This window comes from Bradyrhizobium sp. NBAIM03 (assembly GCF_020194055.1).
Classification (GTDB): Bacteria; Pseudomonadota; Alphaproteobacteria; order Rhizobiales; family Xanthobacteraceae; genus Bradyrhizobium; species Bradyrhizobium yuanmingense.
Genome location: NZ_JADYVS010000012.1, coordinates 1 through 57,671 on the forward strand (window position 1 = coordinate 1; position 57,671 = coordinate 57,671).

Below are 57,671 nucleotides of genomic sequence, written 5' to 3' on the forward strand. Positions count from 1 at the left end.
CGCTTTCTCCTGCACACCCTGCCGGACGGCTTCCATCGCATCCGCCACTATGGCTTCCTCGCCAATGGCGGGCGCAACGATAAAATCGTCCTCTGCCGTCAACTCCTTGCCGTCCGCAACGCTCCGACTGACCCGCGCGGAGAACGCCTGCGGGCCAGCGTCCCTCACGGCCACTGGAAAACAATAACTTGCGTAGCCGCTCTACCAACCGCGGCATCATCGCCCCCTGGGTACTCGATGGCCCGATCAACCGCGATGCCTCTGAGACCTATGTCGAAAAGGTGCTCATCCCCGATGCTTCCGCCAGACGCCCAACTGGTCCAATTCAGCCTCGCGTGCTCGAGGCGCGTATCCATGATCTGGTTTTCCCGATCCCGTCTCGTTAACCGTTGCGCCATACTCTCCGGTTGACCTTCTCACACTCTCACGGTCCCTGCCGCGGAGCTACTTCGCCGCAGCCGGAACCCGATAAGTTCCGCCTCTCGCCAACAATGCCTAGACGATGCGCGCGGTCTTGTTGGCGAGGGCGACGATCACCAGCATGGGCGGCTTGCGGGCAAGCATGCGCGCAAGCCAAGGATTTGCTGTCGAGCCTTTGCGCATTGCCCAGCGCACGGCCGCGCTCGCGCCAATGATCAGTAGTCGGCGCAGGGTTCGTTCGCCCATGCGGGATGTCTCGCCGAGCTTCTGCTTTCCGCCGGTGGAGCGCTGCAGCGGGGTGAGCCCCAGCCAGGCCGCAAAGTCGCGTCCCCTCTTGAAGGCCTGCGCCGTCGGTGCCAGGGCAAAGAGCGCCGTCGCCGTGATCGGCCCGATTCCTGGGATTGTCATCAGCCGCTTCGCTTCGACATCCTCCTTGGCGCGTCGGGCGAGCTATCGGTCGAGCAGCGCCACCCTCTCGCCCAGTGATCGCAACTGCTCGGCGAGTAGCCGCAGGATCGCTCTGGCCAACTCAGGAATGTCGGTCGTCGATCGCGGACATAGGTTTGGCAACATGAAAGGGGCCTTGCGCAACCACCATCCCAAATTCGGCCAGATGGCCGCGGGTCGCATTGATGGTTTGGGTGCGCTGACGCACCAGGAGGTCGCGGGCGCGAAACACAACGGCCGCCGCCTGCTGCTCTTCGCTCTTCACGCCACGAAACGCATCGTCGGCCGCTGGACGGCTTCGCAGATCGCTTCCGCATCGGCGGCATCATTCTTCTGCCGTTTCACGAAAGGCTTTACATAGTCTGGCGCGATGAGTCGCACCGCATGCCCCAATTTTCCGATCTCGCGCGCCCAGTAATGGCTGCTGGCGCAGGCTTCCATGGCGACCGTGCAAATCGGCTGCGCGGCAAGAAATTTGAGCACCTGGTCCCGGCGCAGCTTCTTGCGGAAAAGTACGGTTCCCGATGCATCCGCGCCGTGCATCTGGAACACATTCTTCGCCAGATCCAACCCGATTATGCTAACTTCCGACATGGACGCCTCCGTTCAAGTGATGGTCAACGACACCACTTTGGCACAGCGATGGCGTGAGGGGGCGTCCACCCCATCAACCTCTCCAGCCACAAAGGGCCGCGCATACGGGAGGTGCTCGCGGCGGCCGGCGCTACGCTTCTCTTTCTTCCGCCCGTACAGTCCCGACCTCAATCCCAATCGAAAATGCCTTCGCCAAGCTCACAGCAAATTTGCGAGAGGCCGCCGAACGCACCGTCGGCGGCCTCTGGGATGCTGTTGGGCGCATCATCGATACCTATACGCCCGCAGAATCCACAAACTACTTCGCCGTCGCAGGCTACTCGCAACTTGATCGGCTAACGCTCTAGCAGTGCGCTTGCACGGCGGGAGTGCACAGGGATTCATTAAGCGAAATCGAAGAAGGCCAGAGATACTCATCGATGCTCATCTCAAGTAGTATCGCCGCAAGTTCCGAAAAATAAGAAAGACTATGCGAACGAGGCTAACGGCCGGGATCTCCTGGGACGTAGACTAACCACCCCTTGGTCCACATCCGATTGACGCCCCGGCCTCCCATCCGATGCCACGTGTGCCGCTCATTGTGCTTCAAAACGTGCCGCAGTCCTCCCCCTCAACAGGCGGCGTCGTGGATCTGCTGAAACTATGGTGCCTGTCAGCATGGCGGCGCCGCCAGAGTCAGGTGAGGCCGTGTTGCACCGGCGACTAGCAATGACGAGTGTCCCCGGTTTTTGCGGCCGTGTGCATCACGAAAGGCTACTGCGCCATTCAAGCGGACGCGTCAGCCAGCCGAAAGGCCTCTGGCCATCAGCCTACCAAAACAAGGAGACGACGGCTCTCTTGTTTGTTTGTAGCATATGCCGTGCGAGCGTACGGCTGACAACAGATGACAAATGTTGCGCCGGAGCGCTCGGACGGTACGCGATTAGGGGCGCTGATGATCACGCCGTTTCGACGGAACTGGAGTCCAAAAGAATTATTCGATGCTCTTACGCCAGCGATGTTCGCCGCCGAGCCGTCGGCTGTCCGCGCACGTTGGGACAAATTGTGGCCAGATCTGTACACAGAAGATGACGCCCGGTATCTGAAACAAGAATTAGTGGCGCGAAATCTTATTGCTTCCGATGAAGCTGCGGCATTCTTCAACGCTTGGGCGATTGACGAACGGCGCCACACCGACGGATTCATCCGAATCATTGAACTTGTCGCTAACGGGTCGGAAAAGGATCTTCGGGCGAGATTGGACGCCCGCACGCATGATTTTGGTGCGATCGTTGAACACCTGAAGGACGAATTCTCCTTAATGGTTATAATCGCGTTTGATGAGATGTGCACTTGCCGCGCCTATGCAGCAGAAAAGCCATTTTATGATGCCCTTGGGAACAACACGTTCCATCATTGGCTGCGGGAGGTTATTGCCGACGAGGCGGTCCACTCGATGAACGCGGTTAACGTTATCCGCGCACGCTATCGCGACCGCATCGACCAAGCCGCCACAATTCTCGATAACCTAATCCGCGCGTCGGATAATCTACGCTATTCTGGCACCTTCCTGCTGGACTATTTCGGCGCAGTTTACTCCAAGGAGTTGCTCGCCGACTCCCGCCTCGCGACCATGAGAAATATTGCCAAGCCACTCATCGTGTAGAGCGAGATGTGTGCAGCGAGCCTGGCGAAAGTTGCACCGGCGTCACATCGCCGATCAATCCACCTTTTCTGCAAGTTTACCATTCTATCAGTTGACGCCAAGTTGTCCTGACGCGTCGTGCGCATTGTCGCCGCCGCCACCATCTGCTCAGCGAGCCGTTCACCTGATGGTTGGCGCGCCAAACCTCTCCTTGACCATCGAGCGGATTTCCTCGGAGGCGACGTCCCCAGCGGCGCCGGCCTGACTTCGCGCCTGTTCCGCGAAGTCCGCGAGAAGCGCGGACTGGTCTATTCGATCCGTGAGAACCTGGTCCGCTGGATCATTCAGCCATGTTTCTCGGCAATAGCGCCACCTGCGCCGATCGTGCCGACGAAACGGTCGAAGAAATCGAGAAGCAGGTCCGCCACGTCGCCGAGGAAGGACCGACTCAGCAGGAGCTCGATGATGCAAAGTCCTACCTGAAGGGCTCGCAAGCGCTGGCTCTCAACACATCATCAAAGCTGGCACGAACGCTGCTGCAGCGTCAGCTTGACAAGCTGCCCATCGACTATTTCGAAAAGCACAACACCATGGTCGATTTGGTGACGTTTGGAGGACGCCAAGAGAGCAGCGCAGCGGCTGTGGGGCGGGGGTCTGCTCACAATTATCGTCGGCCGCTCCCCAAAGGACGCAGCGCGGCCGAACACCATGCCAGCGGGGACAACACCCCCGCCAGGCGCCGAGCAGCTAGGCGCCGCCCCGACGGCGCCACCGAATTGACTTTCTAGCAGCCCAGGCGCTTAGCAAGCGCCTCCCTGTTGCGCGCAGAGTGTCTAGCCCCCGCCTTTAGCTCGCGGAGATATTCGATCATCGGGCAGTTACCATGCGGCCGCTCGAGTGCCGCTTTTGCTCAATCGCTTTGCCAAACAAGGCGGCAGTCCGGCGTGAAGTCTTCAGCGTAGCGAAATGCAAAAATAGAGCCATCACCAAGCAAGACGGCCTCGGCGGGGGCTACGCTGAGGCAGAGCTTTCACTGTGGTCGTGCCATTGGAGGAATGGCACAGACGTGGAGATAACCGCTTACCAAATAGCTTGTTCTTAATTTCTTTTCATTTCCGGCCTGACCAGCGATCGCCGGATCGGAGCTCTTCGCGGCGGCAGGGGATCGCTACTTTCCGCGGCCTTCGGCGGCAGCAATGAGGTCGATACTTCCTGTTTTCCACCCCTCCCTCGATTGTTGCAGTAAGCATCCGCCTTGATCGCATTCAGTTGTGCTCGAGTTGCGTTACCCTGGTCGGCTGGCGTGCGTACCGTGGCGCCAGCGGGATCGATGCCGCCTAGAGCTCTAGGGGCCTAACAAAGCTTCGGTGGTTGCCCCATGAAGGATATGAAGGTGAGCATGACGTGGCTTTACGCCCAGGCCGAATATGCAGACCAATTATCTAAAGCGCGACCGACCAGAAGAAACGAGAACTGGACGCGCATCTCGCACCGGCGGGCTTGCCTAGCAAATCAAAAAGGTGGTCAGAGTGGGCGCTTCAAAAGTATAATGTACACCGTCTGCCGCACCCCCCAGCGAGAGCGCGCACGCGCCAGGCCATCGTTCATTCCCTGCAGATTCTTCTCGACCTGCACGTAGCCTCATCGGCGAAATCTGTGCCCAAGACAAAGATCGTCCCGGTCGCTCGACGCCGACTTTCTTTTGACGAAGCGTCCTCGATATCGCTTCGTCACCGCCATCGGCCGGCGAGCCCCGTGCACCCTTCGATCCTGTTCCCATGACACGATACCTCGCCTCGGCGCGAACAGATGCATGCTTGCTGTTTGCGTCAGCATCAGCGCTCGCATATCTCGATATTCTTCAGCAGAGTGAGAGTTCGGTCGTTCAGGGTCATCTCTCAGTGATTGACCAGCCACTTCGCTGTCTGCCGAAAAGACGACGATCTGATCCAGCATACCTTTGATGATCTGCCAAGTCATAGTTGGACCGCGTAGCACCGCCTCGATTGCGCTTCCACCGAGCTCGCAATCTGACGCTACGTAAGATTCGGCCGCTTCATGCCAATCATAGCAGCAGCGATAGATATCCTATGGCAATCGCCACGATCACCACAGGCAGCCGTTGATACTTGGTGACGCGCATTCCAGCCGTTTACAAACCTCACGTAGATCACCAGTACAAGTGATTTACTCTCCATTTTCGGCCTGCATCGTCGTTGCGATCCAAGGACGTCACTCGCTTGATGTTGAAAACGTTCATCGGTTGCAGAGCTCTCGCATCGAAGGTTCATTGCCCCTTCTTTCTGCCATGTTCGCACCCAAAGCAGAGACGCGCCGGTTGCGTACTTTGCGCGCCGCGATAGCGAGTGTCTCAGGAGATTTCCATGGTGAAGCCAGTTGTAATTGTGGTCGGTGCGGACAAGGGAGGTGTCGGCAAGACGACCGTATCACGAACGCTACTGGACTACTTCAGCGTCAACAACGTGCAAACACGCGCATTTGACACGGAGTCGCCGCGGGGAACGCTGAAGCGCTTTTATCCCGAGATCACCGAGATCGTCGACATGACGACGACGGCGGACCAGATGAAGATCTTCGATACCCTGAACTCAGGGCTGTCCGTCACTGTCATCGATGCTCGCGCAGGCTTACTGTCCTCTGCGCTGGCTTCCTTGCGCGACATCGGATTTCTGGACTCGGCGCGGTCTGGCCAGATAACATTCGCCGTGTTCCATATCCTGGGATCGTCCATCGCCTCGCTAGACGAGATCGCGGAAACCGCGACCTTTATGAGCGGCGCGAAGTACTACCTAGTCAAGAACTTCATCAACGACACTCAATTCTTCCAGTGGGATCAAGCGACATACAATTCCTATTTTCACCGCATCAAACATGCGACCGAGTTGGTCATACCGAAGCTTAACGAGATGGCCTATGAGCAGGTGGAAGTCGCATCCGTCCCATTCATAGACTTCGTCGCAAACAAGGGGCGGAACGATGAACCTGCGAACAACTCCTTCGTGCTGCGCGGCTATGTCCGGCACTGGCTGGCAAATGTCTGGAACGAATTTGATCGCATCAACTTGACGGAATTGGCCGGCGCCAAGTCCGCCACCCGTGCCGGCGAGAAGTAATCGCATATTCGGCGAGCTCAGGCCGGGCCCACGTACGAAACGAAATTGATCTGCTGGCTATGTTAGCGACCCCAATCTACATTATCTGCTCTCCTAGCCCGCAGGTCGGTAAAACCCTCATCGCTCGGGCGATGAGCGAGTTCTTGCTGCTGAAAAACGGCACAGCGCTGTCGTTTGATGTCAACTTGAAAGAGCCATCGTTGCTCGACTACCTCCCCAACATCACGGAAACCGCGGATGTGATCGACACTTACGGCAAGATGCAGCTGATGGACCCTCTTATCATCCACGATCGGGTACCCAAGGTGATTGATCTCGGATTTCACGCCTTCGACGAATTCTTCAAGATGTGCGAGGAGATTGGCTTCATGAAGGAGACGGCGCGCTGCTATGTCGCCCCTATCATCCTCTACGTCGCGGGCGCAGACCGTATCTCCTTTCGCGGTTATGAAATGCTGCGCCGGCGAATTCCGCCGGCGTCGCTGGTCACCGTCCACAATGAATTCGTGCTGCGCGGCGGATTACCTGATCCGATGGATGGCGAGCGGGTGATTCGGATTCCCGCACTTCCGCTGTTCCTCAAGAGATATATAGACCGTCTTGGCTTTTCCTTCACGGGATATCTGCGCAACGAGAAGGACTGGTCCACCGAGCTGCATCAATGGATCCGACGGAATTACAGCATGTTTCGCGATCTGGACTTGAGTGTGATGCTGCGAGGGTCCTATCGATCGCGGGGGACGGATATCGATAGCCTACGTTTCACAAGGACCACTTGAGATTTCGGTCTGCTCGCCATCTATTCGTCCGGCCTATGAGTGGTCGTTGACCAATGACTTCAATGGCGTTCGCAACGCGAACGCATGAATTGCGGTATACGACTCTTCGCTTGGATCGCGCATCTTTACCGTGATCGTCCGCACGGACCGCGCGACCGGTAATTGACGTCAGCTCATTCGCCGGATGCCGCAAGTAGACACGCCCGTCCTCGAAAGGATCGATGACTGTCTTGACCTTGTGAGCAGCTAGGCAGTCGTCCGTGAAGAGTGGCTCCGATTGAGCTAGAATCGCATTTGTCGTTGTGGACTGTTTTGCGTTTGCAGGGGTTTGATGCTTCGGGCGTCGGAACCTTGCAATTTCATTTTCGGGATTCCGTCGAATCGCCAACCATGATTCCGTCATCGCATCGGAGGTGGCGATGCGACCGAAGGAGCACAGGACGACGGGATCGGGCGATCTGTTCCGGGCCAGGCTGGACCAAATCATCAATATGAAGCACGAGCTGGTTCAGCTCGCCGGCAAGGTCGATTGGGACTGGATCGACGGCGAGATCGCGCCGCTCTATAGCGAGAATGGTCGGCCCGGGATCGCGAGCCGCTTCATGATCGGGCTGTTGCTGCTCAAGCACATTTACGGGCTGTCCGATGAGGGGGTGTGCGAGCGCTGGGTCCACGCCCCATATTTCCAGTACTTCACCGGCGAAGAGTTCTTCCAGCACGCATTCCCGCACGAGCGCTCGGACCTGAGCCACTGGCGCAAGCGGCTCGGCGACAAGCTGGAGCTGTTGCTGGCCGAGAGCTTGCGGGTGGCACACGAGGCCGGCGCGTTACGCAGCCAGGACATCAAGCGGGTCACAGTCGATACCACTGTGCAGCCGAAGGCGATCACCTTCCCGACCGATGCCAAGCTCTTGCACGCGGCGATCAAGGGGCTCAACCGTCTGGCGAGGAAGCACGGGGTCAAGCTGCGGCAGTCCTATCTGCGCATTGCCAAAACCGCGACAATGATGGCGGGACGCTACGGCCATGCCAAGCAATTCAAGCGGCATCAGCGGCAGTTGCGCATCCTGCGCAGCCGACTGGGCCGGATCATCCGCGATATCCGCCGCAAGATCGAAGGTCAGGCTGTGCTTGAGAACACGTTCGCCCTCCCGCTCAGCCGGGCCTCGCAGATCCGCTCGCAGCAGCAGCGCCAGCGCGGCTTCAAGCTTTATTCCTTCCACGCCCCGGAGATGGAGTGCATCGGCAAGGGCAAAGCAGCCGCGCCTTACGAGTTCGGCGTCAAAGCCTCCATCGTCACCAACAACCGCCGTTCTCCCGGGGGCCTGTTCGTGCTGCACGCCAGGGCGCTACCCGATAACCCGTACGACGGTCACACCTTGCGGGACGTCATCGACCGCACCGAGACACTCACCGGCTGCGCGATCGAGCGGGCCTATGTCGACAAGGGATACCGCGGCCACGACGCACAAAATCCCCGACGGATCTTCATCTCCGGCCAGAAGCGCGGCGTCTTCGGTGTCATCAAGCGCGAGCTGCGCCGCCGCTCCGCCATCGAACCCATCATCGGACACCTGAAGGCCGATGGTCACCTCGGCCGCTGCTACCTCAAAGGCCGCGCCGGCGATGCGGCTAACGTCATCCTCTCAGCCGTGGGCCACAACTTCCGCCGCATCCTCGCCTGGCTCAGAGAACTCTTGTGCCTCATCCTGCTCCAGCTATGGCGCACGTTCGGCTGTCGCGCCGCGCTCAATTCGCCTTCTTAACGGACGACTAGGCAGATCGACGGGCCCTTGCGTCGGAGGGCGCTCTTAGCTCAATGCCGAGTTTCCCGAGCACCTGGTGCATGACCGCGCTTTTGATCTCGCGGGCGATCTCGTTGCGTATCTGGGCACCGAGCACCCGCTCGGCATCGGCATCGCCTGTCAGACCATGCTCGGCCAGTCGCTCATCCAAGCGGGTTTGAAACTGTACGCCCATCGCGTCGACGAGGCGCTCCTGCATTTCAGCATAGTCTTCGGGTGCGATGCGCCTCACCACGCTTTCCCATGGTTGCCAGCGCGCTGCTAAATAGTCCGGAAATTCCGCGGCTTCCTGGTTCCGCACCGATGCCTCGGCCCTGGCCACATCGTCCTCGCTCACGTGAGAGACGTTCATGAAGCGCATGTCGGGAGCGATGTGCCGCAGCTCCAGCGCGTCCCGCAGCTGGGTCTGATAGGCAAGGTAGACCTCGATCTCATCGACGTCGGGATAGGCACGACGAAGCGAGTTGACCCTCTCGCGCGCGATTCCGTCCAGAGCTTCCAAGCGAAACATGACGCGGCCGTGCTGGAGCAGTTCGCCCAGTCGCCCATCATAGACGCCGTCCTCGACATCAGCGTTCAGGCGTGCAGTCTGCATGCCGTTCCAGGCCAAAGTAATGCGATCTTCGCAGCTCGCATTCGCTCCCGAAGCCAACTCGAAATACTCCTCGCGCAAATGCGGCCTGACGGCTGCCTGCCGCAAATCTTCGGCGACCGCTTGGCGGAACGCCTCGTTGCCATAGTTCACCGTGCCCCGGAGCCTGTCGAGGAAGCGTGCATAGTCCGCGGCCCCCGGTTCATGGGCGAAGTGCTGCCAAGTGGCCATTGCCGTGGGCTCGCCCTCGAGCCAGTCCGCGGCAACCTCTTGCAGGGACCGCGGCTGAACTTCCACCGGTCCATCCGCGGTTGAGAAGAAAACCTGAGGGCCGGCATAGTCTCCGGCATGCATCGCCGTTGCCAAGCCGGCCTGCACCCGCTCGGCGAGCGGATTATTCTCCAGATCAACGCTCGAGTCACTGCTTAGCTGCGTCAGCAGGGTCTCGGGTACGTTGGTCAGATAGTTGTTGCTGGCGCCGAGCCATATCAGCTGGGGCGGGACCGTCTCAGGCAGGCTGGTCAGCCGGTTGTGGCTGGCGCTGAGCCATTCGAGCTCGCCGGGAAGAGGTTCGGGCAGGTCCGTCAGCTGATTGTACTCGACGTTCAGACGCTGGAGCCCTGCTGGAAGCCCGGGCAGTTGGGTCAGGCGGTTACCGCGGGCGTCCAACTCCTGAAGCGTTGCTGGTAGGCGTTCGGGCAGGCTGTTGAGCTGATTGTCATCGACATTCAGGCGGCGCACCCCGGCCAGAATGGGCGCAGACAAGGCGGTCAGGGACAGAGACGACAGATCTAGCAGCTCGTTGATATCACCCGCGCGCCGCCAAGCCCTCGTTCGACTGACCGCCTGTTGCCGATCCTCATTTTGCCCCTGCCCGTCTTCGGCAGCCCAATCCGTCAACACCTCCTCCTGCCAGGCAGTGGCCTCGGCAGCGGACGCCTGCACGTCCGTCAAGGCCTCTCCCCATTGCGATGCGCCCGCAGAGCCCAGTTCGGAGCTTTCCGAATTGGAAGTTGCGGAAGGAGTACCAGGGCCGAGCTGTTCTGCATTCATCGATGTCGTCGTTTCGGTAGCAAAAATTAAGCGAACTCGCCGGGGCGGCGCATCTTAGAACCGGTAATCCCCAACCATGGATGGCGCTCCACCGGCTAACTGCAATGAGCTGCGATCACAGAGCGGGGCCGTCACGCACGACTGGCGCGAATACGCTGCTGCGACACCGAGGAACTGCAGACGGTGCAGCGAACCCGGGCGAAGTCTCGCCTCCTGGATCGGTTGATGTTGAGGTCCACCCTGGTCTCGCCTGCCAGATCTGTGCCCATTGAGCCGAGCCTGCAAGCGAGTAGCGACGTTCATGATACGAGAGCTAGCTGTCGATAAGCTGACGGACCGCGGAGCGACAAAATGGCGAATGGTCCCCATCAATTTCTCAACCTTAGGCTCAGCGCCCCGCAGGCGAATGAATTCGAGCTGGGCCGACTGATGCCGGGCGCCGGCACGCCGGCAGCGGCGCGCTTGCGCCGGCAACTTTGCTGTCGCTTGCGGCGAGGCGGCCCCACTTCTCCCCGCGTTCAAACGCTTGTGTTATAGCTGAGCTTAAAAGCTTGCAGCCCATCGCGCCTAACGCCGCTCGCCCTTGGCTACGAGACCCGCGCGCACTCAAATGCTAACAACACGGGCCCGTTAAATTCTCCGATGACGAGTTCCTTGCGTTTTTGACATCGGCCACGTGAACCGGCCATCCCCCTCGGCTTACCGTCGCAGACCTCGACAGGCAAGCGCCCATGAGACGCTCTTGATCCGTGCACGTTCGACTGAATGACCGGACGGCTGTATCTGCACTGATGCGACAGAGCTTATATGTCGAGCTCAGTGTAATCGAGCGGCGCCGCGATCAATGAACTTGAGCATCGACTGAGACTTGTTGATCTCGCATGAAACTCGTTTCAGTATACGTATTGCTATCTCCTCGGTCGCAATCAGCCCCACTCTCTCGCAGGCTACCCCAAAATGATGCATCACCTGCTCCTCGGAGGGTGCGATACGATTCTGCAACACGCTGGTCGTCAATGACGAGAGCATGTGCTCGACGACGTCATTCTCCGCCTGGCTCAAGACCTAGTCCTTCTGATTTTTTGTTCAGTTCCTTTGGCGACCACATCGCATAGAGTGTCGCTGCGACGGACAGTCATCTTCAACATCGCAGCTTCATGCCCGTTGAACTCTGCTTTCGAGAGATGGTCGTTTACCTCACCTGCTCGGACCGCTTATCCTCAGCACACGCGCACGGCTTCAGATTGCGTGAGTTGCACGATTCTGATAGCTCCACAGCGGCATTCCGCTCTTTTGGAGTGTGCCGACCGAATGATGGTACAAATATGAAGGGGCCCTAATTCCGACCTTCCCAATCAGAACGCCGTCAAGATGCGACACTCGAGAAGCTATTCTCTGGCAAACGTCCTGGCCGGCCTAGCCTCCGGCCTTTCGGCTCAACGCATTGCATGTCGTGGCGTAGCCCACGATCTTCCGACGCGGATGCTTTCCTCGAAACTCCAGAAATCTAGATTGAAACTCAACCGCCGCCCCTTTCCGGAACATCGAAAGGTCGACGGTGCGCAGTTGCTTGTTGCGCGTGACCACCACTGTTGAGCATTTAACGATGTCGCCGGCGCAATCGATTTCGCCTAGCGCCCTCGTGAGGGTGGTTTGAAAGGACATAAGGCCTTCCGAGCTTTCACCGCAGCGTTCTGCGCGGCATCAGTGCTGCGGGTCATCGCCTCTGGCCGGAGTGACCGGCTATTCCGTTGGAGTATCTGCTTGCGAGCGCGGGCTGTTTAGCCAGCGCGCTTTCGCTGTTGCGTTAAAAGCGCCTACGGCTGTGGTCAACCATATTTCTGCTGCCTGCATCATTCCATCATTGCGATCTGGCGACTCCAACTGATCAGTGTAGGGGCAATGGCTGGCCCGGCGCCCCGTGTGACGACGGAAATGGCTTTCCTGGCCATCGCCCGCAAAACGAGAAAACTAGCAATCAGCAGGCCGTCCTCTCGGTCTCCATTTGCGTTGCGCCGTCAACGCATCAGCAAGCGGACAACCTGTCGCAACGTGAGATTCAAGCTAATAAATCGGTCTTCTGAGGCGTGCACAGCGGATGTCGATAGCAATGATTGTCTGTGGAATGCTCATTTGGCTCGACACTGCGTCCAGCCGACATTTTACCTTGGATCCAATCCCGGCGCGTGCGTTTCTTTGATTGGCTGGCGCGCGCCGTGGATCGCAGTCAGCCTGGCTCGCCTTCCTCAAAATCGCACCACCGCGGCTTTCCCATTATGTTGATGAGGTCCACCTCGGCCCATCGATGATTCATCGGGTAAGCGACTGCGAATGGCCGTAGCAGCGCGGGACCGACCACCATCGGAGCTCGCAATGAAGCCGCCATCGCCTTATGCCGCTTGGGCCGCTAGAGGTCGACATCGCTACGTTCGGGCTCGCGAGCTGCTGGCCTAAGTCAGGTCGCGCCCAGCGCCTGAACAGGCAACAAAGCCGTCAAACGCTTGCATATTCCGCTGCCATCGACCATGGGGACATGCGTTGTGTGTTACCAGCTCCTGCTTGAGCCGTCTGCGTGGCGGGCATGGGCTTAACTGCTCTCCGGTGTTGGCGCACCAATCAATGAGCGCTGGAATTGTGCAAGGCACACGACCGCGGCGCCGTGAAAACGCGAGGATCTGCCGCGATTTCTCGTCACACGCGCGGTGTAGGGTGATATTGATTGATAGAGTTGCATACATCCAACTGCTCGCCGCCTACCGCGAAGAACAGGCGGGAGGTCGCAAGTTCTCGGATCAACTATTCGGCAGGAATGCGGAGCCAAGGAATGGCCGCTCGGTGACGATAGATATGCTTGATACCCCAGGGACGAAGTGAACTAGATCTGTGATGACTTCAATTGATGATACATTAAGTGAGATCAGATGGCTGCGGAACGAAGTCTGGCGCTGCCGTCGATTCCTTAAAAGGGACCTACCTGACGCAGAGCGCAAGGCCGTTGAGAGGCGTCTGCTTGAACAGCTTTCTGCCTTTGAACGGCTCTTGTCGACGTCGTTTCCTTTGACTTTGAGCCCTAAAGTGTATTCGGCCAAGAGCACCACGATCGGACGAAGCGACTCCCCTGAAGCGCCCATCGAGAACCCCGCAATGGCATCAAGCGGTTCCTCCGGGAAGTCGATGGGCGGCTAAGAGGCTTCCTAGCTGTATCTGTACCTTGAGCCCGCCAGTCAAGACCAGGCTAATTCCCAGCTGAGAAATCTGAGGAAGACCGCTATTGAAGAAACATCCAACGCGAGGATACCGGCGATCTTTTGCCAGTTGTAGCCGATTTAGCCAGCTGCCGGAAAATACTTGGTTGCCGGGCACAACGCCATACCATGATGAGCAGCACGGATTTCTGCAAATGTCCGGCCGCAACCACTGCAGTTTACGCAGATTCCCCTTCCGACCAGTTAGGCCGATGGCAATCTCACGACGGCCTCAAAGTCAGCGAATGGCAGCAGCTCAGAATAAAGCGCAACTGCTGCAGTACGAAATCGAAGTTCGGAGCGCATTACAACCTCGTAACACGCGTGGGCGCACATCGATCGTTGATCGAGGCGAATCGATTCACAGAGCTCAGTGCCCCTGATAAATGAACTGCGGCTCGGCAGGCTGATGCTTCAGCCCGATCGACTTTCGGCCAAGGGCCAAACTCCGGCTCCCGTCAGTCTGGAACACCTAACTGTCGCTCGATTTCTGCGACTGCCGCTCGGACGCCTCACTCTCGATGGAGGACGACCGGAAGCCTGTTGAGACGCCGTCTCGGTCGGTCGTTTCTCTCCGCCGCGATTGGCATCCTGCGGCGGCATTCTCCGCGCAAGTTCTTGAAATTGTCCCTAAGACAAAACATGGCCACGTCCGCATCGCCACGCCCTGTAAAGCGGTTACAGAAGCGCATCACGTCCGGTCTGCAGGAGGTCAAGACTTCCTCGGCCCGCCGATCTCGCGCGCGAGCGTAGCCTGTGCACCACGCCGTTGCGATCGCGATCACGATCGCAATGAGGGCCGCTGCACAGCGATGCGCATTGGGAATCCAGCTCATTCGTCGCTCATGACCCACCAAATCTGTCTTAAGCCGCATATCGGTAACTATTACTCTTTCCTCAATCTGTTTACCGGCGCCTCGGCAGCCATGGTCGCGCTGTTGCGGGGCAGCCGCAATGATTACGGCCTCCCGAATCATCGTCCCGCCACGAATAACACGCTCGTTGCGAAGACACGGAGGTCCAACAGAGATCGGCTGTTTAGCATGTGCGGCGATGCTGGCTCCCAATATGGCGTTCTGCCTTCGCAAGGCCTACAACCTGACGCTACGGTCGATTCAAGCACTTTGAGCGTCGTCCGGCATGTGTGAATCGCTCTGAGACGGGCATGCCCTCATTGGGCGCAGCAGGACGAACTCCCGACAACTGCGCGCCGGACCGGCTGCCTCCGGGGTAGGAACGTTACCGATGCTGGTGGATGACGCTTAGCTTAGTGAAGCGGTTGAAGCCGCAAAGGGCACGCATCGAGACGATCAGTAACAAACTGCGTCGACGCAGCTCCTTTTGTTCGCGATCCGATTTGCAGAGTCAAAAGAGTTCGGTAGATGGGTTTTCCGAGAAGCACAGAGGTTTGGACCGACAGGCCAGGATACCTTGCCTGGTGGTGATTGTCGCAACTGCCACGTACCGTCCATGACAGCCTCATGCGGCCTGCTGCTATTCACGGTGCGCAATTGCTTGAAACCGGCTCAGCAGCTTCGACCTTGAGCCCCGCTGGCACACCGGTTGCTAGTAACACCGGCAGAACGTCAGCCTTGGTGCGGCCTAGCCGGAACACGGAAGACACCATTCGACGTTGACTGCTACAGGTCTTTCTGGGACCGAGGGCTATGTTCGCGAATCCACGATCTAGGAGAAAAGCGAGACTTCACATGAGGAGATTAGCGGTACGCGAGTTTTCCAGGGTCGGCAGGTTAAGTGTTATGGCCTCAGCCATTCTGGTTTCGCCAGCAGCAGGCGCCAATGAGGATTTGATGAGCGCCGCCAAGCGCATTTTCAAGCCGATTCCCTCAACCGTTCCAGCGGTGAAGGACAATCCTATTACCCATGAAAAGGTCACACTTGGCAAATCCTTGTTTTTCGATCCGAGGCTATCGGCGAGCGGGGTTATTAGCTGCAACACGTGTCATAACCTTGGGACGGGCGGGGTAGATGCCGGCCCGACGTCGATTGGTCATCGCTGGCAGCTGGGGTCACGTCGTGCGCCAACAGTCTATAACGCAGTCTTCAACGTGGCGCAGTTCTGGGATGGACGCGCGGCGGATCTTAAGGCGCAGGCCGCGGGCCCTGTCCAGGCCAGCATCGAAATGAATGCGACGCCCGATCGCGTGCTCAGAACATTGAATTCAATGACCGATTATGTCGCTATGTTCAGCAAGGCTTTTCCCAACGATGCGACGCCAATTACGTTTGAAAATTTCGCCAAGGCCATCGAGGCTTTCGAGGCGACCTTGATTACTCCCGCCGCCCCATTCGATCAGTACCTCGAGGGCGATGAATATGCTCTCACTGATCAGCAGAAAGCTGGGCTAAAGCTATTCATCGCAAAGGGATGCTCCTCTTGCCACAACGGAATCAACGTCGGTGGACAAGAATACTTCCCGTTCGGCATGATTGAAAAGCCCGCCGAAAGGCTGCTTCCGAGGGAGGACAAGGGTCGCTTTGCCATCACCAAGGATCTCGGGGACGAATATGTTTTCCGCTCCGCGCCGTTGCGGAACGTCGCGTTGCGCCCTCCTTACTTCCATTCCGGTCAGGTTTGGAGTCTTAAGCAAGCGGTTGGCGTGATGAGTGAGGTTCAGCTTGGCGCAAAGCTCAGTGATGAAGAATCTGACGAGATTGTAGCGTTTCTGAATTCGCTCACCGGGCAGCTGCCAAAGATCGATTACCCGATGCTGCCAACGCGGACCATTGCAACCCCAAAACCTTGCCTAGACAAATAAGCCTTCACGATAGCGACACGCGGCGTTGTGATTAGCGAGGAAGATACCGCTGCCGCAGCGAAATCAGGCGATATCGCGGTCCAAGCTGGAGCATTTAGCAGGCTGCAATTGCGAGCCTCGAGTCCCAACGGTTCGTCGCTGACGCAAGAATTCCTTCGGAGCCTGTAAAAGTATCCAACTTGGGCAGCTCAATCCTGGGTCACCTCGCGTTGCAACAAAGGCCCGCGCGCCTGAGATGCGCCCGCGACCGGTGCGGCCAGGAAGACGTTCTCCCGTAGCTCGCGGGCACAGCATCTCATCTCACATCAGCCCTTTTTCCCAAGCGCCCCGCTGCCGACTTTCACCTCCGCGCACACCGGAAGGTGCGCCAAATCGGGTGACATGGACTTGTGCATCATTGACGAGTTTTACGGCCGCATGTTCGCCAAAGCACCATCTCCAATGCAAGAGGCGATCGATCATCCTCAGCTTCCACTTCGTAGCTCCTGCATGTGCGGTTGGTGACGCGAGCGTCCAAAGCCCTACAATGACATGCGGCGATTTACGCCGAGTGGAGCCCGATACAAAGCCTCCTTCACCGCTAGACGCGCAGATATTCATTGAAGCGGCACGCGGATTGCTGGGCAGGGATCAACCAGTCGCGACGGCGGAGCCGGAGTTCCAATGAGGCTTATCCGATTCATCCAGATCGATCTAGCTTTGATGCTGCTCGCACCCGAGAATGCAGGGGCCACGACTATGGCGACCGGCGCAAACTTCAAATCGGCTAGCAACGCTGTGGGAGGCTTGATGCGGATTTCTGATCCCGAGCCAGTATTCAGCTCTGGCGCGAGCCGACATCTTTACCGTCAAACCTCTCAAGCCGGGCCATTTGGACATTCAGCAGAAGCCCTCGGCTTTGCCAAGCAGGCTGAGAACGTCGCGTTGCTAGGTGTCTCATTGGCAAGCGCAACCGGGCAGCGTCCGATTGTCACAATCCTCGCGGCTGGGAGATGAAGACGCCTCTGGTCTTAACACCGTTCTGCAGTTCGCCGCCGCACCTTATGCCCTCACCCGAGTAGAGACGCCGTGCTGGAGCGGCACGGACTGGATTTTCGGAGGCATGGTCATGATCTCCATTGCAGTGATTGTGCTCGTGTCTTGGATGGGAAGATACAGCACCGGCGCAGGTTCATGAGAGAAGCAAAAGCGGGCTATATAGAGGTTACGTTCAACGGCTCTCTCGCAAACATTCCGCTAGATGCGCAATTCAGCGTACCAGCCAAAGGCGTCACAGCGACTTTTGGTCCGCCCGGGTGCGGCAAGACCACACTCGCGCGCTGCATCGCGGGCGTGCAGCGTCTGCCGAACGCATTTTGTGCGGTCGATGGAGAGATTTGGCAGGATGAGACGACATTTCGACCGCCTCATCTGCGTCCCGTCGCATATGTATTCCAGCTACCAACTCTTTTCTCTCATTGGTCTGTACGGCGCACCCTTCTACATAACGCGTCAAAATCGACACCGACACTGATCGATTTTGATGGTGTGGTCGAATTACTCGCCTTGGCGCCACTGCTCGAGCGTTCGCCATCGCATCTTTCCGCGGCCGAGCGACAGCGACTTGCGCTTGGCGGCGCGTTGTTAGGCCAGCCTAGGCTGCATTTGCTGGACGATCCACTCGTTGTGCTCGACCGCTCCGCCAAATGCGAGATCCTACCATTTCTCGAGCGCCTGCGGGAACAGCTCCCACTGCCGATGATCTACATCAGCCATGACATCGCTGATATCGAGCGTTTTGCCGATCATCTTGTCATGATGAAAGATGGCGTCATGACTGCGGCAGGGCCGCTCCATGTCGTTTAGAGCGATCCGGCGCTTGCCAGGCGCCGCGACGCGGCAGTCTGTCTTGATACCGTGGTCGGCGGCTACGGACGCTATGGGCTGATCATGCTCCGCCTAGAGGGGGCACGCCTTCTGATACCTGGAGTGCCGCTTAGACCGGGCGCGCAGCTGCGGCTCCGCATCGCAGCCGGCGACGTCAGCATTGCGTGTGAGCGCCCGCGTGCAAGCTCTATCCTCAACGTATTTCCGGCACGCACAAAGCCTCTCTGCCGTTCGACGAGGCAGAGGTCACCTTCTTCTGACTGTTGAAATTGGCCGTTCTGGCGTAGCTCTTGGCGCGCATCACGCGCCGGTCCTTTGATGCGCTACGGCTCAGCGATGGAGCGGACGTATTCGCCGAGGTCGCTCGCGCCGTTCCGCTTGCGGCTGCCGAGCGGTGCTTGCAACACCCGCCACGACCCGCATGAGAACGTCGACAGATATTCCCCGACAAGAGAAACACATCAACAGGATCCCAGCCGTGATCGATGATCTGGATCAGATAGGTCCGTATAGTGTGGGGGCAATTCACTACCGCCCAAAAGACGATGCCGATAGGCTACTCGCCCAGTTCGCTCAGGATATCGCGCAGCAAGGCCTACGCTTCGGCGGCATCGTGCAGCGACACTCGATGCGCGCAAATGTGACGCACGTCATGCTCACAATCGACGTTGCGACGGGACAAGAGATCTCGATCTCCCAGCCACTCAGCAGCGGAGGTCCTGTAATCTCGGTACAAATGCGCTTGCCAAGGCCGCAGCTGTCCTTTCCCAGGCACTTCGCAACAAGTTCGATCTTCTCATGACCAACAAATTCGCCAGACAAGAAGCAGCTGGCCGGGGCCTGCGCGCCGAATTCGTTGACGCGATCACCCGAGGCGTAGTCCTAACGGCCGTTCCGAAGAAATGCCTTGCCGACTGGCGACCCTTCAGCGCGGGCGTTGGCACGCTGCTGCCTTGTGATCGTAAATAGTTGGAGCGAAGCGCTTGGCTACTGATTTTTCAGAACTTAGCGCTGATCGACTCTCCAAGCGCGCGAGCATGCTCGTATCAAAGCCGCTGGAATCCACTCCCGAGAACGGATGGCATATAGTTTGCTTCAACAGTGAAATCACGATCTACAAAAGCAAATTTGTGAGGACAGCATGCTCGGAATTGGAAGTCAGTTGCCGCCGTTCGAAATCACAGGCGTGAAGCCAGGTTTTCAAGCGCAGGAAGAAGGAGGACAGAGTGCATTCGAGACGCTGACCGAGGCGAGTTTTGCAGAAAAATGGAAGGTCATCTTCTTCTATCCCAAGGATTTTACCTTCGTCTGCCCGACAGAGATCGCTGAGTTTGCGCGGCTCTCCAAGGAATTCGCCGACCGCGATGCGATTGTACTCGGTGGTTCGACTGACAACGAGTTCTGCAAGCTCGCTTGGCGGCGCTCACATGTCGACCTGCACAATCTGCCAATCTGGCAGTTTGCAGACACAAAGGGAACGCTCGTCGATGGTCTTGGCGTGCGTTCACCTGAAGGGGTTGCTTATCGTTACACCTTTATTGTTGACCCCCAAAATACGATCCAGCACGTCTATGCGACCAATCTCAGTGTCGGGCGCAGTCCTAAGGACACGCTCCGCGTTTTGGACGCGCTGCAAACCGACGAGCTCTGTCCCTGCAACCGCGAAATCGGCGGCGAAACCTTGAAGGTTGCTTGAGGCAGCATGTCGTCGATCGAACAACTAAGCGACAGGATTCCAGATTTTGCGAAGGATGTCAGGCTTAACTTGACCTCCTTGGTGGCCGATGAGACGCTTTCGCCACAGCAAAAATACGGGCTGCTGCTGGCGAGCGCTATTGCCACCCGCAACGCAGCCCTGATTGCCGCGATCGAATCGGCTGCCGCCGCCGTGATGACATCTGTGGCGATCGCCGCAGCAAAAGCCGCAGCCTCCCTCATGGCAATGAACAACGTTTACTACCGCTTCGCTCACCTCGTTTCCAACTCGCAATACAAGACGATGCCGCCACGGCTGCGTATGAACATCATCGGCAATCCCGGCGTCGACAAGTCCGATTTCGAGCTGTGGTCGCTTGCGGTCTCGGCCATAAACGGCTGCGGTGCTTGCATCGATGCCCATGAGAAGACACTGAGAGCCGCGGGCGTCAGTTCCGAAGCGATCCAGACCGCCGTACGCTTTGCCGCGATCATGCAGTCAGTGGCGATCGCAATCGAGGCCGCTGGGCCCACCCCCTCTCGGGCGAGGGGCTGATCCTTCTTCTGCCATACGATCGACTGCGTTGTGGCGCCACTCAGTGACGCCACAACGAGCCCTTTGCGGCTCCCGAACGAGCGGGACATCTGCAAATCATGTCTTGCGCAGCGTCCGCATGAAGAGCGTCTTGCTCGAATTCCAGGCGCCGTGCAACTGACGCGGAATGCGCCACACATGCGGTGAGATCCTATCGCCTAACCTCGGTCGCACCACGGCCCGCCCTTTTTTCCACCATCACCCAAACTTGAACAGCACTCCATATCCGCCGCGCGGATGGCTCCATTCGATGTCGCCGGTGGGCTCGGCGATCACGCGGCAGGTACCGCACTCGATGCAGCCGTCAACGGTTATCTCGACCTGGCCGTCGTCATTGAGCTCGTAGCATCGCGCGGGGCAGGCTTTCAAAAGTGCAAGTAGCTGCGGCGATGGCGTCGTGTGCGCACGGACCTTGACGTGAGGATGACCGATGTCGACAAGATAGCGGTTGTAATACAGCTTGTCTTCGACGCGCACTGGGGGTTCGACATTCATGCTTTGACCTTCCATTGTTAGCCTTCACGCTGTCCCGGTCAGCGCCAGGCCCGTGCAAAACGATAAGCATCGCCGAACAGACCTGTCCATGACCTCGCCTTGGCAAAGGATTTCAGGGTCGCCTTCTCCTTCTCAGCCTTGGGCGTACCATCGACGCGCACAAAGTTTTGCATCGCCTTGGAGATGAGCTGCGGATAGGTGAGAAAGAAGTTTTGTGAGTGCGTATGCATCAGGGGCGGCAAATCCTTGTACTTCTTTAGATCTTTGATGACGAAGGAGTCGTCCAGCATCTTCTTGTAGATCGCCAGATTTGTTGCACTCATCGGCTCGCCGCGCGATTTCACCAGACCTATCGCTTCGGCGGCGATACGGCCGGAAGTCATCGCGAGATTGGAGCCCTCTCGATGAATGGCATTGTTGAGTTGGGCCGCATCGCCCACGACGACCCAGCCTTCGCCATAAAGCTGCGGGATCGACTTGTACCCGCCTTCAGGAATGAGATGCGCCGAATATTCCTTGACTTCGGACCCTGCTATCAGGGGCGCCACAGAAGGATGCCTCTTGAATTGATCGAGCAGGCCGTAGGGCGTCCGGCCCGTGCGCTGGAAGTCGGCAACGAGACAACCGATGCCGAGCGAAATGCACTCTTTGTTGGCATAGATGAAACCCATCCCTGTCATGCCGTGGGAAATGGTACCGGCCGCCTCGATCACGACGCCTTCATCGCCCTTGAGATTGAAGCGCGCCTCGATAGTCTCGCGAGGCAAGAAGTGCATCTCCTTCACCGCGAGCGCAACGTTATCGGGTCTCGGCCGCGCGCGCAGGCCCGCGCGCGTCCCGAGCAGGCCATTGACCCCCTCGGCCAGCACGACGACATCGGCATGTATTTCGCCGTCTCGGCGATCTGTACGAACACCGACGATTCTTTCACGCTCGTCCCGTACAAGCTCGGTGACGGTCGTCTCGCACAGCACGGTCGCGCCAGCCTCCCGCACCTTGGAAGAGAACCATTTGTCAAACTGGGCCCGTATAATCGTATACCGGTTCGGCCGTTCCTCGTTGAAGTCGTCTGAGCGGTAATGCATGCCGACATGGGAGCGATCGTCCATCATCCAGAACCGCTGCTCGATCAGATGACGTTCGAGCGGCGCCTCCTCTCGAAACTCGGGGACCAGCTTTTCCATCATGTCGGCATAGAGGATGGCGCCCTGCACATTCTTCGATCCGGGATATTCGCCCCGCTCGAGCTGCAGCACCTTCATGCCGCGTTTGGCCATGGTCAATGCCGCCGCATTGCCGGCCATACCGGCTCCGACCACGATCGCATCGAATCTCTCTTCAATCATCATCATCTCCTCTAGGCCGTCGCGATCCGGGCGCGCGAATTCGGCAAAAGCCGGGCGCGAAATGCGGCCGTGAGCGAGGGTAGCAATTGCATGGCGTCACTGACGATCGCGAGATGGGCGAAGTCGAAGATCGGAGCGTTCTTGTCAGTATTGACGGCGACGATCAGATCCGCGCCCTCCACACCAACCCGGTGCTGGATCGCGCCGGAAATGCCGGCGGCAATATAGAGCTTTGGCCGGATGGTCTTGCCCGTCTGGCCGATTTGCCGGTCAGACGTGACCCAGCCTTTTTGCACCAGAGGACGCGAGCAGCCATATTCAGCGCCAAGCAGCGTTGCGAGCTCGCGCACCAACCGAAAGTTCTCAGGCGATCCCAGTCCCAGACCGCCCGCAACCACGACATCGGCATAGGCCAAATTGGACGTTTCTGCATCGCGGTCGGGTAGGAACGACAATATTTTTGTGACAATATCGTCTTCGATAAGACCGAGCGGATGGACGATGATACGAGCGGCATCGCGTACGACGCGCTCAGGCATCGGCATGACCCGCGGGCGGACGGTTGCCATCTGCGGACGATAATTCAAAGTATAGATTGTGCAGAGCAGCGAGCCGCCAAAGGTCGGACGCGTTGCCGCAAGCGAACCATCGGCGTCGACGTCCAGCGCGGTGCAGTCGGCAGTGAGCCCGGTCGACAGGGTCGTCGCCACGGAACCTGCGAGATCGCGACCGAGCGTCGTCGCCCCCAATAGCAGGATCTCGGGCTTGTATGTGTTGACGAGTTCGGTTAGCGCTTTTGTATAGGATTCGTTGCGGTAATCCGACAAAACATTGTCGCTCACGAGATAGGCCAGGTCGGCGCCATAGCAAAAGGCATCAAGCGCGGCGTTACGTGTGTGCTGCCCCTCCGGACCGATAACGACAGCGGCAAGATTCACTTTTAGCCTGTCGGCAAGCCTGCGCCCCGCCCCCATGAGTTCCCAGGAAACCGGATGCACCTGGCCGCGCTCCAGCTCAACAAAGACCCAAACGTGTTTGTACGCCTTAAAGTGCTCCGGCAGTTCCTTTTTTGCTGCTGCGCGGCCGGCCGCCGCCGGCATGGCCGTTCTGGTGACATTGCTCATACTCAAAATTCCCCTCAAAGATAGGCGCGCCCGCGCCACAGGTCGCTTTTTAGCTTCGTTGACTGAAGATCACTTTTGGTCAGCAGGTGGCCGGTTGCTCTGCCCCGTCAGCCTGGTCCGACCGGCCGCACAACAAGACCCGTCGTCGCGATAGACGTACCGGTCCGGCCGGATTTGGAGAGGTCTTCCACACTGGACCCTTGCGCGCCGGGTTCGACGAATGCGGCCGCGGTGATTCTGACCGGTCGCTTCCATGCCTGAGTTGGCGTGTCCGTTCGCTGCGCAATACCTGCGCCTCACTTTCGGCCCAGCGGCTCCACATTGACTGTGACGGCGAGGGCGATCCCCGCAACGCACCTGTCACGCAATCCATCCCGAGCCTCCAGCGCCGACAACCCGCATGCGCCGACCTTGGCCCTCTTCCTAACGTGCTGTCCGCCATGAGATGGATACAAATCTGAGCGGAATCGGGGGCCGATTTGATGGGGATGACGCTGTGCATACCCTCTCCAGGTGTAGCGCGAACGGGCGACTTATCCATTGACCACCATCTGACCGTCGATACGGAACTTCGATCGCGTCAAAGACCATTTCGAACGGACCTGCGCGATCGTAGGCCACGAGATGATGCCGCAGCGCTCGGCAGGCAGTAAAAGCAGCATCATGGGTCTCCTTCAATCTCATCTCGGACGACTAGCATCTGTCGGCAGCGATGATCATACCGGCAGGACAACAGCAAGTGTCGTACCAGTTGCAAAAACCCTTGAAAGTCAGTCGAAAGTAATGGTTTGGGAGACACTTGAAATAGCCGCTGATACCGTGGACACGACCAGTCCAGACATGGGTCGGGAATACGACAGGCGCCGCTCGGGTCGTGGTTGCAGAGAGTTGACCCGGATAAGGACGAAGGCTGCACATCGGGTTGCCATGGCGCCCCGCCGGCAAACCTTGCTTGCAGTGGACCGCGAGATCACTTCAGCTCGCTCAACGGGACAAAGGCAGCGGCCTTCTTAGGGTCTGCGACGGCATCCTTCAAAACCTTGAACACTCGCTGGTCGATCGGTGACGATGCCACGAAATCGGCATAGGCCTGCTCCAGCATCGCCTTGCACCGAGCTCTGATTTCCGGCTCGGCGGCACCAGCAAATTGCTCTTTGGCAAGATACTGTCCCATGCGCTTTAAGATGTGAAGGCGCGCGACATTCACGATCTTAGGGTCGTAATCGACGCCTAGCAGCGAAAAAAAATCCTCTGCCGACGAGGCCTTGCTGAGCCGAACCAGGATACCGGCTGCCGGGGATGAGTTGATCATCGAAACTTCTCCTTCAGATTAGCTCTGGACGGTCAATGAGATGGGGTTGCGCCTGTTGACTGCTGCCGTCCTGCCTCGCACAGCTGATGCGCACGCCACAACCCGGAAAGCGGTGCTCTCAACTTCGCTGCCCAGATCGGCGGGTCCGCCGGTGACGAAGCCAGTCCCGATGAAGATCCGGGATCAATGGCCAAACCACGATCTAGGTTGACGCTCGTCAGGACGGTCGTCGGACCGGAAATCAGCCGCGCGAGAAGATGCCGATTGGCAGTCCGGGGACGGCTCGTCATTGTGTAGGAGATCACAGCATGTATGGCGGAACGGGAACTAAGATTTGGAGGTGAGATCGCGCCAGGGATCTGACGTGCGAAAGCTGGGCGCCGCTTGCGCCATCAGCGACATGGGACACTGTCCTTGCGGCGCGTCGGTTTGCGAAGGGTCGACGCAAACGTTGCTGGGCACGGCTTTTCACGCGGGCTGGGTTGCCAAGCATCCGCACACGTCGCGCCAGATCGCCGCCACGGTTTCGCGCTCGACTGGCAGCTTGTGCTCGATCGCATACTTGCGGACTTGCGACAGGATCTGCCTGGCTTGATCGTCGCTGGCGACGAGCTGCAGTTCATCGAGTAACGCGGTGATCGCCGCAAGTCCGGAATGCTTGCCGAACACAAAGCGGTTGCAGCGGCCAAGCAAAACGGGATCAAGCGATTGATAGGTGCGTCGATCCTTCAAAAGGCCAGCGACATGAATGCCGGATTCGTGCGTAAATACATGCTGTCCGACGATCGCCTTGTTCATAGGAATCGCACGTGCGGCCGCGGCTGCTACCACCGTGGCGACGTTCTCGAGCTCCCGGAGTATGATGCCGGTCTCGCGCCCGTAGAGCTGCTTGAGTGCGACCGCGATTTCCTCGAGCGGTGCATTTCCGGCCCGCTCGCCCAGCCCGATGACGGTCACTGAGGCGTGGCTCGCGCCAGCCCTGATGGCGGAGAGCGTGTTCGCGGTTGCGAGTCCTAAATCATCGTGACCGTGAAATTCGAGTTCGAGATCGGTTGTCGCACGCAAATTTCCGACCAGCGCGTAGGTCGCGTCGGGATCGAGCACACTGAGCGTATCTGCAATACGAAAACGACGCGCGCCCGCGGCTTCTGCAGTCGCCATCAGCCTGATGAGAAAATCAATGTCGGCGCGGGAGGAGTCCTCACCACCGACGGCGACCTCAAGTCCGCGCTCACAGGCATAGCCTACCACTCGCTTCACCCGTTCTAGCGCCAGGTCGCGATGACCACCTAGCTTGGCCGCGATCTGAACATCGGAGGTCGGGATCGAGATATTGATCATGGACACCTTTGCTTCGATCGCCGCGTCGATGTCAGATTCCCGCATCCGGCACCAGCCTATGGTGGTCAGCGGAAGATCTGCTTCGACAATGGCGCGGATGGCGGCGATCTCCTCGTTGCCCATCGCCGGCGTTCCCGCTTCGATCTCCGTGACTCCGGCCCGCGCCAGCGCCTGCGCGATCGCCAGCTTTTCCTCTGTGGTGAACGCAACGCCAGGTGCCTGCTCGCCGTCGCGCAATGTCGTGTCGTTGAGCACGGTAGGCTTGGCGCGCACCTGGTCGGACCAGGACGATTTGGCGGCGGTGCTGGCGGCAATCACGCGAGAGCTCCTCATTGTTTGACCTACCTACGCTTCAGCAACCAGCATGCCAGCCTGCCATCCCGTCCAACCCATTGACGAATGACCCCTTCCGTCCTCGACCTTCTTGAGCAAATGAATTGTCGCAAATGCGACAGGTCATGAAGCGGACGCCTTGCCTGTTGCTACGCCGAGTTCGAACGTTAGCAATTGCGGCTCGCCAGGATGTGAGAATTGTCGCGGTCCACTTGGGCCCGCCGCCGCCTTGGACACATGGTCACTCGCTCACATCGAAGCGGCGTCGGCCGCGCCCTCAACCTCCCGCGCGACTTACCAAATCCGGCGAGGCTTTCTCGGATGACGGGGCGATAGCGGACGCTCCTGGCAGTTCAGATGGACAGTCTCCGGCAACGACCGGCCGAGCCGCCCGGAACAGAAGATCGCGCCGGCGCTCGGCCATCCGGCTCTCACCGCTTTCTTCGCCGAAGCACAGGTTGAAGTCGTCACATTGCTTGCACACAGGTGTTGTGCACATCACGAGCCCTTCATTCTCGCAAAGCATGCGGTAGAAGAAACGCTTCCAGCGCATATTGTTGACATTGCGCGCGGCGAGCGGCGCGAAATGGCGGCTCAGCAGCCGAGAGAGCTCGCCACGATTGCGCAAGCCGAGCGCTTCCCACAGGTGGTCTGGCTCAATGGCACGGCGCGCGATCATCGCAGCCAGCCAGCGGCCGATATCCCCTTCCGTCGAGCGTTGCTCGAGCAAGAGATCGCGCAACATTGCGATCTCGTCGTCCTCTTCGCACTCGAAATCCGAGAGCTGCTCCGCGAGCTTGATCTCAAGCGAGGGAAAGTACTGCTCCAGCAAGGCCACCAGTTCAAGGCCGGACAGGCCAGCCTTCTCGGGAAGAGAGCCACCATCCATTGTGGCAGCCGCCAGGATAGACGCCAGGACATGGCGATCGAGATCGCTGTCAATGGTAATATCGGCATCTGTAGGAGGCACACCGGTGAGCATGCGATAGGTTGCAATTCCCCTGTGCATCTGGCTGTTGATATCAACGGCACAAGCAGCCGGCGACGGAAGGAAGTGCGCTTCGAACATAATTTTGCGGGTTTCCACAATGGTCAGGTTTGCGTGCCGCATCCTGGTTTTGATCAGGGTCGATCGTCAGAATGCCGGCCTCCCGGGATGGGCGGTGAGGGAGACCGGCATCCGTCGCGCGCCTTTACAAGGCCGCGACTCGCGACCTTTACGAGGCCGCGAGTTCGGCGGCGGTCTTGCCGATGATGGATTCATCCACGGGCTTCATGATGCCATGCTCCATCAGCATGTCCTCGAGCTCGTCCATGGAGATTGGGGTCGGGATGATGCCTTTGCCGCCATTGTTATGAACCTTGGTCGCAAGATTGCGATAGTGATCGGCCTGCTTGGAATCGGGTGCATATTCAAGCACCGTCATGCGGCGTAACTCGGCATGCTGCACCACGTTGTCGCGTGGCACGAAGTAGATCAGCTGAGTGCCTAGCTTCTTGGCCAACGCTTCCGCCAGTTCCAGCTCCTTGTCGGTCTGCCGCTCGTTGCAGATCAGACCGCCCAGCCGCACGCCGCCAGAGTTCGCGTATTTCAGGATGCCTTTGGAAATGTTGTTCGCAGCATACATCGCCATCATCTCACCGGACATCACGATATAGATTTCCTGCGCCTTGTTCTCGCGGATTGGCATCGCAAAACCACCGCAAACGACGTCGCCGAGCACGTCGTATGAGACATAGTCAATGTTCTCGTAGGCTCCGTTCTCCTCCAGGAAATTGATCGAGGTGATGACGCCGCGGCCGGCGCAGCCGACACCCGGCTCAGGACCACCGGACTCCACGCAGCGAATGTCCTTGTAGCCGACCTTCATTACGTCCTCGAGCTCGAGGTCCTCAACGCTGCCGGCGCTCGCTGCAAGGCTCAAAATCGTGTCTTGCGCCTTGGCGTGCAGAATCAAGCGGGTCGAGTCCGCTTTCGGATCGCACCCTACAATCAGAATTTTCTGACCCATCTCGGCCAGCGCCGCCAGCGTGTTCTGCGAAGTGGTCGACTTGCCGATGCCGCCCTTCCCGTAGAACGCGATTTGTCTCAGTGAAGACATGTTGCTCTCCATCAACCGATTTGCCAAAAGTTGCGCGCTTCTTGCGCGCGAGCTTGTTTCTCTCTCAGAAACGGGGGCACACGGGTTCGAGGGAAGGAGCGCATCGCTCGTGTTACGCGTCGGCGTGCACTCAGCCCTCACTCAGTGTTGCTGTCGCTTATTAGCAACCGCCGTGCCAACGCTTGACCGCGCTCCTTAAGCTTCTGATTACGTTTCTAAAAAACACCAGCCGGTGAGTGAGGCCTTGGCTATTTTGGATCTGACAGGATCTGCGCGACTGTCAGAAAACTAACAACGGCCACAACAATCTACGCGAAAAGCCGATTTGGCGAGACCTGTTCCGATGCCTTCTGGTGTGGAACGGCACTTTGTCCTCTTCTCGCAAGCCGGGCGATCCTAGGACAGTGAATATGCCGGTCGGGCTCGAAACCTGGCGGACCAGCCGCGAGTGTTGCAAATACGGTACGGCGCTTGATGCGCTGACATTGGAGATGATCGGCAAGAAATTCGAATGGGCTCCCGAAAGCAGCCGCGCCATGCCAATCGTTCAGCTCAGCGCGCCTACATAGGTATGTCGTGGCGACAATCATCTTTTATCAGAAGCCCGGCTGCGCCACTAACGCGCGTCAGATTCAAGCTGAAGTCCGACGTGATCGCCCGAGACATCTTGAAAGATTCATGGGATGCGGAGAAATTGCGCGGCTTCTTCGGCAATGTGCCGGTCAAAGCCTGGTTCAACCGAGCTGCCCCCCGTATCAAGTCAGGCGAAGTCAATCCGATACTATCGACCCGGCAAGCGCGCTCGCATTGATGATAGTCGATCCGCTCCTGATACGACGACCGCTGATCGACGTAGACGGGGCACGATGTGCCGGACTCGATCATGAGCCCGTGCTGTCCCTGCTTGGCGGCAACACGCAAGATGATCTCGGCGGATGCTTGCACGAAGCAAACCGTACGCGTTGTCCGCAGACGTGAGAAACGGGCGGAGGGTACCCACCGCTATCAAGCGAGGCAGAGATGCCGTTTCCCACTTCCGGCTTCCTTCACCGGTAGTAAGCGACGGGACCTTCCCTGAGGCGCTCGCACGAGTGACTGCTCCGTAAGGGGCATCGCCTCTATTGCGCTCGAATGCCGCGCTTCTCGCCTGTGTAGTGTGTGAGAGGCCGCCGCAGTTGCCGCCTTTATCGCGCATGACCTCCGCGGCACGGATTGGATCACAGCACCAAGGCGAGAAGCGGTTTCTTGAAGACATTCTGCTCTATTCAATTGAATAACGATCAGAACAGATCACAACGCTTCGCGGCCGTGATCCTTATGCAACTTAGCGGCATAATTGCGCTATGGCCGCTCCCATTTGATCGGTATCAAATCCTCCGCCATTCCCCAGTGTCACAGAGATCTCGCGCGGCTCTTCGCGCCGATTTTGGAATGGAGAATTCGATGAGAACAAGGACAGTTCTGACGAGGGCATCGCTCCTCGCGCTCGCGACCTCGTTGGCCAGCATCTCGGTACAGGCTGCGGATCTGGGTCGGACGCCGGTCTACTATAAAGCGCCTCCGATCGAACCCTTCAATCCATGGATGATCCGCCTGCGCGTGCTTGGCGTTTTGCCGGATACCGCAGGCAGCTCGGTCAGCATCGCCGGGGCCCCCTCGCTGTCCTCACCAAGTTCTGGCCTTTCGATCAGCGATCAAGCCGTACCCGAGCTCGACATCACCTATTTCTTCACAAAAAACGTTGCCGCCGAACTCATTCTCGGCGTGACCAGCCATCACATCAGCGGCAATGGCGCGCTCACTGGCCTCGATATCGGCAAAGCCTGGCTGTTGCCGCCAACACTGACCCTGCAATATCACTTCACCGAATTCGGCGCGCTCAAACCCTATATCGGTGCGGGCATCAACTACACCGCATTCTTCAACCAATCGGCAGCCAATACGTCGCCCGCCGGTCTTGCGGTGACGGATTTGCACATCAGCAACCAATTCGGCGCGGCGGTCCAATTCGGCTTCGATTACATGCTTGATCGTCACTGGGGCCTCAACTTTGACGTGAAGAAGCTGTGGCTGCGGCCGGAGTACTCCGCGACCGTAAACAATGCGATTGCCGTCACCGGGCGCGCCAATATCGATCCATGGCTCGTCAGCGGCGGCGTCACTTACAGGTTCTGACGCTAGAACAGGAGCAGAATGGGGAATCCGTTTGATCATTCCGGACGTACGAGCTCATCGAGCGCGTCCCCTAACCTCACCGCTGTGCAAGCAGGGAGCGAGATGACGCGTCAAGGACGCGTCATCTCACGAGAAGCGGGGAGCCATTCGCAGCATTGCTCTCGCTGTAAGCTACGGATCGCGCGGCATGGAGTGACGGTACACAAACAGATCGACCCAGCATGTGTTCATATTCTTGTTCGCGTTGCAAAAGGCGCCATTTGCCGATCGGCCCGGAGAAAAAAGGCAACACCCGCGCCGAGGTCAATGACCTGCTGTTCGCAGACCCAGAGCGTGAGGCCTCCGCCCAACCTCAGACGATCCTAGCTCCGGGCGGCCAGCTCATGGACTGACAAGCCGTCCATGCTTGCTAGCCCGGGCACGTGGCCGCTGGGCGAAGCCTCTAGCTTCGCTTTAGCACCATCACAAGGCGGTCGACACGTTTGCCCTGCTTGAGGTGGGAGTTTACGATTTCGTCAACGTCCTCAGGCGTGGTCGCGCGATACCACACTCCATCGGGATAGACTACCATCAAGGGACCAGCGTTACAAAAGCCAAGGCAGCCTGCCATCGTGAAGCCAATATCGTTGAGGCCTTGCGCTTCGACCGCCTTGCTCATTCGATCCCACAGGGCTTGCGCGCCAAAGGCGCCACAGCTGCCGTGCGGATGAGTTGGCGGACGCTGCATGTTGCAGGCAAAGACATGATGCCTATAAAGTTGAGGAAGTTCGAATTCGGCTTCTGAGTTCATGCGCCTGTCCTGTGATCAATGGGCTTCATCTGAAAAGATGACAAGGTGCGAGCACGTCGCTCCCACAATCTCTTACGATTAAACGCTGCATCGAAGACTTTGATGCTACTGATTCCCACTCGCGCTTGCCAATGCTGGCGAAATGAGCGGGTGCCATAGTGGTTGTCATCGCTGAAGATCAGCGATAGACACCTTCGCGTCCGGATCAGCCTCTTTGATCAATTCCAACCTCTTCTGCCATCATCGCGACCTTTTTACTCCCGCATCACTTGCTCATCATTCAACTTCTCCAAAGCAAGTTGCACACCAGATGCGTAACGTTCGTTTGTCCAACGATCCCTTCCTTTTCGCGGCGCGACTCACAATTATTGCGCAGGTTGCGACAACGTCGTTCGCTTCTGTTTCGGACACGACAAAACTCGCATAGCATTTGACCTCCCGCCTCGGCCTGCTGCTGTGTTCCGTCGCTGCCGATCTATCGTTTGCTCAACAGATAGCGCCTGTCGCAAGAGCCCAACGAGACAGCGATGATTGCTGAGCCACCTTTGAGGCTGCAGACCAAGCCGGCCGCAATCCCGATTGGCAGGAACGTTAAACCGGCAACGCAGCGGCCCGCAGGCTTCCCACGATACACGTCAAGACGCGCTTGCAGCGGCAAATTTGCGACGAACAACGAGCACCTGCTCACATGCATTTGCTCCTAACGGGTCCTAGCTGACATCCGCTAAGGGCCTCGCACGAACGGAGTGGCATGGCAGTTGCAGCGCAGGCAATAACGCCAGCTGCGTCCGCCGGCCAAAGAGTTTTGACACAGGATCGTCATTCCTCCTCCCCAAACGGTCCTGTCAGTCTGGGCCCCACATTCTCCCAGCCCAGACGATGCCCTCGGCGAACTTCCAGCCGCCGGGGGCATTTCCCTCTCCAACATATCGCCTGCAGTAGGAAGCATGTCCTGCCTGCCCGCTCGATTTGGCGAGCTAGTGCAAGGGCAGCTTCTTGGTGCGACGGAGGTCGCGGAGTGGCAGGGCTGCAATCCGCGCAAGGTGCCCGTTTTGTCTCACAAATCAACAGCCGTGACACGCATCTGCCAACGCTCACGAGTACGACGGCTTCATCCGACGGCAAGGCGCCTCAAGCAGCTTGAGCATAACAAAGCGATAGGCCCGTTAGTCCGGATGGATCGTGATATCCATGGTTTCGTCGCTGTCCGCGAACGGGTCGGCAGACCGATCGTCCTCCAGCAGCCTGACGCCGCACAGGCAGACGTCACCTTCGATCACGGCGAGCGGTACCGGCTCAAGCGATTGTCCATCGCAGGGGCCGTCGATGCACATCCCAGTGTCGATCTCGAATCTTGCGCCGTGCCGGCCGCATCTGAGAAAGGAACGGTCTGACGAGAAAAACGCACCGGTGCCGATGTTAAGCCAGACGCTCTCATGCGGACAACGATTGACGTAACCAAAATAGTCGTTGCCGAAGGTGCGCACCACAATAATTGGAAACGGGCGGCTCTCGCCCCTATCATCGATCCGCGACAGGCTGAAGCCCATGGCCCCACTCCGCTCGAGGGCATCGGCCGGGCAGACGGCAAAAACCTCCGTCTTATCGCTCATCAGGTCGCCGATTATCGGTTCGCTCATCCCGGCCTCGCAGTTTCCTGCTTGAAGGCTTCGATCGCAGTCCGGCTCAGCCGAAAAATCCCGCGGCCACGAGCGAGCGGCCGATAAGCCGAGCTGGCACGGGCGTTCAGGACATCAAACCATTGGATCGGCGTGAGCTTCGCCGGACGCTCACTGATCTGGATCACCCTCCCGTCCGGACCGAAGCGGACGTGGATGATGACTTCTTGCGAGCTCATACCGATCCCCTGTTTTGGCAACTCTAAGGATCCCGACCGTACACCGACGATCTCGACTCGGGCACCTTGGCGCGTGGGGGCTCAAGCCGCGCCTTAGACGCCGCGCCTTTTGTACTATCGAGCAGGTATTCTTCACCCGCTTGGAGCATTTCTCGCGCGGACTTAACACGAGTGCGTGCCTCCAACCGCACGGCGTGCTCCCGCATTTGTGTGGATCACGATCCGCACCAGGCAACGCTGCCACAAGCGACGTATGCTCAATCCGTCCTTGTAGCTCGATCCAATCGCCTCGGTGTAATCCTCCAAAAGCAGCAGCTGATGGCGCTGCGCGACCGCACGCAGTTCCGACCACGGCGCGGGATGACCGTTAGGATTGCCGGCGACAATCGCCCGCGTGTTGGCCGTGATGCGCTCTTTGGCCTTCGCTGGGACTAATGCTCCCGACCAATAATCGACATCTGCAAATACCACTCGTGCGCCCGCGAGACTGGTGGCATGCGCGGTTTCGCGAAAGGAGTAGGGCGAGGCGAAAACCTCCTGCCCCGGGCCGATGCCGAGCGCCTTCAGCGCAAGCAGGAGCCCGATGGTACCACTCGAGACCGCATCAACATATTTGCGACCAAGATAGGCGGCGAAAGCGTGCTCAAACGCCTCAGTGATCCGCCCGTTGGAAATTTGCGGCGAACACAGCAGCGTCTCCACGGCAGAGAGCTCAGAGAAGGTGATATCGGAATCGAACAGTGGAATGAATGATGTATTCTCCTCCACAGTGTGCGCACCATCAAGCCGATACTCTGCTAGTTCAGTGCTCACCGCCGCACATTCCTTTTGGCCAATACGATGCCGGTCGCCCGCGTCGGATCGGCCGTAATCTGCACGCAGTGATCTGATCCATCGATCAGATGAAGGTCGAAACGCGGAAACTGCCGGAACGGCTGATCCGCCACATCCGACGCATCACAGCGCACCCAAGCAAGCTGTGGAAAGCGGTGCCGCAGCTCGACAAACGGACCCATCTCGGCGCGATCGGCTGCAAGCAGCCGCTCGATTTCGATCAATTCCTCCGCGGTGAGCGCCATCGTGGCTCCTCTATGACTCGTCAAAGGCGCGGCGTCATTGCCAGAACAGACGCTCCGGATCCGCATTCAATTCGTCGATTGCAGAAGTCAACCGATGGTAAAGGCTGTAAAATTCCCAGGTTCCTCGCGCGTGGTTCTTGCGAAACAGCTTCCAGATCCCGCTCACGGCATCATAATGAATCAGTGCGACATCGATGAGAGCGCCATCCTTGTCGATGTTGCGCGAGCAACAGGGGCTCTCGACGAGGTAGCCGCCCCTCACCGGCGTCACGTTCGGCGAGACGTAGAGATAACGCTTGCGCGAGCTCAAGCCGCGCTCGATCCGTTTGCGATCGAGTTCGTTGGGGTGAGGCACCAGCCCGGCCTTTACCGTTCTCATCAGCGCGGCATTCATCGCGAAGCCTCCATTCAAAGCACTGTGATTTCTTCTTCAAGACAGCCGATGAGCATCTGCTCACCAAAATCGACAATATAGATCGGCACGTTCGCTTCGGTATGGATCGCGACGTTGATGATCTCGCCGGTCGCTCCGGCCGCGAGCAAGACTCCCTCGGGCTCCATGTCGGGATATGAGTGGTCGTTGATGAGGTCGACTGCGGTTTTGACCCGCTGGCCCCGCTGATATTTCGGAACGCCGGGCTGAGTCATGACTCCTCCGGGAATGGCAGATCATCGATCTCCTCGCACGTGTCCACCGGCTCTAGCTCCTTGCGCTTCATGCCAACGCGGTAGCCGCTTTCCAAAAACTCAACGCCGTAGATGTAGAATTGCTGCAGGAACGTGCCGATCGAGACGACATAACCGACCTCCCCCTTCTTGACTAAGACGTCGCCAATCTCCTTGCCGCGATAGGTGCCATCATTGCGGATGGTGCGATTGGCTCGCAGCTTTTGGCCAAAGCTGAAGACGGGCGGGTCGCTGAGCTCGACGACGTCGCTGTCGCGAACAATGCTGTTCATGTACCGCTCCTCATGCATCGCTCCCTCTAGAGATGTAGGAAGCTGCCTCGCCCACGGCAGGCGAGATCCTGCATCACTTCATACTCGCGCGGCGTGGTCAGTCTCATCGACGACAGCAGCGCTGGGTAGGAAGGCCGCTCTCGGAATCGCGAAACGCCTTGGACCGCCGCGCAGAATGAAATGCCCGCCAGGGCCGTGCTGCCGACCAGCAACAGCACGATCGCAGGGCAAGCCAGCGCAGTCGTCGTCCGTGATGGAGGACCGAACGTCGGCGTCCGCGCCGCCGCCAACGCGCAGCACGAAGCTTGCGACGTTTTCAGCACCCGCTCTTGGCGTGCCGTTCATGGGGTTCACACTTTAGACTGGCGCCTGGTAGCGAGGAAAGGACGTGTCAACCACACAGGTATTGTCGACCGGACAGGCGGCGACGCATTGCGGCTCGTCGAAATAGCCAACACATTCAGTGCATTTCGCCGCTTCAATGACAAAGCTGCCCCCCTTCTCCGAGATAGCAACGTTCGGGCATAAGGGTTCGCAGGCTGAACAGCTCGTACACTGCGAGGCGATGATCTTGAATGGCATATATCCCCCTTAGCCTGCGGAGAAAAGAGATCCTTGCGGGATCGCGGCGTCGCCGCGCTGCGCGTGCTGGATCTCCCCGCGTTTCACCTTATCCAGATAGGATCTGAACCAGGCGATCGCCGACTTCTCAATGAACTCATGGGCATATTGATCGACCGGCTCGATCCCTGCCTTGATCAGATTGCTTTTCGGGCAGCCGCCTATCTTGGAGACGAAGACCGCATGGCAGTCATGGATGCCACGCATGATGGCGGAAAGCCTGTCCTCCTCGCCATAACCGCCCTGGCAGTAAACGTCCACGCGGCGGTGGCCGACGAATTTGGCGCCGGATGTAGAAAGTTCGTAGACCTGGAATTCCTTTGCATGCCCAAAGTGCTCGTTGATCACCCCCGAGCCCTTGGTTGCGACGGCCACTAGAAGAGTGATCGCGCTCATCTCCCCGGCAAATTTCGCAAGCTCCTTTTGGGCGACCGCGACTCTGGCGGCACGCTCATGCTCTACCCTGCCCTGATATGCCTTGCGCATCTCTAGGTCATATTCGACGTCCATTTTCATGACCTGATCGGTGGTGAACTCTGCGCTGCGGTCCTGCCCGAGCAGACCGACCGCATCGGCCCGGCACTGGCGACAATGGCGCATAATTTTTATCTCTCCTTCACAAGCATCTTGCAGCGCCTTCAATTCTTGCGCCGTCGGTCCGCGCTGACCGTTGAGGCCAAATACTGTGCCGTGTTCGGGCGCGGAGATCAGCGGCATGATATTGTGAAGGAAGGCACCGCGCGACTTCACCGCCTTGTTGACCTCGATCAGGTGGTCGTCGTTGATGTTTGGGATCATCACCGAGTTGACCTTGCACAGGATACCTCGTTCGCTAAGCATCTCGAGACCTTGCAGTTGGCGATCGGTGAGTATTCTTGCCGCGTCAATACCCGTGTATCGCTTGTGGTTGAAGAAGATCCACGGATAAATCTTGGCTCCGATTTCGGGATCAACCATGTTGATGGTGATGGTGACGTGGTCAACCTTGGACTTGACGATGGTATCAACATAGTCCGGCAGTGCGAGTCCGTTCGTTGACAGACACAGTTTGATTTCGGGAGCGGCCTTGGCGACCAGCTCGAACGTCTTGAACGTCTTTGCTGGATTGGCCAGAGCATCGCCCGGTCCAGCGATGCCAAGCACCGTCATCTGCGGAATGCTGGTCGCGACCGCGAGCACTTTTCTGACCGCCTGCTCAGGCGTGAGCTTCTCGCTCACCACACCCGGACGCGATTCATTGGCGCAGTCGTATTTTCGGTTGCAGTAATTGCACTGGAGGTTGCAGGCAGGCGCGACCGCGACATGCATACGGGCGTAATGATGATGCGCTTCTTCGCTGTAGCAGGGATGGTTCTTGACCTTTTCCCAGATTTCGGTCGGCAGATCGCCTTGGCCTGCGTGCGAGCCGCAGCTCGCCTGTCCGGTCTTGGCCGAAGCGCGGCAGCGCTTATGCTCGGGGGCGGGCTGCATCATCTTGCCGCTATCCACTGCAGCTTTGACATACTTTCCGCGTTCATTTTCATTTTTCCCTGCTGGCATCATCGCCCCCCAGGACGATCAAAGAAGCTGGATAGCAACTTGCATGCCATGGCGCAGACGATGAAATTGCAGCCATACGCCAAGGAGTTAGCGGAAACCATCGTCGCTGGCGCACGAAAGAAGAGCAATGATGCGTTGACGATGCGACAGATACGTCGTCATTCTCACGCAGAGCTCCACGGCTTGCGCATGCTCGCGCTAAGCTCGCCGGAACCGGCTCCATCTGAACGGGTTTTCTCGCGTTGCGGCTCCCACGATAGGAGCTGGGGGATCCGGGCTTCATAAGGCCACTAATGGGTGAGCAGTATCTCAACCGTGCAAGGGAACCCAATCGCAAGCGGTGTCAGGCGTTGCTCGAGTAGAAAGCGGAGCTCGTTGCGAGAGAGCGCGTCCCCATCAACGATGGCATAGTGGGTGCTGGCCGAGCGCTTGATGATCTACCGCCGCATAGCTCCGCAACAGCTGTTCGTTGAAGCGACAGCCGATCAAGAGAAAGGTCTGTTCGCCTTTCCTTGATGGATGTCCGGAACTGGCGTCTGAATGTCGATTTCGGTCAACGCCTGACGTAGTCCGCGTCGGAGATAAGGAAGGTGTTGGCCGGCTGCACGCTGCCATGCCACTTGTACAGCACCCCCGTCGCCCAGCTGACGGCCACGGCACTGCCGACCTCTCGGCAAGCGAATCGTAAAGGCGATACCAGCGATTTTCGCCAATGCCGACGCGGGTGATACCCTGCACTTCGACCCATCCATCGCGCTTATCCAGCGCCGGGCGCCTGGCGGCATCATACCAGATGTCGACTATGACTCGCAGCGACAGGGACGCAAGATGATGGCGCGACCGCGTCGGCTGAACTGGCCGAGCGAAAGCCCGCGCCATCAATGCCGTCACGGCGGACCGATCTTTGCTGATCTCGACTTGTCGCGCCGACGCCAACGCATTGCCCCTAGCCGGCCGCGGCAGCGGAACCTCGCTCGAAGAAGCCGGGCAACGCCTCTGGCGTGGTCGACATATCGGATCTGCACAATTCGGCGAGGCCAGGACCGAGATGGGGAACAATGCTCGCGGCCCTCGTCCACGAGCGTGGCTTTTGCATCGGCCGCATCGACAAAGTCGATCTTCGGGGGCGCCTTCAGGGATCGTCCCCGTTCTCGCCCCGTTTTTTAGCGTTGATTGTGATCGGTAGCCGTGTGTCGCTCGCCATCTCGGGCAAATCGAGCACCCAGCCATTAGCTACTTTGATCCAGCCGCCCCATAGCGTCTCGTGCTCGGATTCCACGATTGGCTCTTCGAGATCCTTTTTTGGCACGTATATCGACAGGCCCGCGTCCGGAGACCGGCGGATCATGATTTTCACGTGGTCAACTCCTTGGCTGTGACGCAGGAGGTGGCGCGCAGGCGAGCCACGATGTCGGACACTGCGCACACGACCTCATCGACCTCCGCGAACGAGGTTTCACGTGACAGAGAAAAGCGCACCGCGCCGCGCATCCGCCACGCCGGCACCTGCATGGCACGCAGAACATGCGAAGGCTGCATTGAGCCGGAGTTGCAGGCTGATCCGAGCGACACGGCAATACCGGCCCGATTGAGATGGTGGGCGATGGCTTCGCCTTCGAGATGATCGAAGGCAATAGTGGCCGTGTTCGCTAACCGATTGCTGATATCGCCGAGCGCAACGCACTCGCCATTGTGCAAAATTCCCTGCTCTAGGCGGTCGCGCAACGCGCCAATGCGAACGCGCTCCGGTTCGAGCCGCTCCGCCGCGAGCTCGGCAGCCTTTCCCAGGCCGACGATGCCGGGAATATTCTCAGTCCCGCCGCGGCGTCCTCGTTCCTGTGATCCGCCGCAGATCAGCGGCCGGAATTTTGTCCCTTTGCGCAAATATAGCGCGCCGATTCCCTTGGGGCCGTGCAGTTTGTGCGCGGATAGCGACAGCATGTCGATCGCACTGTCCTTTAGGTTTACGCGCACCTTACCGATGGACTGGACTGCATCGGTGTGAAACAGCGCGCCCGCCTCACGGGTCAACCCGGCCAGAAACTCTACAGGGAATATCGTTCCGGTCTCGTTGTTGGCCCACATAACCGAGGCGATCGCTGTGCGTGGCCCGAGCGCGCAGCGAAACGCCTCGATATCGAGCCGGCCGCGGGAATCTACGGGTACGATGTGCGTCTTGACTCCTCTTGCCGCCAATTGCTTGGTTAACGCAAGAACGGCGGAGTGCTCTACCGAGGTGGTGACAATCTCGTCTCGGTCTTCCTGCGTCGCAAGCGCAGAGAGGATCGCGGCATTATTCGCCTCGGTCCCTCCCGAAGTGAAAACGATTTCTTGATCGTATGCGTTCCCTAACAGGCCCCGCAAGCTATGCCGGGCCTGCCTCACAGCGACCGCGACCTCGTCGCCAAAGGCATGCGTCGACGAGGCATTGCCGAATTGCTCGGTGAAGAACGGCAACATGGCTTGTACAACGGATGGATCGGTCCGGGTCGTTGCATTGTTATCGAGGTAGATCGGCATTCTATTCCTCGCTCATCCATTGCCTCGCCTGCAGCAGCAACGGGGACCAGATTCAATTCGCCGAATTGATCAACCAGCCGCGCCTGAATGCCTTCCAGCGTCACCCGCGAAGTCTACAAACCGTGCAGGCACCGGTCAGCGTGACCATGATCCTGCTGCTGCCATCGATGCCTATCAGCTGACAGTCGCCATCATCGCGTGGCAGATTGGGGCGTATCTCTTCGAGAGCCCCGCGAATGCGACGCTTTAGGTCTGTCGCAGTGGACGACGATTGCCTCAGTTGTTCGGCCGGCATGCTTCGATATGTCCTCTTCATCAGCTGAACGATTTTTTTCATCAGCTGAACGATTTTCCGCAGGAGCAGTTCGCGGTGGCGTTCGGGTTGTGAAAGGTAAAGCCAGAACTCTCCAGTGCCATCACGAAATCGATGGTCGTGCCGACCAGATGCTCACGGCTCTTGTTATCGACGAACACCTTCAACCCGTCGCATTCGATCACGGTGTCGTCAGGCTTCGGTTCCTCGGCCAGGCCCATCTTGTATTTAAATCCATTGCAGCCGCCTGCTTCGATCATGACGCGCAGACCGCCGGTCGGGTGCGCCGACGATGAAATCGCGCTCTTGATTGCATTCACTGCGCTGTCCGTCAGGTTGATCACGGCTTTCCCTCATCAGCTTGGATCTAGCTGTTAAGGGCAAGTCACGTGCCAGCGCGCAGGCGCTTGATGATGCGCACTTTTTCGGACCGCGCCTGTTGACTTTGGAACCGGTGTTGGGTTCCTGACACGACTAGGCGCGGCCCCCTGACGCGTTTTCTTTCTAAGCTACGCGCGGGCAGCTACGCATGCAACGGCAAGCAATTTGCATCGCATCTGGCACCGGCCAAGGCGTCGGTGAAGAGCTTAGATCGAGGACGAATTTAATGACTGCAATCGAGAACACCGCACTCGGCAGATTTGAGAAGGAGGGCCGCCTGCTCAACGCCGTACTCAAAGGCGCGACTACGAAGCCGGGCCGGTTCGGCTTTCGTGGCGACGTCGCACTGAAGTTCCAGACTCAGGTCGCCGACGAGAAGCGACCGCCGGACTATTCGATCGAGCAGGTTCTGACGATCGCGCAGGACGGAGAACGCACTATTCCGGTGCTGGCCGGCTACCTACACTCCTTCGCGTATCTTGCTGACGTCGCGACCGTCCTTGACGGCGCCTTAAGCCCAACCGGCAGCTACTTCATGTTTTGCAACAACATCGATTTGCTGGCGAAATATCGAATCAAGTTCGGTGATATCAACTTTCACGTCTTGCCCTGCGATGAATCGACCGTTTGGAAGGAGATGATGGAGCTGGTCGGGCTCAACAAGGACGACATCAAGAAGCTCGATCCGGGCGGCAAGCTTGATTACCTCCTCGATGCCGCAAAGGATCTCGATCTGTCCTATGAGGAGATCTCTTACGACGGCGGGCTAAAGAGGATGGAGCCGGTGAAAAACCGCAACGAGAACCGCCCGGTCTGAGGCGGTCTTCAGTTGTTTGGCGATGCATCGTCTTCGACAAGACGCACGCCGAGGACACAGATATCACCATCCAGAACTGCCAACGCGATCGGCGTGAGCGCTCTACCCTGACATGGACCTTCGACGCACCGCCCGGTGCCGAGTTCGAAGGTCGAACCGTGCTTGCCGCACATCAGCCGGATGCCGCAAGGATCCAGGAATTGGTTCTGCTCCCAATCCAATTTGACGCTGTTGTGCGGGCATTTATTGACATAGCCAAGCACTTTTTTGCCCCAGCGCACCACAATGATGGACCACGGCCGGTGATTGCCGTCATCTTCAACGACCATAAGATGGAATCCCATGGCTTGGCGGCTCGGAATGTCGTTAAAGCCGCAAATTGCATAGATGGGATTTGGCTGCATTCATACTCGCTTATTGCAAGGCGCTTTTCATTGCGTTGTGCAATCAACGTGCAAGAAGTGTGCAAGTGCCTGAGCGGATCGTGTCTGTGGTAATCCAATGCGCAAGCTTATTGCAGCTCACCCCATTACCAACGCACAATTAGGCCAGTTCGTTCGACGATTGGGCCGTGCTGCCCTTCCATGAAGCCCGCCCAGCTACAGCTTTCGGCTTCAAGCATTCTGCACGATTTGCCGGATAGCTACATGCGGTGGCTGGTCGTTGCTGCTCGTTGATGGCCACGGCCGTGGCAACCCCGTTAGGGCCCCTCGGATCGCCTATCCCCCGCGAGCATCGTAAGAGCCTCGGAGAGGGGCTAGACGGTCGTTTCGGCCGCCGGGGCGACGCTGCGAGCGTCGCCCCTTGAAGTAAGACCATTGCGTCCGCTATAGAACGGTCGAAAGCCCATCATTTCAGGCCCGGTGCTGCTATGCAGCCAATTTACTCGAGGGGCATTCGCCTAAGAGCGCGCTCCAGGTAAATTGAAGCGCCGTCGTCCGAGGAATCCGAGTCGTAGCTTCTCTGAGGACCGACATCACTGCCCCCAGCTTTGGAAAGATACTTCGTAGGCTTGTCTACACGCTGCCACTTGTCATTCTCGTTCTTCGTCCACACTTCGGGATTTTGGTGAGGATCAAGCACCCAGTGGTTACGGCCCACGTGAACAAAACCCATGTCCGCAAGGCGGGGTTCCATGCCTGGTAAGGCCGGCCTCGACATGATCAGCGGATGGTCGCCGTCCTCTCGCAGTAGATGTTGTAGCAAGATGTCGCCAGCGTTCTCGACAAGCGGATGAGTTACCCTAAGATCTACCACGGACGTGATATCGTTCCGCCCAAACTGTTGTTGAAATTGGTCTCCTTTGATCCGAACCGGGCCTCCTGCTCTTAATAGCCCGACAATTTCGTCGCCCAACCGGTAGCTGTAAAATCGTGCTGGCTTATTTGGATCGTCGTAGGTGTAGGCGTAACTTCCAGCAACGGTTGCTGCGCGCTCAGCCTTCTGGGAGACGAAATCTGAGTATTCCTGTGGGTTCTCGGCGATCTGCATGATATCGCTGCGCAAGAACCTCTCGACTCCTCTCCTGAAGGTTTCGCGGTCGGGGATCTCTCTAATGGGCGGTTCGGAAACGAGAGAGTATGACGCCGCTGGTTCGGATGACGACCCACTTGGCTCCATCCCTGCAACTGTTTCCGCAAATCGGGGACTATCTCCCGCTTCTGACGAATCGTCATTACCGGTTGTGAACTGGCTGGATGAGCCAACGATTCTGCCATACATCAGACCGCTCTCCTATGAGAAAAGTTGCACGCAATCGAGCTCGCCCACGCGCGGCTCTGCCTGCGAGGATAGAATTCCTAGCTGACCACAACCTGACCAAAGCACTCAGCGTTTACACGTGGCTACCCCGCGCAGTCTGCGCGTAGCTGCGACTAGCCGCGATCTGTGGGTGGAATCGCACGTAATATCGGCGGCTACGATCCGTCGAAGAAACCGATGCTTATGATAATGACTTGCACGTTCCTATTAGCAGATGGGTTACCCCGCCCGACCACGTACATCGACCCATGAACCCGCAACGAGAATTAGAGACCTGCGTGCCAATTGTTCCGCGTCCTGATTTTGCGATGTGCGCTCGATGCCCATGTGGGGCAGCGAAATGTCGTCCCCGCTGGGCGTGTGCAAAAGACCAACTAAGGTGTTCCCGGCGCATCCCGTCCCTGTAGAATCGACCATCTAGGCAGACACCATTGTCCACGATCGGCGGCGCGGCGGGAACATAAGCTTCTCCTGATCCGCAAGCAGACATGCACAGGATCCGCTCGGATCAAATCGCCAGATGTAGTGGCTAACTGCCTTTCAAAGTAGACTCCTCGGCCTCAATCATGACAGGCTTCAATCCACCTAGTGCGGCGCGAGGCGCAGCTCGCCTCCTACGAATACGCGAACCTTGGGGACGAGTGGTTCGTGAGCAACGGATATTATGCCGGCATGACATAGCCCGAGGCGCCAACCATCGCCTCGGTAATGCTTACGCTTTCGCCGCTCGATCTTGCTATTCGATGCTTGGTCGACATCCTTCTGGCATGCCGTCCTCACCTGAGTTCACCTGATCACAATTGCGCCTTGCCTCACGTATATCTCGCCTGCCACAACAGGACGAGTGTGTTCGCTCACGCTGCTTCAGGTACCGCCGAAGTGTGCGTCTGGCAGTTGGCCGGGCAAACCCTGGCGCATGCACCGCAGCCGATGCAGGCGCCTTGATCATTCAGAACCATAATTTTCTTTTCGATCTCATCGTCCTCGTCGTCGAGGTCGACAAGTTCGCCTCCCTCACCGATTCCTTTCAAAGTCATGACATCTCGACCGCACACCTTGAAACAGCGGCCACAGCCGATGCATTTCTTTGCATCGATCGTGATCAAGTATTGTGGCGTCCAGTCGCGTCCGTCTCGTGTTTGGAACGACATGCATTGCCCCTTTTAAGTATTCTCTAGCGCCTTCAAGGCGAGACTCTCGCGCTCAAGTTCGGCATAAGCATCGTACGCCTTCTGCGCGACCACCATGATCGAGGTCCAGTTGATGGGCAATTCTTCCGAAAGGTCGTGCAGATCCAGCTTGGCCTGTATCGCCTTGGCGGACACTTTCCTTAGTTCGGCCTTCAGTGTTTCACGATCGCTCATGAATATCCCCAATAGTTCGCCACGTCCGGAAATTTCCGAATCAGGCCGATTCCGTCGCTGACACATTTGTCGCCCTGCTGCGCGAGCTTCACCAAACTATCAAATCCGAAGCGATACACATCGCGCAGCTGCTTGTTCACGGCGATCAGACGGCCTGAGATGAGCACCATGCGGGCGAATCCTTCATGATGCAGATCCAGAATCGGCTGGGTCATCGCGCCGGTCTCCCTCTCGATCGAGAGCGCGACCGCATCGAAGAAAAGCTTAAGCCGCCACAGTGGATCGGGATCAGGATCACCGATAATCGGCAATGCGCGCCGTTTCTCCTTGTCCAGAATATAGAGTTCGAGCAGATCGAGATCGCTCCTCGCCTCCAAGGCTCCGTTGGTGTCCTGAGCACGCCAAACCTTGATCAACTCCACGAGGAACGGCGCGTCGGCGGCGTTTCCCTGCTGCTCTATTTTAGCGGTCATATCACCTCATTCGTCGAACTCGAAGGTTCGCCGTCGGTCTTTTGCCATAGCCTTGCGTAGCCAGGGAGGTGGCGTGCCCTTCAGTACGCGCTCGAGTTTCTCGAGCAACACCAGAATGCTTTCTGGCTTGTTCACCTTGATAGGATGGATCTTGTTGGCGACCACTCGCGCAGCCCCAGCACCGCCAATGGCGCCGACGTAAAGGATTGCGCAATCCTTGATTGCGTCGATCTTGGGCGCCAACTTGTCGTCGTTGCCGTCTTCCTTTAGATCGCCCTCAAACTCAACCGCTTTGAGAAACACGTGCCCGCTAGGCGTGACATCGTAGATCGCGATATTCTTTGCCCAACCAAAATGGGCATCGACGCGTTTCAGGTCCTGAGTGGCAAACGCGACCTTCATGCACTCGACCTCTCAGCTGCGCCGGTGGAACTGCGATATCCCGAGCATCGCGGCGATCCGGCCGCAGTTCGCCATTTGTCGGGCGTAGGCCGATCGTTCTCCTCACGATGCGCGATCACGAGATTGGCGATATCGAAGACCAGATTGCGGGTACCACGATAGCCCACGGATAGTTGGTGTCCCGCACCAAGTCGGTCGAACATCGGAAAACCCGTACGATAGAACGGGACTTTCAGCCGAGCAGCCGCTTGCCTGCCATGCGAGTGCGTGATCAGCAGGTCGCAATGCTTTGTTTTGGCAAGCCCTTCCAGATCCTCGAGATCGCCAATGAGTACCTCCTTGGTCTTAATCCGCTCGATCACCCCCGACTGAGTGGTCGTCACGGCCGCCGTCACCTGCGCGCCCATATCGTGGAGCATGCCGGATAGATCGAACAGGAGGTCTGGCTCAGCGCCGATCGCAACTTTGCGACCGCCAATATGGAAGTGCGCGTCCAGCATTGCATCGGCGAGCTGACCGCGCTGGCGCCGATACTTCAACGGTATGGGGCGACCGCTGATCTCGCTCAAGAACGTCATGAATTCGTCATTCGGACACAGGCCACACAACCGCTCGAAGACACGAAAAGGCACGCCGGTCTTGCCCTGCATGACCTCTGCCGCCCGCTGCATCTGCGCGCCGATCGCAATTGTCCACCCGGCGCGGCCCATGCTCGCAATTTCGTCGACGCTGATGCCGCCGATGGTCGTTGGCGTAAACTCATCGGGGATATGCCCATCGAGCGATCCCGCCAGATCAGGGAGGAAGGACGGGATCAACCCGAAATCCTCCAGTATGACACGGAGTTCATCAAGGTCGCCGGGCGTGAGGTGACATCCCGGCAGAACATTCACCTTCGATGGATCCCGCAGGCCGCTGGCGTTGGGCCCTTCCACCAGCACCTCCACAATGCGCGCCACAGCCTTTTCCCAGCCGTCCTGGAACGCGCCCTTGAAATCCGGCGTCGAGACATACACCAGTGGCAACTTTGCGAGTTGCGGATGATTGCTCCGGATTAGCTTGAGGTAGGCATCCACATCGTCGCCGTTGGTCTCGGTGATACCGGTCGAGCAGATTCCGATGATCTTTGGCTTGGTTCGGTTATAGATGTTCAGTATAGCGTGCTCGAGATTCTCATAGCCGCCGAGTACGGTCGCGACCTCGCTCATCGCGGTGGTCTGCAGCGGTACTGCCTCTTTGAAATGCCGGACAAAGAGCGTGAGACCGAAGGATGTGCACCCCTGGGAGCCGTGCAGAAGCGGCATCGCCCCGCGCAGCCCCATGAACGCGAATGCGCCGCCGATCGGCTGACTCATCTTCAGCGGGTTGACAGCGCACGCTTTTGTCGGCGCCGTGACGATTGCCATGACGCCTCGCTATTCTGCGGCCTGTCGCATGGCAGATGGTTCGGACACCAAGATATCTTCGATGCGTCTTTGGCAGCAGCCACCGACCGCATTGGTATGCTCTCTGACCGCTGCGACGCTCTTCAGGCCGTGCGCATAGATTGCATCCTCAATCGTGCCCAAATCGACTCTGTTACACACGCAGATCTTCCTCGCGCGGCGCGCGGTTTCGGCGAGCGCCGGATCGCGGGCGATCGCGGCCATCGGCGATTGTATCTGCACCATCGCCTTGGCCAATGCTTCCCATGGTGCCGGTCGACGTAGCTGCTCCCACATCGGACTGGAGAGCGAATTATCGATCTCCTCCACCAGCTTGACCATTCCGACATAGCCCATATAGGCGTGGCAACGCTCCTGGTTGATATCGAGCCAGGGCATCGCCGCTTTCAGCGCGACGAACTGCGACTTGCCGCCCGATAGCATGATGTCCGCTTTTGCGTCCTTCAACATCTTATACATTTCGCGCGGCGTCATGTCCTCGATCATGTGGGCATCCTGCCCCATGAGCTCCTTGATGCGCTCCTTGTCCTTCCTGGTTGATTTCTTGACGCTGGTTCCGACTAATTCAAGCCCTGCTTCCTGGAGTGCCGCAACGACCGACCACGACTTGACGCCGCCGGTAATCAACAAGGCCTTCTTACCTTCGAATCGCGGCTTGTACGGCTCTATCGCAGCCCACGCCCACGCTTCCTCGCGCGCGATCACTGCTTCGGTGCGCCCGAGCAGATCTGTCGGCGCGCCGCGTTCAACCAATAAGCGGGCAAGCTGACGCAGCGATTCGCTCGAATCTTGAATACCGTAGAACGACCCCTCGAAGAACGGGATCCCGTAGCGTTGCTCCATCTTGCGTGCGACGTTGATCATGGACTTTGAGCACACCAACATCGCCGCCCGCGCGCGATGAGATGACGCGACTTCGCGATATTTGCCATCCCCGGAGATGCAGGAGAGAATCCGTACTCCAAGCTCGTCTAGCAATGGCTTCACTTGCCAGAGCTCTCCCGAAAGGTTGTATTCCCCGATCAGGTTGATGTCATACGGCGTGGTATAGTCCGGTTCTTGCGTCCCGATCACATACTCGAGCAAGGCCTCGCCGGCGAGCTTGTTACCGAGGTTCTTCGAGCCGACGAAGCCCGGCGAATTGATCGGGATCACCGGCTTTGCGAACCTTTGAGATGCTGCCTTACAGACTGCGTTGATGTCGTCGCCGATCATCGCCGGAATACAGGTTTGATAGACGAAGATGGCGGGCGGGTCGCACTTCTCGATGATCTCCTTGATCGCTTTGCAGAGCCGCTTCTCGCCTCCGAATACAATATCGGTTTCGCTCAAATCGGTTGTGAATGCAGTGCGCCACAGATTCGCGCCGGACGACGCCGCGCCGCGATTGTCCCAGGAATTTCCTTCGCACGCGATCGGACCATGCACCAAGTGAGCGACGTCGGTGAACGGCTGCAACGCAATCTTGGCGCCATCGAAAGCGCAGCCGCCGGCAGCGCTACCCGGCTGCAGCTGTTTGGTGCAGCCGTTCTTGCGTTCAGCCTCCGACTTACTGCCGTTCTTGGCGCAGCCCGGCTCGTCGAAAATATTCTGGAGCGTGGCCGCTAGTGAATTCATCCTTTTTCCTCTCAGCGCAAACTAATTGCGTGGTCAACCCTCGTGTGCTTGTGTCATTTCAAGTGCTTTGGCGATGGCACGCGCACGGTCGCTCATCAACGAATGATATCGAAACTGTAGTCAGTTTTGCCAAGAACGTTTGTCTTCTTGTCCATCTCATCGAAGATCTTGTCCAGGATCTTCACCAGCACATTCAAGCCGCCCTGATAGCCCCACAGGGGGGAGCGGTGATGATGATGCCGATCAAAAACGGGAAAGCCGATGCGGATCAGTGGCGTTCCAGTATCGCGCTCCAGATACTTGCCATAGGTGTTGCCAATCAGAAAATCGACTGGCTCGGTGAACAGGAGTGAGCGCATGTGCCAGAGATCTCGGCCCGGATAGGCTTGGCAGCCCTGCCCAAATGGCGAGCTTGCAAGCAGCACCTGCATTTTTTCGTGCCACGCCTTGTTGCCGTTGGTGGACAGCACATGGGTCGGTTCGGCGCCGAGTTCGAGCAGAAACCCAGCCAACCCATAGCAAAGATCCGGATCGCCATAGATCGCGAACTTCTTGCCATGGATATGCGCGCTGGAGTCAGCGATCGCGTCGACCAGGCGGCCACGTTCTCGCGCGAGTTGCTCGGGAATCTCCTTGCCGCTGATGCGTGACAGCGCCAGGATAAAGTCATCCGTTGCCGATAAGCCCACGGGGTAGTTGAAGGATACGACGTCCTGTCCATGCTCAGCCACGAATGGCAGCGTTTTTTCGGTGCACCACTGCTGCATGGAGATTGTCGCCTTGGCGTGAACCGCGTTGGCCGCATCTTTCAGGGTCGTGCCTCCGTCATACATCCGGAACTCGCCGTCTGCCGGAGTATCGAAAACGTCAGAATTGTCCGCTAGAATCGTGTGCTGGATGTCCATTAACGCCAAGATGCGCTTGATCTCGCGAAGGTTTCCGACGGTATAGCCATCGAACCCACCAATGATGTTGATCGCCCCGTTCTGCTTGCGCTCCAGCTTCGGCGCTGTTCCGGCCTTACCGTCCCAAAAATGCTCCAGAATGCCCTTGAGCGCATTGTCATAACCGGTAACGTGGCTGCCGACGAACGCTGGCGTGTGGGCGAATGGCACGTCGAAGTCTGCCGGAACCGAGCCTTTTTCTTTCGACGTCTTGATGAAGGCGTTGAGGTCATCGCCGATCACCTCGGCCATGCAGGTCGTCGAGACCGCAATCATCTTGGGCTTGTACATGTTGTAGCTGTTCGCGAGCCCGTCGATCATGTTGTTCAGGCCGCCAAATACGGCAGCGTCTTCCGTCATCGACGAAGAGACGCAGGAGCTAGGCTCCTTGAAGTGCCGCGACAGATGGCTGCGGTAGTAAGCCACGCAACCTTGAGAGCCGTGGACGAAGGGCAGCGTGCCCTCAAAGCCAACAGAGGCGAATACGGCGCCAAGCGGCTGGCATGCCTTGGCCGGATTTACCGCTAGCGCCTCCCGCGCAAAGTTCTTCTCGCGATATTCGGCCGTTTTTGTCCATTCCTTGATACGCTCGACCTCGGCGGGATCGCGAGGATTCTCGAATATCTTCTTCTTAGCCAGCATCTGCTGGTATTCTGGACCGCGGAACAGCTCGAGATGATCGAGCACGTGTTCGGCACTCTGCGCCATTGTTGAAATCCTTCACTATCGAGGTTGGTGTCGCCCCGGCTTTCCCAAAGAGCGAGATAAGTTGATTTATTCAGCAGCCAGGAGCTTCGCCCTCGAAGATTGATTCCAGGGGGCCTTCGTTTTCTTCCAGACCGGCGAGTTGATCGCCATGTCCATGTCGCGCGCAAAGATCGCAAAGCCGTCATAGCCGTGATATGGGCCCGAATAGTCCCAGGAGTGCATCTGCCGGAACGGCACACCCATCTTTTGGAAAATGTACTTTTCCTTGATACCCGAGCCGACGAGGTCAGGCTGGAGCTTTTCGACGAAGCGCTCGAACTCATAGCCATTGACGTCATCGTAGATGAGCGTGCTGTCCTTTACGTAATGCTGAGCTGTGCGCTGATAGTCGTCGTTGTGACCGAACTCGTATCCGGTGCCAATGACTTCCATCCCGAGGTCCTCGTATGCACCAATCACATGACGCGGACGGAGCCCGCCGACGTACAGCATCACCGTCTTGCCCTCCAGGCGCGGGCGATATTTTGCGATCACAGCGTTCACCAGCGGCTGGTACTTTTCAATCACCCGCTCGGCGCCTTCCTTAATCTTGTCGTCGAAATAGCCCGCAATCTTGCGCAGAGACTCTGCGATCTTTGAAGGTCCGAAGAAGTTATACTCGCACCAAGGGATACCGAACTTCTCTTCCATGTGGCGTGAGATGTAGTTCATGGAACGGTAGCAATGCAGAATGTTGAGCTTTGCTTTCGGGGTTGCCTCGAGCTCAGCCAGAGAACCGTCGCCGGACCACTGCGCGATCACCCGCAGGCCCATCTCCTCCAGCAGAATTCGTGATGACCAGGCGTCGCCGCCGATATTGTAGTCTCCGATGATCGCAACATCGTACGGCGTCGGCTCAAACTTTGGTTTGCCATCCGGCTCGAGCTGGTCGAAAATCCAATCGCGCACCGCGTCGTTGGCAATGTGGTGGCCTAGTGACTGCGACACACCCCGAAAGCCCTCACAACGGACCGGCACGATGGTCTTGCCGCCATATTCCTTGGATTTCGCTCTTGACACGGCCTCGATGTCGTCACCGATCAATCCGATCGGGCATTCCGATTGGATCGTGATGCCGTTGTTGAGTGGAAACAGCTCCTGGATTTCGTCAAGAATTTTGACCAGCTTTTTGTCGCCACCGAATACGATATCCTTTTCCTGGAAGTCGGAGGTGAACTGCAGGGTCACGAAGCTATCGATGCCCGTCGTGCCAACGTAATAGTTGCGTCGCGAGCCCCACGAATACTGACCGCAGCCGACCGGGCCATGGCTGATATGAACCATATCCTTGATCGGTCCCCAGACCACCCCCTTTGACCCTGCATAGGCGCAGCCTCTGATCGTCATCACGCCGGGTATGGATTTGATGTTGGACTTCACCCCGCAGTCTGATTTGCCGGCTTGGTGAACGTTGAGGTGCTTGGCACGCCGTTTCGCGGTTTTCTCCGGATAGACCTTCAGCACCTCCTCGATCAGCTCTTTGTTGCGAGCCCTGATTTCTGCGATGCTCTGGGTCGTGGCGAGACTCATCTGATGTCCTTCAAAGGTTAGCTGTTGCGAGGGCGGCTTCTTGCCAAGACTTCTGCAACCAGCATGCCAGCATCTCGTGAGCACAAAAAACAGAGCAATCAAAATCGCTTAGCGCGCCTCGTGCGGTGATAGGGGGTGTTGTTGCGAACCCGACATCACGCTTTGGGCAGAGAACTCTTGGCTTGGCCCTGTTCGAAATGGAACAAGGGCTGGTTATGGGTGAAATTGCCCGCCCAATACTCGAGCGTGTCCGCGATCGCAATACTCTGCAATCGGCGCTCGCCGAAAGCGGCCGAACAGGAAGACCGGCTGCAAGGCCGAGTGGCCTACACAGGCTCGCCAATGCTATCTATGCCTGCTGAGATCTACAGGTGCTTACGTGCTACGATGACGATGAGGTGCATGACCTCATGCTCCAGATCTCAATGCGAGCTGCCTCGCCACCCGGCGTCGTAGGCTCGCCGATCACGATAACAGCTGCCGCGCCTTGATAAGCGCACGCACGAGCACATCAATCTCTTCACGTGTATTGTAAAGTCCGAGTGACGCACGGCACGTCGCCAGCACGCCGAAGCGCTTGAGCAGCGGCATCGCACAATGGGCCCCCGCCCGCATCGCTACACCAGCGCGGTCGACGACGGTAGCAATATCATGGGCATGCGTACCCTTCATATCAAAGGAAATGATCGGCCCCTTCTCGGCCGGGGTCCCGATCATGCGCACGAAGTTGATGTCCGTCAGCCTCTCCTGCGCGTAAGCGAGCAGTGCGCGCTCGTGCCTGCGGATTTGCACCTTGCCTATTGAGTTGATGTAATCGATAGCCGCCCCTAAACCGATGGCTTCGACGATCGGCGGCGTACCCGCTTCGAAGCGATGTGGCGGATCACCATAAATGACGCCGGAACGCGAGACGTCGCGGATCATCTCCCCGCCGCCATTGAAGGGCGGCATCCATGCCAGATGCTCAGACTTGCCGTAAAGCACACCGATCCCCGTCGGACCATAGAGCTTGTGGCCCGTCATGACGTAGAAATCGCAATCAATGTCGCAGACGTCGGCGCTCAGATGGACGCATCCTTGCGAGCCGTCGACCAGCACCGGGATACCACGAGCATGCCCGATCCTCACCACGTCTTTCACCGGCAACACCGTGCCGAGCACGTTCGACATTTGTGTGATTGCAACCATCTTGGTGCGCGGGGTCAGCAGTCGCTCAAAATCATCGAGCAAAAAGTTTCCGTCATCATCCACTGGGGCCCATTTGATCACTGCACCGAGTCGTTCCCTGAGAAGGTGCCATGGCACAATGTTGGAGTGGTGTTCCATAATCGAGAGAACGATCTCATCACCCGCGCTAATGCGTTCACGGCCAAACGTCTGCGCCACCAGATTGATTGCCTCCGTGGCGCTCCGGGTGAAGATGATCTCTTCGTTTAAATGCGCGTTCACAAACCGCGCCACCTTGGCACGGGCGTCTTCATACGCCTCCGTCGCCGCGTTAGCGAGGTAGTGCAAGCCGCGATGAACGTTGGCATATTCGCTGGAGTACACCTGCGTCATACGGTCAAGCACCGCGTTGGGCTTTTGCGCGGATGCAGCGTTATCGAGGTAAACAAGCGGCTTGCCGTACACCGTCATGGCGAGCGCAGGAAAGTCTGTACGCAGACGGTTGACCTCGTAAATGCCATTGCTCACGGCGGGATGTGCGCTCATCGCCCCGCCTTTAGCCAGTGTTCAGCTTGCGCCGTCACAAAATCGCGCAGATTCTCGGAAGTGATCTCCTCAATCGACTCGCCAACGAACGCTTTAATCAGCAACATCTGCGCATCCTTCTCTGATAGCCCCCGGGCGCGCAGATAGAACACGAGAGTGTCGTCCAGCGCACCCGATGTCGCTCCGTGGCCGCAGGTCACGTCGTCGGTCAAGATTTCGAGTTCCGGCTTGTTGTCGACCTCGGCCTGGTCGGATAGGAGCAACGCTCGCGTCGTCAGGGTGGCGTCCGTTTTCCGGGCGGCGGGACGAACGATAATTCGGCCCTGAAACACCGAGCGACCGCAATCGTCTACGACCGCGCGGAACTTCTCCCGACTGGTGCAATGTGGCATGGCGTGGTCGACCACGACCGTTGTGTCCGCGTGGAGCTTGTCCCTGATGAGATTAACCCCATTCGCCGAGAGCTTGGTTCCCTCGCCGGCCAGCGTGATGAATCCCTGATAGCGGCTGATGGAGCCGCTGCAGGTCATGCTGAAGAGGTCGAGCTTAGCCCTGGCGCCGACTGCGATGATCGCCGACGAGATGTTCACGGCGTCAGAGGCAGCAGCTGCCACGCGGATATACGAAAGGCTCGCCTCGTCACCAACCAGGGCGATTATCGCATCGTTGGCTTGATAGCCACTCGCGCGTTCAGCCGGGACGAAACTTTCTACGATGGCCGCATGCGCTCCTTTACCGAGTTGCAGATAGCAACGTGTAAAGGTGGACACCGACAGTCCGGTTGCGACGTGAACGATTTGAATTGGACGCTCCACCGCATTGCCGTCGGCGACCGTAATCACCAAGCCATCTGTCGCCATTGCGGCGTTGAGCGCGATCGCCGAGTCGCTCGTCGTCGACAGCACCAGACCGGCCATGCCCCCAGTAGCCGAGTTCTCCAGAACCTCTCGCAGCGACCGCACAACGACTTCGTTTTCCAGCCTGCCGAGATCGGATAGCTCCGGCGCGAATATGCCATCCACCAAAACCAGTTTGACCGCCTGATCGGCAGCCACTTGCTTGACCGAGACCTTTGCGCGCACCAGCGCCTCCGCATCCGGCCGCGGAGCGAGTGGCAGCACCTCGCTGATCAGGGCGCGCAGATCTGTGTATTTCCAATCCTCCATGCGCCGATGCGGGAGGCCGGTACGCTCGTAGACCTCGAATGCTCTCGCCCGTATTTGGGGGACAGGGCCTGCACCAGGCAGCCGTCCACGCGCCGCAGCGAAAACATTGCCCATTGCGCGTTCGGCGTCGGCTTTGACCAAAACCTGCTTCATCGGGAAGTCCCTAGAGCCGTCAGGCCGCGTCTTCGAATTGGGCGTAGCCACAAGCCTCGAGCTCCAGCGCGAGTTCCTTGCCGCCACTCTTCATGACCCGCCCTTTCGACATCACGTGCACAATGTCCGGCACGATATGCTCGAGAAGCCGCCGATAATGAGTGATCACGATCATCGCTCGTTCCGGCGAACGTAAGGCGTTGATGCCACTGGCGACGATACGCAGCGCGTCGATATCGAGGCCGGAATCGATCTCGTCAAGGATGCACAGGCTCGGCTCGAACAACGCCATCTGCAAAATTTCGTTGCGCTTCTTCTCGCCGCCGGAGAAGCCGACATTGACGCCGCGCTTGATCATGTCCCGGGGAATGTTGAGCGAACCGGCCACCTCGCGGACTCTTTTCAGAAATTCGGGGGTGGAGAATTCCTGTTGGTCGCGCGCCTTGCGCTGGGCGTTCAGTGCCGCGCGCAGGAAGTTCATGGTGGTCACGCCGGGGATCTCGACTGGATACTGGAATGCTAGGAACACGCCCTTGGCGGCGCGTTCATTTGGCTCCATCCGCAAGAGGTTCTCGCCCCTGAACAAGATTTGTCCGCCGGTGATCTCATAGCCCGGCTTGCCGGCGATGACGTGCGAGAGCGTCGATTTGCCGGAGCCGTTCGGCCCCATGATCGCGTGCACTTCACCGGCATGGACGCTAAGATGCAGCCCGCGAATGATTTCGCGGTCTTCGACACCAAGATGCAAATCTCGGATTTCGAGTAGCGCCATTCTGATCTGCCCCCTGAAATGCGTCGTCTGGCGAGCCGCATTCGAGGGGCTCGCGGGAGGTTTCGTTATCCAACGGATCCGTCGAGCGAGATCGAGATTAGCTTCTGCGCCTCCACTGCGAACTCCATGGGCAGTCTTTGCAGAACTTGCTTGACGAAGCCGTTGACGACGAGGCCCACCGCTTCTTCCTGGCTGAGCCCGCGCTGGATGCAGTAGAACAGCACGTCCTCGGAGATCTTCGAGGTCGTTGCCTCGTGCTCGAAGGTTGCCGAGGAGTTCTTGGCCTCGATGTACGGCACGGTGTGCGCGCCGCATTTGTCGCCGATCAGCAGCGAGTCGCAGGCCGTGAAGTTGCGCGCCCCGGTCGCCTTGCGATGCGCGGTGACGAGACCGCGATAGGTGTTCTGCGACTTGCCGGCGGCGATGCCCTTGGAGATGATCCGGCTCGACGTGTTCTTGCCGAGATGGATCATCTTGGTGCCCGAATCGACCTGCTGGAAGCCGTTCGAGATCGCGATCGAATAGAACTCGCCGCGGGAATTGTCGCCGCGCAGGATGCAGCTCGGATATTTCCAGGTGATGGCGGAGCCGGTCTCGACCTGGGTCCAGGAGATCTTGGAGTGGTTGCCGCGGCAGTCGCCCCGCTTGGTGACGAAATTGTAGATGCCGCCCTTGCCTTCCGAATTGCCGGGGTACCAGTTCTGCACCGTCGAATATTTGATCTCGGCATCGTCAAGCGCGACGAGCTCGACCACGGCGGCATGCAGCTGGTTCTCGTCGCGCTGCGGCGCGGTGCAGCCTTCGAGATAGGAGACGTAGGAGCCCTTGTCGGCGATGATCAGCGTGCGCTCGAACTGGCCGGTGTTGCGCTCGTTGATGCGGAAATAGGTCGACAGCTCCATCGGGCAGCGCACGCCCGGCGGCACATAGACGAATGAGCCGTCCGAGAACACCGCCGAGTTCAGCGTCGCATAGAAATTGTCCGAGGTCGGAACCACCGAGCCGAGATATTTCTGCACCAATTCAGAGTGCTCGCGGATCGCCTCCGAGATCGGCATGAAGATCACGCCGGCCTTCTTCAGCTCCGCCTTGAACGTGGTGGCAACCGAGACCGAATCGAACACCGCATCGACCGCGATCTTGCGCCGGGCCGGATCTTCCTCGCCGACCTTCGGCTCGACGCCTTCGAGCATGGCGACTTCCCGCAAGGGGATGCCGAGCTTCTCGTAGGTTTTCAGGATCTCCGGATCGATCTCGTCCAAAGACGAGACCGTCTTCTTCGGCTTCGGCGCCGCGTAATAATAGAGATCCTGGAAGTCGATCTTGGGATAGTCGACGCGGGCCCAGGTCGGCTCCTGCATGGTCAGCCAGCGCCGATAGGCCTCCAGCCGCCACTGGAGCATCCAGGCGGATTCGTTCTTTTTCTGTGAGATGAATTTTACGATCTCTTCCGACAGCCCCTTGGGAGCCTTCTCGGTGTCGATCAGGGTCTCAAACCCATAACGATACTGGTCGACGTCGATGCGCTTCACGCGCTCGACCGTCTCTTGTACGGCTACCATTGCCCGCTCCACTCACGCAGCGACAACTCCCGCCGGCGAGGATAGCGCCGCAATCTCTCTGAGCGGATCGTGCAAGTCGCCGCCAACTCTGGGCCAGCGAGTGAGAGAAACAGGACACGGATCCAAACGGCGGCGGCTGACGATAGCCTCTTCATCATGCTTCGCGCCGGAGCTCCTCTCATCGGCTACCCCACCTATGCCGGCACGCAGGTATCGGGCACCGGGCAAACGACCACGCATTGCGGCGCGTCAAAATGCCCCTCACATTGCGTACACTGGGTCGGATTG

General features: G+C 58.4%; 49 protein-coding genes and 7 pseudogenes (1 of these 56 running past the window's edge). 16 read left to right on the plus strand and 40 right to left on the minus strand.

Annotation, left to right across the window (positions count from 1 at the left end; genetic code table 11):
• Window positions 1-66: pseudogene (locus tag I6F21_RS19210) on the plus strand (transposase); the annotation flags it as partial.
• A 69-nt stretch (window positions 67-135) separates the two neighbouring features.
• Window positions 136-296: pseudogene (locus I6F21_RS19215) on the plus strand (IS630 family transposase); the annotation flags it as partial.
• Window positions 297-495: 199 nt separating this feature from the next.
• On the opposite strand, the pseudogene I6F21_RS19220 reads toward I6F21_RS19215, so the two are convergent.
• Window positions 496-1,461: pseudogene (locus tag I6F21_RS19220) on the minus strand (IS110 family transposase).
• Window positions 1,462-1,533: 72 nt separating this feature from the next.
• Here I6F21_RS19220 and I6F21_RS19225 point away from each other — a divergent pair.
• The 6 genes and pseudogenes from I6F21_RS19225 to I6F21_RS19250 form a co-directional block, all read left to right on the plus strand.
• Window positions 1,534-1,808, plus strand: a pseudogene (locus tag I6F21_RS19225) (IS630 family transposase); the annotation flags it as partial.
• A 536-nt stretch (window positions 1,809-2,344) separates the two neighbouring features.
• Complete coding sequence (locus I6F21_RS19230; protein ID WP_225151554.1) at window positions 2,345-3,106, plus strand: hypothetical protein; 762 nt, start codon at window positions 2,345-2,347, stop codon at window positions 3,104-3,106.
• Between the two features lie 231 nt (window positions 3,107-3,337).
• Window positions 3,338-3,865 (plus strand): annotated as a pseudogene (locus I6F21_RS19235) (insulinase family protein); the annotation flags it as partial.
• Window positions 3,866-5,469: 1,604 nt separating this feature from the next.
• Window positions 5,470-6,219 (plus strand): hypothetical protein, encoded by a 750-nt coding sequence (locus I6F21_RS19240; protein WP_225129528.1) that lies wholly within the window; start codon window positions 5,470-5,472, stop codon window positions 6,217-6,219.
• Window positions 6,220-6,278: 59 nt separating this feature from the next.
• Entirely contained in the window at window positions 6,279-6,998 is a 720-nt protein-coding gene (locus tag I6F21_RS19245; RefSeq protein ID WP_225129530.1) for a hypothetical protein, read from the plus strand.
• A gap of 419 nt (window positions 6,999-7,417) precedes the next feature.
• Window positions 7,418-8,764: an IS5 family transposase gene (locus I6F21_RS19250; RefSeq protein WP_225129532.1), complete on the plus strand. Its 1,347-nt coding sequence runs from the start codon at window positions 7,418-7,420 to the stop codon at window positions 8,762-8,764.
• A gap of 7 nt (window positions 8,765-8,771) precedes the next feature.
• On the opposite strand, the gene I6F21_RS19255 is transcribed toward I6F21_RS19250, so the two are convergent.
• Together I6F21_RS19255 and I6F21_RS19260 are read right to left on the minus strand one after the other, a co-directional pair.
• The gene (locus tag I6F21_RS19255) at window positions 8,772-10,340 is read right to left on the minus strand and encodes an NEL-type E3 ubiquitin ligase domain-containing protein (protein WP_225129640.1); all 1,569 of its coding nucleotides are present in this window, start codon (window positions 10,338-10,340) and stop codon (window positions 8,772-8,774) included.
• 924 nt (window positions 10,341-11,264) lie between these two features.
• Complete coding sequence (locus I6F21_RS19260; RefSeq protein ID WP_225129534.1) at window positions 11,265-11,510, minus strand: hypothetical protein; 246 nt, start codon at window positions 11,508-11,510, stop codon at window positions 11,265-11,267.
• Window positions 11,511-15,402: 3,892 nt separating this feature from the next.
• On the opposite strand from I6F21_RS19260, the gene I6F21_RS19265 reads away from it, so the two are divergent.
• A complete protein-coding gene (locus tag I6F21_RS19265; RefSeq protein WP_225140381.1) occupies window positions 15,403-16,473 on the plus strand; it encodes a cytochrome-c peroxidase in 1,071 nt (356 codons plus the stop codon).
• Window positions 16,474-16,773: 300 nt separating this feature from the next.
• On the opposite strand, the gene I6F21_RS19270 is transcribed toward I6F21_RS19265, so the two are convergent.
• Window positions 16,774-16,935 (minus strand): hypothetical protein, encoded by a 162-nt coding sequence (locus tag I6F21_RS19270; protein ID WP_225129537.1) that lies wholly within the window; start codon window positions 16,933-16,935, stop codon window positions 16,774-16,776.
• Between the two features lie 711 nt (window positions 16,936-17,646).
• Between I6F21_RS19270 and I6F21_RS19275 the strand changes: the two genes are divergently transcribed.
• The 4 genes and pseudogenes from I6F21_RS19275 (at window position 17,647) to I6F21_RS19290 (ending at window position 20,590) form a co-directional block, all read left to right on the plus strand.
• The gene (locus I6F21_RS19275) at window positions 17,647-18,318 is read left to right on the plus strand and encodes an ATP-binding cassette domain-containing protein (RefSeq protein ID WP_225129538.1); all 672 of its coding nucleotides are present in this window, start codon (window positions 17,647-17,649) and stop codon (window positions 18,316-18,318) included.
• A 442-nt stretch (window positions 18,319-18,760) separates the two neighbouring features.
• A pseudogene (locus tag I6F21_RS19280) lies at window positions 18,761-19,308 on the plus strand (DUF2478 domain-containing protein).
• A gap of 172 nt (window positions 19,309-19,480) precedes the next feature.
• On the plus strand, window positions 19,481-20,035 hold the full coding sequence (locus I6F21_RS19285) for a peroxiredoxin (protein ID WP_225129540.1): 555 nt from the start codon (window positions 19,481-19,483) through the stop codon (window positions 20,033-20,035).
• Window positions 20,036-20,041: 6 nt separating this feature from the next.
• On the plus strand, window positions 20,042-20,590 hold the full coding sequence (locus I6F21_RS19290; protein WP_225129542.1) for a carboxymuconolactone decarboxylase family protein: 549 nt from the start codon (window positions 20,042-20,044) through the stop codon (window positions 20,588-20,590).
• 237 nt (window positions 20,591-20,827) lie between these two features.
• On the opposite strand, the gene I6F21_RS19295 is transcribed toward I6F21_RS19290, so the two are convergent.
• The 7 genes from I6F21_RS19295 to nifH all read right to left on the minus strand — a co-directional run bounded on the left by I6F21_RS19295 (window position 20,828) and on the right by nifH (window position 28,682).
• Window positions 20,828-21,124: a ferredoxin family protein gene (locus tag I6F21_RS19295; RefSeq protein WP_027571403.1), complete on the minus strand. Its 297-nt coding sequence runs from the start codon at window positions 21,122-21,124 to the stop codon at window positions 20,828-20,830.
• 38 nt (window positions 21,125-21,162) lie between these two features.
• A complete protein-coding gene (locus tag I6F21_RS19300; protein WP_225129544.1) occupies window positions 21,163-22,470 on the minus strand; it encodes an FAD-dependent oxidoreductase in 1,308 nt (435 codons plus the stop codon).
• Between the two features lie 11 nt (window positions 22,471-22,481).
• Window positions 22,482-23,594, minus strand: coding sequence for an electron transfer flavoprotein subunit alpha/FixB family protein (locus I6F21_RS19305; RefSeq protein ID WP_225129546.1), 1,113 nt, complete (start codon window positions 23,592-23,594; stop codon window positions 22,482-22,484).
• A 970-nt stretch (window positions 23,595-24,564) separates the two neighbouring features.
• Window positions 24,565-24,906: a nitrogenase stabilizing/protective protein NifW gene (nifW, locus tag I6F21_RS19310; protein WP_225129548.1), complete on the minus strand. Its 342-nt coding sequence runs from the start codon at window positions 24,904-24,906 to the stop codon at window positions 24,565-24,567.
• A gap of 468 nt (window positions 24,907-25,374) precedes the next feature.
• A complete protein-coding gene (nifV, locus tag I6F21_RS19315; protein WP_225183381.1) occupies window positions 25,375-26,562 on the minus strand; it encodes a homocitrate synthase in 1,188 nt (395 codons plus the stop codon).
• 295 nt (window positions 26,563-26,857) lie between these two features.
• Window positions 26,858-27,649, minus strand: coding sequence for a nitrogen fixation protein NifQ (locus tag I6F21_RS19320; RefSeq protein WP_225129644.1), 792 nt, complete (start codon window positions 27,647-27,649; stop codon window positions 26,858-26,860).
• Window positions 27,650-27,797: 148 nt separating this feature from the next.
• The gene (gene nifH / locus I6F21_RS19325; protein ID WP_027571409.1) at window positions 27,798-28,682 is read right to left on the minus strand and encodes a nitrogenase iron protein; all 885 of its coding nucleotides are present in this window, start codon (window positions 28,680-28,682) and stop codon (window positions 27,798-27,800) included.
• A gap of 410 nt (window positions 28,683-29,092) precedes the next feature.
• Here nifH and I6F21_RS19330 point away from each other — a divergent pair, with 410 nt between their 5' ends.
• Both I6F21_RS19330 and I6F21_RS19340 read left to right on the plus strand, forming a co-directional pair.
• On the plus strand, window positions 29,093-29,251 hold the full coding sequence (locus I6F21_RS19330; RefSeq protein WP_225129550.1) for a hypothetical protein: 159 nt from the start codon (window positions 29,093-29,095) through the stop codon (window positions 29,249-29,251).
• Window positions 29,252-30,125: 874 nt separating this feature from the next.
• Window positions 30,126-30,857, plus strand: coding sequence for an OmpW family outer membrane protein (locus I6F21_RS19340; protein WP_225144493.1), 732 nt, complete (start codon window positions 30,126-30,128; stop codon window positions 30,855-30,857).
• A 442-nt stretch (window positions 30,858-31,299) separates the two neighbouring features.
• On the opposite strand, the gene I6F21_RS19345 is transcribed toward I6F21_RS19340, so the two are convergent.
• From I6F21_RS19345 to I6F21_RS19410, 14 genes and pseudogenes are all read right to left on the minus strand, one after another.
• Window positions 31,300-31,647, minus strand: a complete 348-nt coding sequence (locus I6F21_RS19345) for a (2Fe-2S) ferredoxin domain-containing protein (RefSeq protein ID WP_225129554.1) — start codon at window positions 31,645-31,647, stop codon at window positions 31,300-31,302.
• A gap of 1,166 nt (window positions 31,648-32,813) precedes the next feature.
• On the minus strand, window positions 32,814-33,287 hold the full coding sequence (locus I6F21_RS19350; RefSeq protein ID WP_225129556.1) for a Rieske 2Fe-2S domain-containing protein: 474 nt from the start codon (window positions 33,285-33,287) through the stop codon (window positions 32,814-32,816).
• Complete coding sequence (locus I6F21_RS19355; RefSeq protein ID WP_225129557.1) at window positions 33,284-33,505, minus strand: hypothetical protein; 222 nt, start codon at window positions 33,503-33,505, stop codon at window positions 33,284-33,286. The genes I6F21_RS19350 and I6F21_RS19355 overlap by 4 nt, the downstream gene beginning before the upstream one ends.
• Before the next feature lie 267 nt (window positions 33,506-33,772).
• Window positions 33,773-34,273: pseudogene (locus I6F21_RS19360) on the minus strand (aminotransferase class I/II-fold pyridoxal phosphate-dependent enzyme); the annotation flags it as partial.
• 41 nt (window positions 34,274-34,314) lie between these two features.
• Entirely contained in the window at window positions 34,315-34,584 is a 270-nt protein-coding gene (locus I6F21_RS19365) for a DUF6129 family protein (RefSeq protein ID WP_225129559.1), read from the minus strand.
• Window positions 34,585-34,618: 34 nt separating this feature from the next.
• Window positions 34,619-34,978 (minus strand): DUF3024 domain-containing protein, encoded by a 360-nt coding sequence (locus I6F21_RS19370; protein WP_225129561.1) that lies wholly within the window; start codon window positions 34,976-34,978, stop codon window positions 34,619-34,621.
• 14 nt (window positions 34,979-34,992) lie between these two features.
• Window positions 34,993-35,232, minus strand: coding sequence for a nitrogen fixation protein NifZ (locus I6F21_RS19375; protein WP_225129563.1), 240 nt, complete (start codon window positions 35,230-35,232; stop codon window positions 34,993-34,995).
• A complete protein-coding gene (locus I6F21_RS19380) occupies window positions 35,229-35,543 on the minus strand; it encodes a nitrogen fixation protein NifZ (RefSeq protein ID WP_225129565.1) in 315 nt (104 codons plus the stop codon). The genes I6F21_RS19375 and I6F21_RS19380 overlap by 4 nt, the downstream gene beginning before the upstream one ends.
• Window positions 35,544-35,900: 357 nt before the next feature.
• Window positions 35,901-36,125 (minus strand): 4Fe-4S binding protein, encoded by a 225-nt coding sequence (locus tag I6F21_RS19385; protein WP_225129566.1) that lies wholly within the window; start codon window positions 36,123-36,125, stop codon window positions 35,901-35,903.
• A gap of 9 nt (window positions 36,126-36,134) precedes the next feature.
• On the minus strand, window positions 36,135-37,634 hold the full coding sequence (gene nifB / locus I6F21_RS19390) for a nitrogenase cofactor biosynthesis protein NifB (protein WP_225129646.1): 1,500 nt from the start codon (window positions 37,632-37,634) through the stop codon (window positions 36,135-36,137).
• A 1,201-nt stretch (window positions 37,635-38,835) separates the two neighbouring features.
• A complete protein-coding gene (gene nifT, locus I6F21_RS19395; protein ID WP_027571421.1) occupies window positions 38,836-39,060 on the minus strand; it encodes a putative nitrogen fixation protein NifT in 225 nt (74 codons plus the stop codon).
• Complete coding sequence (gene nifS, locus I6F21_RS19400; protein WP_225129568.1) at window positions 39,057-40,223, minus strand: cysteine desulfurase NifS; 1,167 nt, start codon at window positions 40,221-40,223, stop codon at window positions 39,057-39,059. Before nifS ends, nifT begins: the two co-directional genes overlap by 4 nt.
• Before the next feature lie 100 nt (window positions 40,224-40,323).
• On the minus strand, window positions 40,324-40,560 hold the full coding sequence (locus tag I6F21_RS19405) for a NifU family protein (protein WP_306469170.1): 237 nt from the start codon (window positions 40,558-40,560) through the stop codon (window positions 40,324-40,326).
• Entirely contained in the window at window positions 40,560-40,880 is a 321-nt protein-coding gene (locus tag I6F21_RS19410) for an iron-sulfur cluster assembly accessory protein (RefSeq protein WP_225129572.1), read from the minus strand. The genes I6F21_RS19405 and I6F21_RS19410 overlap by 1 nt, the downstream gene beginning before the upstream one ends.
• Before the next feature lie 263 nt (window positions 40,881-41,143).
• On the opposite strand from I6F21_RS19410, the gene I6F21_RS19415 reads away from it, so the two are divergent.
• Window positions 41,144-41,734 (plus strand): hypothetical protein, encoded by a 591-nt coding sequence (locus tag I6F21_RS19415; protein WP_225129648.1) that lies wholly within the window; start codon window positions 41,144-41,146, stop codon window positions 41,732-41,734.
• Between the two features lie 8 nt (window positions 41,735-41,742).
• On the opposite strand, the gene I6F21_RS19420 is transcribed toward I6F21_RS19415, so the two are convergent.
• The 15 genes from I6F21_RS19420 to I6F21_RS19490 form a co-directional block, all read right to left on the minus strand.
• A complete protein-coding gene (locus I6F21_RS19420) occupies window positions 41,743-42,138 on the minus strand; it encodes a Rieske 2Fe-2S domain-containing protein (protein ID WP_225129574.1) in 396 nt (131 codons plus the stop codon).
• Window positions 42,139-42,616: 478 nt separating this feature from the next.
• Complete coding sequence (locus I6F21_RS19425; RefSeq protein WP_225129576.1) at window positions 42,617-43,456, minus strand: host specificity protein; 840 nt, start codon at window positions 43,454-43,456, stop codon at window positions 42,617-42,619.
• Window positions 43,457-44,349: 893 nt separating this feature from the next.
• The gene (gene fdxB / locus I6F21_RS19430) at window positions 44,350-44,646 is read right to left on the minus strand and encodes a ferredoxin III, nif-specific (protein ID WP_225140382.1); all 297 of its coding nucleotides are present in this window, start codon (window positions 44,644-44,646) and stop codon (window positions 44,350-44,352) included.
• Window positions 44,647-44,658: 12 nt separating this feature from the next.
• Complete coding sequence (locus tag I6F21_RS19435) at window positions 44,659-44,859, minus strand: CCE_0567 family metalloprotein (protein WP_225129580.1); 201 nt, start codon at window positions 44,857-44,859, stop codon at window positions 44,659-44,661.
• Window positions 44,856-45,332 carry a NifX-associated nitrogen fixation protein gene (locus I6F21_RS19440; RefSeq protein ID WP_225129582.1) on the minus strand — a complete coding sequence of 159 codons (477 nt, stop codon included), beginning with the start codon at window positions 45,330-45,332 and terminating at the stop codon, window positions 44,856-44,858. The genes I6F21_RS19435 and I6F21_RS19440 overlap by 4 nt, the downstream gene beginning before the upstream one ends.
• A 6-nt stretch (window positions 45,333-45,338) precedes the next feature.
• Window positions 45,339-45,734 (minus strand): nitrogen fixation protein NifX, encoded by a 396-nt coding sequence (gene nifX / locus I6F21_RS19445; protein WP_225129584.1) that lies wholly within the window; start codon window positions 45,732-45,734, stop codon window positions 45,339-45,341.
• Window positions 45,731-47,140, minus strand: coding sequence for a nitrogenase iron-molybdenum cofactor biosynthesis protein NifN (nifN, locus tag I6F21_RS19450; RefSeq protein WP_225129586.1), 1,410 nt, complete (start codon window positions 47,138-47,140; stop codon window positions 45,731-45,733). The genes nifX and nifN overlap by 4 nt, the downstream gene beginning before the upstream one ends.
• 9 nt (window positions 47,141-47,149) lie before the next feature.
• Window positions 47,150-48,796: a nitrogenase iron-molybdenum cofactor biosynthesis protein NifE gene (nifE, locus tag I6F21_RS19455; RefSeq protein ID WP_225129588.1), complete on the minus strand. Its 1,647-nt coding sequence runs from the start codon at window positions 48,794-48,796 to the stop codon at window positions 47,150-47,152.
• 95 nt (window positions 48,797-48,891) lie between these two features.
• Window positions 48,892-50,448 (minus strand): nitrogenase molybdenum-iron protein subunit beta, encoded by a 1,557-nt coding sequence (gene nifK, locus I6F21_RS19460; RefSeq protein WP_225183359.1) that lies wholly within the window; start codon window positions 50,446-50,448, stop codon window positions 48,892-48,894.
• Between the two features lie 66 nt (window positions 50,449-50,514).
• Window positions 50,515-52,017, minus strand: a complete 1,503-nt coding sequence (gene nifD / locus I6F21_RS19465; RefSeq protein ID WP_225183360.1) for a nitrogenase molybdenum-iron protein alpha chain — start codon at window positions 52,015-52,017, stop codon at window positions 50,515-50,517.
• A 465-nt stretch (window positions 52,018-52,482) separates the two neighbouring features.
• On the minus strand, window positions 52,483-53,730 hold the full coding sequence (locus I6F21_RS19470) for a cysteine desulfurase (RefSeq protein ID WP_225140383.1): 1,248 nt from the start codon (window positions 53,728-53,730) through the stop codon (window positions 52,483-52,485).
• Window positions 53,727-55,049 carry a Fe-S cluster assembly protein SufD gene (gene sufD / locus I6F21_RS19475; RefSeq protein ID WP_225183361.1) on the minus strand — a complete coding sequence of 441 codons (1,323 nt, stop codon included), beginning with the start codon at window positions 55,047-55,049 and terminating at the stop codon, window positions 53,727-53,729. Before sufD ends, I6F21_RS19470 begins: the two co-directional genes overlap by 4 nt.
• A gap of 19 nt (window positions 55,050-55,068) precedes the next feature.
• The gene (sufC, locus tag I6F21_RS19480; protein WP_225129597.1) at window positions 55,069-55,821 is read right to left on the minus strand and encodes a Fe-S cluster assembly ATPase SufC; all 753 of its coding nucleotides are present in this window, start codon (window positions 55,819-55,821) and stop codon (window positions 55,069-55,071) included.
• A gap of 65 nt (window positions 55,822-55,886) precedes the next feature.
• A complete protein-coding gene (sufB, locus tag I6F21_RS19485) occupies window positions 55,887-57,383 on the minus strand; it encodes a Fe-S cluster assembly protein SufB (RefSeq protein WP_225129599.1) in 1,497 nt (498 codons plus the stop codon).
• 194 nt (window positions 57,384-57,577) lie between these two features.
• Window positions 57,578-57,671, minus strand: partial view of a 4Fe-4S binding protein gene (locus I6F21_RS19490; protein ID WP_225129601.1) — the end only. Its footprint extends 101 nt past the window's final position; 94 of the gene's 195 nt are visible here — the last part of the coding sequence; the start codon falls outside the window, past its right edge; its stop codon occupies window positions 57,578-57,580.

Coding starts and splice junctions, on each gene's coding strand:
- nifE (WP_225129588.1), bottom strand. CDS start 48,796: ATGAATTCACTAGCGGCCACGCTCCAGAATATTTTCGACGAGCCGGGC.
- I6F21_RS19425 (WP_225129576.1), bottom strand. CDS start 43,456: ATGTATGGCAGAATCGTTGGCTCATCCAGCCAGTTCACAACCGGTAAT.
- I6F21_RS19365 (WP_225129559.1), bottom strand. CDS start 34,584: ATGGCGCTCACCGCGGAGGAATTGATCGAAATCGAGCGGCTGCTTGCA.
- nifW (WP_225129548.1), bottom strand. CDS start 24,906: ATGATCAACTCATCCCCGGCAGCCGGTATCCTGGTTCGGCTCAGCAAG.
- I6F21_RS19370 (WP_225129561.1), bottom strand. CDS start 34,978: ATGAATGCCGCGCTGATGAGAACGGTAAAGGCCGGGCTGGTGCCTCAC.
- nifS (WP_225129568.1), bottom strand. CDS start 40,223: ATGCCGATCTACCTCGATAACAATGCAACGACCCGGACCGATCCATCC.
- I6F21_RS19470 (WP_225140383.1), bottom strand. CDS start 53,730: ATGAGCGCACATCCCGCCGTGAGCAATGGCATTTACGAGGTCAACCGT.
- I6F21_RS19295 (WP_027571403.1), bottom strand. CDS start 21,124: ATGAATGTCGAACCCCCAGTGCGCGTCGAAGACAAGCTGTATTACAAC.
- sufB (WP_225129599.1), bottom strand. CDS start 57,383: ATGGTAGCCGTACAAGAGACGGTCGAGCGCGTGAAGCGCATCGACGTC.
- I6F21_RS19415 (WP_225129648.1), top strand. CDS start 41,144: ATGACTGCAATCGAGAACACCGCACTCGGCAGATTTGAGAAGGAGGGC.
- nifN (WP_225129586.1), bottom strand. CDS start 47,140: ATGGCAATCGTCACGGCGCCGACAAAAGCGTGCGCTGTCAACCCGCTG.
- I6F21_RS19270 (WP_225129537.1), bottom strand. CDS start 16,935: ATGATCGATCGCCTCTTGCATTGGAGATGGTGCTTTGGCGAACATGCG.
- I6F21_RS19290 (WP_225129542.1), top strand. CDS start 20,042: ATGTCGTCGATCGAACAACTAAGCGACAGGATTCCAGATTTTGCGAAG.
- I6F21_RS19440 (WP_225129582.1), bottom strand. CDS start 45,332: ATGACCGCTAAAATAGAGCAGCAGGGAAACGCCGCCGACGCGCCGTTC.
- nifD (WP_225183360.1), bottom strand. CDS start 52,017: ATGAGTCTCGCCACGACCCAGAGCATCGCAGAAATCAGGGCTCGCAAC.
- I6F21_RS19435 (WP_225129580.1), bottom strand. CDS start 44,859: ATGAGCGATCGTGAAACACTGAAGGCCGAACTAAGGAAAGTGTCCGCC.
- nifX (WP_225129584.1), bottom strand. CDS start 45,734: ATGAAGGTCGCGTTTGCCACTCAGGACCTGAAACGCGTCGATGCCCAT.
- I6F21_RS19330 (WP_225129550.1), top strand. CDS start 29,093: ATGCCGGTCGGGCTCGAAACCTGGCGGACCAGCCGCGAGTGTTGCAAA.
- sufC (WP_225129597.1), bottom strand. CDS start 55,821: ATGGCGCTACTCGAAATCCGAGATTTGCATCTTGGTGTCGAAGACCGC.
- I6F21_RS19285 (WP_225129540.1), top strand. CDS start 19,481: ATGCTCGGAATTGGAAGTCAGTTGCCGCCGTTCGAAATCACAGGCGTG.
- nifB (WP_225129646.1), bottom strand. CDS start 37,634: ATGCAGCCCGCCCCCGAGCATAAGCGCTGCCGCGCTTCGGCCAAGACC.
- I6F21_RS19375 (WP_225129563.1), bottom strand. CDS start 35,232: ATGACTCAGCCCGGCGTTCCGAAATATCAGCGGGGCCAGCGGGTCAAA.
- I6F21_RS19300 (WP_225129544.1), bottom strand. CDS start 22,470: ATGATTGAAGAGAGATTCGATGCGATCGTGGTCGGAGCCGGTATGGCC.
- I6F21_RS19250 (WP_225129532.1), top strand. CDS start 7,418: ATGCGACCGAAGGAGCACAGGACGACGGGATCGGGCGATCTGTTCCGG.
- I6F21_RS19385 (WP_225129566.1), bottom strand. CDS start 36,125: ATGCCATTCAAGATCATCGCCTCGCAGTGTACGAGCTGTTCAGCCTGC.
- I6F21_RS19350 (WP_225129556.1), bottom strand. CDS start 33,287: ATGAGCGAACCGATAATCGGCGACCTGATGAGCGATAAGACGGAGGTT.
- I6F21_RS19240 (WP_225129528.1), top strand. CDS start 5,470: ATGGTGAAGCCAGTTGTAATTGTGGTCGGTGCGGACAAGGGAGGTGTC.
- I6F21_RS19420 (WP_225129574.1), bottom strand. CDS start 42,138: ATGCAGCCAAATCCCATCTATGCAATTTGCGGCTTTAACGACATTCCG.
- I6F21_RS19345 (WP_225129554.1), bottom strand. CDS start 31,647: ATGAACTCAGAAGCCGAATTCGAACTTCCTCAACTTTATAGGCATCAT.
- fdxB (WP_225140382.1), bottom strand. CDS start 44,646: ATGTCGTTCCAAACACGAGACGGACGCGACTGGACGCCACAATACTTG.
- I6F21_RS19275 (WP_225129538.1), top strand. CDS start 17,647: ATGAGAGAAGCAAAAGCGGGCTATATAGAGGTTACGTTCAACGGCTCT.
- I6F21_RS19340 (WP_225144493.1), top strand. CDS start 30,126: ATGAGAACAAGGACAGTTCTGACGAGGGCATCGCTCCTCGCGCTCGCG.
- I6F21_RS19305 (WP_225129546.1), bottom strand. CDS start 23,594: ATGAGCAATGTCACCAGAACGGCCATGCCGGCGGCGGCCGGCCGCGCA.
- I6F21_RS19230 (WP_225151554.1), top strand. CDS start 2,345: ATGACAAATGTTGCGCCGGAGCGCTCGGACGGTACGCGATTAGGGGCG.
- I6F21_RS19245 (WP_225129530.1), top strand. CDS start 6,279: ATGTTAGCGACCCCAATCTACATTATCTGCTCTCCTAGCCCGCAGGTC.
- I6F21_RS19320 (WP_225129644.1), bottom strand. CDS start 27,649: ATGTTCGAAGCGCACTTCCTTCCGTCGCCGGCTGCTTGTGCCGTTGAT.
- I6F21_RS19380 (WP_225129565.1), bottom strand. CDS start 35,543: ATGAACAGCATTGTTCGCGACAGCGACGTCGTCGAGCTCAGCGACCCG.
- I6F21_RS19265 (WP_225140381.1), top strand. CDS start 15,403: ATGAGGAGATTAGCGGTACGCGAGTTTTCCAGGGTCGGCAGGTTAAGT.
- sufD (WP_225183361.1), bottom strand. CDS start 55,049: ATGAAGCAGGTTTTGGTCAAAGCCGACGCCGAACGCGCAATGGGCAAT.
- nifK (WP_225183359.1), bottom strand. CDS start 50,448: ATGGCGCAGAGTGCCGAACACGTGCTCGATCATCTCGAGCTGTTCCGC.
- I6F21_RS19355 (WP_225129557.1), bottom strand. CDS start 33,505: ATGAGCTCGCAAGAAGTCATCATCCACGTCCGCTTCGGTCCGGACGGG.
- nifH (WP_027571409.1), bottom strand. CDS start 28,682: ATGTCTTCACTGAGACAAATCGCGTTCTACGGGAAGGGCGGCATCGGC.
- I6F21_RS19405 (WP_306469170.1), bottom strand. CDS start 40,560: ATGAAAAAAATCGTTCAGCTGATGAAGAGGACATATCGAAGCATGCCG.